Origin of the sequence: Photobacterium sp. WH24, assembly GCF_019204055.1 — a bacterium.
GTDB classification, from domain to species: domain Bacteria; phylum Pseudomonadota; class Gammaproteobacteria; order Enterobacterales; family Vibrionaceae; genus Photobacterium; species Photobacterium arenosum.
In genome coordinates, this window is the sequence record NZ_JAGSOZ010000007.1 from 57,672 (window position 1) to 115,342 (window position 57,671).

42 protein-coding genes (2 of these 42 cut by a window edge) are annotated in these 57,671 nt (G+C 48.3%); 11 read left to right on the forward strand and 31 right to left on the reverse strand.

Annotated elements, in window-relative coordinates; genetic code table 11:
- Positions 1–3,974, reverse strand: partial view of a non-ribosomal peptide synthetase gene (locus KCG43_RS10270; protein WP_218384668.1) — the beginning only. Its footprint begins 13,870 nt before the window's first position; only the first 3,974 of its 17,844 coding nucleotides appear in the window; it begins with the start codon at positions 3,972–3,974; the stop codon falls past the left edge of the window.
- A gap of 534 nt (positions 3,975–4,508) precedes the next feature.
- Positions 4,509–8,432, reverse strand: a complete 3,924-nt coding sequence (gene hrpA / locus KCG43_RS10275; RefSeq protein ID WP_255557963.1) for an ATP-dependent RNA helicase HrpA — start codon at positions 8,430–8,432, stop codon at positions 4,509–4,511.
- A gap of 198 nt (positions 8,433–8,630) precedes the next feature.
- On the opposite strand from hrpA, the gene KCG43_RS10280 reads away from it, so the two are divergent.
- The 3 genes from KCG43_RS10280 (at position 8,631) to KCG43_RS10290 (ending at position 12,004) form a co-directional block, all read left to right on the forward strand.
- Positions 8,631–9,092 carry a TerB family tellurite resistance protein gene (locus KCG43_RS10280; RefSeq protein WP_192017140.1) on the forward strand — a complete coding sequence of 154 codons (462 nt, stop codon included), beginning with the start codon at positions 8,631–8,633 and terminating at the stop codon, positions 9,090–9,092.
- Between the two features lie 333 nt (positions 9,093–9,425).
- On the forward strand, positions 9,426–11,114 hold the full coding sequence (locus tag KCG43_RS10285; protein ID WP_192017141.1) for an NAD-dependent malic enzyme: 1,689 nt from the start codon (positions 9,426–9,428) through the stop codon (positions 11,112–11,114).
- Between the two features lie 209 nt (positions 11,115–11,323).
- Positions 11,324–12,004 (forward strand): vancomycin high temperature exclusion protein, encoded by a 681-nt coding sequence (locus KCG43_RS10290; protein ID WP_370630680.1) that lies wholly within the window; start codon positions 11,324–11,326, stop codon positions 12,002–12,004.
- A gap of 59 nt (positions 12,005–12,063) precedes the next feature.
- On the opposite strand, the gene KCG43_RS10295 is transcribed toward KCG43_RS10290, so the two are convergent.
- The 4 genes from KCG43_RS10295 to KCG43_RS21400 form a co-directional block, all read right to left on the reverse strand.
- Positions 12,064–12,711 (reverse strand): glutathione S-transferase family protein, encoded by a 648-nt coding sequence (locus KCG43_RS10295; RefSeq protein ID WP_192017143.1) that lies wholly within the window; start codon positions 12,709–12,711, stop codon positions 12,064–12,066.
- Between the two features lie 14 nt (positions 12,712–12,725).
- Positions 12,726–13,928 (reverse strand): YbfB/YjiJ family MFS transporter, encoded by a 1,203-nt coding sequence (locus KCG43_RS10300; RefSeq protein ID WP_192017144.1) that lies wholly within the window; start codon positions 13,926–13,928, stop codon positions 12,726–12,728.
- Positions 13,918–15,741, reverse strand: coding sequence for an FAD/NAD(P)-binding protein (locus KCG43_RS10305; RefSeq protein ID WP_218384671.1), 1,824 nt, complete (start codon positions 15,739–15,741; stop codon positions 13,918–13,920). Before KCG43_RS10305 ends, KCG43_RS10300 begins: the two co-directional genes overlap by 11 nt.
- A 279-nt stretch (positions 15,742–16,020) precedes the next feature.
- Complete coding sequence (locus KCG43_RS21400) at positions 16,021–16,146, reverse strand: hypothetical protein (protein WP_255557964.1); 126 nt, start codon at positions 16,144–16,146, stop codon at positions 16,021–16,023.
- 431 nt (positions 16,147–16,577) lie between these two features.
- Between KCG43_RS21400 and KCG43_RS10310 the strand changes: the two genes are divergently transcribed.
- The gene (locus tag KCG43_RS10310; protein ID WP_192017146.1) at positions 16,578–17,948 is read left to right on the forward strand and encodes a DASS family sodium-coupled anion symporter; all 1,371 of its coding nucleotides are present in this window, start codon (positions 16,578–16,580) and stop codon (positions 17,946–17,948) included.
- Here KCG43_RS10310 and KCG43_RS10315 read toward each other — a convergent pair.
- Positions 17,933–19,072, reverse strand: coding sequence for a Gfo/Idh/MocA family protein (locus KCG43_RS10315; RefSeq protein ID WP_218384672.1), 1,140 nt, complete (start codon positions 19,070–19,072; stop codon positions 17,933–17,935). The genes KCG43_RS10310 and KCG43_RS10315 overlap by 16 nt on opposite strands.
- A gap of 249 nt (positions 19,073–19,321) precedes the next feature.
- Here KCG43_RS10315 and KCG43_RS10320 point away from each other — a divergent pair, with 249 nt between their 5' ends.
- Positions 19,322–20,404 (forward strand): ketoacyl-ACP synthase III, encoded by a 1,083-nt coding sequence (locus KCG43_RS10320; protein ID WP_218384818.1) that lies wholly within the window; start codon positions 19,322–19,324, stop codon positions 20,402–20,404.
- Between the two features lie 158 nt (positions 20,405–20,562).
- Here KCG43_RS10320 and KCG43_RS10325 read toward each other — a convergent pair whose 3' ends face one another.
- The 5 genes from KCG43_RS10325 to KCG43_RS10345 form a co-directional block, all read right to left on the reverse strand.
- Entirely contained in the window at positions 20,563–21,825 is a 1,263-nt protein-coding gene (locus KCG43_RS10325; RefSeq protein ID WP_192017148.1) for a DEAD/DEAH box helicase, read from the reverse strand.
- A 105-nt stretch (positions 21,826–21,930) separates the two neighbouring features.
- Positions 21,931–22,845 carry an N-acetylglucosamine kinase gene (nagK, locus tag KCG43_RS10330; RefSeq protein WP_218384673.1) on the reverse strand — a complete coding sequence of 305 codons (915 nt, stop codon included), beginning with the start codon at positions 22,843–22,845 and terminating at the stop codon, positions 21,931–21,933.
- A 142-nt stretch (positions 22,846–22,987) separates the two neighbouring features.
- The gene (locus KCG43_RS10335) at positions 22,988–23,716 is read right to left on the reverse strand and encodes a tRNA-uridine aminocarboxypropyltransferase (protein WP_218384674.1); all 729 of its coding nucleotides are present in this window, start codon (positions 23,714–23,716) and stop codon (positions 22,988–22,990) included.
- An 80-nt stretch (positions 23,717–23,796) separates the two neighbouring features.
- A complete protein-coding gene (locus KCG43_RS10340) occupies positions 23,797–25,845 on the reverse strand; it encodes a methyl-accepting chemotaxis protein (protein ID WP_218384675.1) in 2,049 nt (682 codons plus the stop codon).
- 245 nt (positions 25,846–26,090) lie between these two features.
- Positions 26,091–26,444, reverse strand: coding sequence for a DUF3802 family protein (locus KCG43_RS10345; protein WP_027252261.1), 354 nt, complete (start codon positions 26,442–26,444; stop codon positions 26,091–26,093).
- A gap of 291 nt (positions 26,445–26,735) precedes the next feature.
- Between KCG43_RS10345 and KCG43_RS10350 the strand changes: the two genes are divergently transcribed.
- Both KCG43_RS10350 and KCG43_RS10355 read left to right on the forward strand, forming a co-directional pair.
- Entirely contained in the window at positions 26,736–27,095 is a 360-nt protein-coding gene (locus tag KCG43_RS10350) for a glutathione S-transferase N-terminal domain-containing protein (protein WP_192017152.1), read from the forward strand.
- A gap of 168 nt (positions 27,096–27,263) precedes the next feature.
- Positions 27,264–28,400, forward strand: coding sequence for a ParB/Srx family N-terminal domain-containing protein (locus KCG43_RS10355; RefSeq protein WP_218384676.1), 1,137 nt, complete (start codon positions 27,264–27,266; stop codon positions 28,398–28,400).
- Positions 28,401–28,442: 42 nt separating this feature from the next.
- Here the strand turns inward: KCG43_RS10355 and KCG43_RS10360 are convergent, their stop codons facing one another.
- The 7 genes from KCG43_RS10360 to KCG43_RS10390 all read right to left on the reverse strand — a co-directional run bounded on the left by KCG43_RS10360 (position 28,443) and on the right by KCG43_RS10390 (position 34,016).
- Complete coding sequence (locus tag KCG43_RS10360) at positions 28,443–28,820, reverse strand: TonB-dependent receptor (RefSeq protein WP_218384677.1); 378 nt, start codon at positions 28,818–28,820, stop codon at positions 28,443–28,445.
- Between the two features lie 181 nt (positions 28,821–29,001).
- Positions 29,002–29,772: a GNAT family N-acetyltransferase gene (locus KCG43_RS10365; RefSeq protein WP_192017155.1), complete on the reverse strand. Its 771-nt coding sequence runs from the start codon at positions 29,770–29,772 to the stop codon at positions 29,002–29,004.
- A 55-nt stretch (positions 29,773–29,827) separates the two neighbouring features.
- The gene (locus KCG43_RS10370; RefSeq protein ID WP_218384678.1) at positions 29,828–30,466 is read right to left on the reverse strand and encodes an HAD family hydrolase; all 639 of its coding nucleotides are present in this window, start codon (positions 30,464–30,466) and stop codon (positions 29,828–29,830) included.
- 44 nt (positions 30,467–30,510) lie between these two features.
- Positions 30,511–30,891, reverse strand: coding sequence for an STAS/SEC14 domain-containing protein (locus KCG43_RS10375; RefSeq protein ID WP_218384680.1), 381 nt, complete (start codon positions 30,889–30,891; stop codon positions 30,511–30,513).
- A gap of 169 nt (positions 30,892–31,060) precedes the next feature.
- A complete protein-coding gene (locus KCG43_RS10380) occupies positions 31,061–31,597 on the reverse strand; it encodes a GNAT family N-acetyltransferase (RefSeq protein WP_218384682.1) in 537 nt (178 codons plus the stop codon).
- A 271-nt stretch (positions 31,598–31,868) separates the two neighbouring features.
- Entirely contained in the window at positions 31,869–32,318 is a 450-nt protein-coding gene (locus KCG43_RS10385) for a YaiI/YqxD family protein (protein ID WP_120510775.1), read from the reverse strand.
- A 102-nt stretch (positions 32,319–32,420) separates the two neighbouring features.
- A complete protein-coding gene (locus tag KCG43_RS10390; protein ID WP_192017159.1) occupies positions 32,421–34,016 on the reverse strand; it encodes an ABC-F family ATPase in 1,596 nt (531 codons plus the stop codon).
- Between the two features lie 610 nt (positions 34,017–34,626).
- On the opposite strand from KCG43_RS10390, the gene KCG43_RS10395 reads away from it, so the two are divergent.
- Entirely contained in the window at positions 34,627–36,066 is a 1,440-nt protein-coding gene (locus KCG43_RS10395; protein WP_218384684.1) for a glyceraldehyde-3-phosphate dehydrogenase, read from the forward strand.
- Positions 36,067–36,178: 112 nt separating this feature from the next.
- Here the strand turns inward: KCG43_RS10395 and KCG43_RS10400 are convergent, their stop codons facing one another.
- The 9 genes from KCG43_RS10400 to KCG43_RS10440 all read right to left on the reverse strand — a co-directional run bounded on the left by KCG43_RS10400 (position 36,179) and on the right by KCG43_RS10440 (position 49,268).
- On the reverse strand, positions 36,179–36,958 hold the full coding sequence (locus tag KCG43_RS10400) for a hypothetical protein (protein ID WP_218384686.1): 780 nt from the start codon (positions 36,956–36,958) through the stop codon (positions 36,179–36,181).
- 268 nt (positions 36,959–37,226) lie between these two features.
- Positions 37,227–39,416: a TonB-dependent receptor gene (locus tag KCG43_RS10405; protein WP_218384688.1), complete on the reverse strand. Its 2,190-nt coding sequence runs from the start codon at positions 39,414–39,416 to the stop codon at positions 37,227–37,229.
- Positions 39,417–39,576: 160 nt separating this feature from the next.
- Positions 39,577–40,887 carry a lysine N(6)-hydroxylase/L-ornithine N(5)-oxygenase family protein gene (locus KCG43_RS10410; RefSeq protein ID WP_370630681.1) on the reverse strand — a complete coding sequence of 437 codons (1,311 nt, stop codon included), beginning with the start codon at positions 40,885–40,887 and terminating at the stop codon, positions 39,577–39,579.
- Positions 40,888–40,909: 22 nt separating this feature from the next.
- Positions 40,910–42,658, reverse strand: coding sequence for an IucA/IucC family siderophore biosynthesis protein (locus KCG43_RS10415; RefSeq protein ID WP_218384820.1), 1,749 nt, complete (start codon positions 42,656–42,658; stop codon positions 40,910–40,912).
- Entirely contained in the window at positions 42,658–43,581 is a 924-nt protein-coding gene (locus tag KCG43_RS10420) for a GNAT family N-acetyltransferase (protein ID WP_218384691.1), read from the reverse strand. The genes KCG43_RS10415 and KCG43_RS10420 overlap by 1 nt, the downstream gene beginning before the upstream one ends.
- A complete protein-coding gene (locus tag KCG43_RS10425) occupies positions 43,574–45,352 on the reverse strand; it encodes an IucA/IucC family siderophore biosynthesis protein (RefSeq protein ID WP_218384693.1) in 1,779 nt (592 codons plus the stop codon). The genes KCG43_RS10420 and KCG43_RS10425 overlap by 8 nt, the downstream gene beginning before the upstream one ends.
- A gap of 230 nt (positions 45,353–45,582) precedes the next feature.
- The gene (fhuB, locus tag KCG43_RS10430; protein ID WP_218384694.1) at positions 45,583–47,565 is read right to left on the reverse strand and encodes a Fe(3+)-hydroxamate ABC transporter permease FhuB; all 1,983 of its coding nucleotides are present in this window, start codon (positions 47,563–47,565) and stop codon (positions 45,583–45,585) included.
- 20 nt (positions 47,566–47,585) lie between these two features.
- A complete protein-coding gene (locus tag KCG43_RS10435; RefSeq protein ID WP_218384695.1) occupies positions 47,586–48,479 on the reverse strand; it encodes an ABC transporter substrate-binding protein in 894 nt (297 codons plus the stop codon).
- A 21-nt stretch (positions 48,480–48,500) separates the two neighbouring features.
- On the reverse strand, positions 48,501–49,268 hold the full coding sequence (locus KCG43_RS10440) for an ABC transporter ATP-binding protein (RefSeq protein ID WP_218384696.1): 768 nt from the start codon (positions 49,266–49,268) through the stop codon (positions 48,501–48,503).
- 187 nt (positions 49,269–49,455) lie between these two features.
- Between KCG43_RS10440 and KCG43_RS10445 the strand changes: the two genes are divergently transcribed.
- Positions 49,456–50,679, forward strand: a complete 1,224-nt coding sequence (locus tag KCG43_RS10445) for an MFS transporter (protein ID WP_192016625.1) — start codon at positions 49,456–49,458, stop codon at positions 50,677–50,679.
- 333 nt (positions 50,680–51,012) lie between these two features.
- Here the strand turns inward: KCG43_RS10445 and ppsA are convergent, their stop codons facing one another.
- A complete protein-coding gene (gene ppsA / locus KCG43_RS10450) occupies positions 51,013–53,376 on the reverse strand; it encodes a phosphoenolpyruvate synthase (protein WP_218384697.1) in 2,364 nt (787 codons plus the stop codon).
- A 221-nt stretch (positions 53,377–53,597) separates the two neighbouring features.
- Here ppsA and KCG43_RS10455 point away from each other — a divergent pair, with 221 nt between their 5' ends.
- Positions 53,598–54,431: a pyruvate, water dikinase regulatory protein gene (locus tag KCG43_RS10455; protein WP_192016623.1), complete on the forward strand. Its 834-nt coding sequence runs from the start codon at positions 53,598–53,600 to the stop codon at positions 54,429–54,431.
- Between the two features lie 291 nt (positions 54,432–54,722).
- Positions 54,723–55,475 carry a hypothetical protein gene (locus KCG43_RS10460; RefSeq protein WP_192016622.1) on the forward strand — a complete coding sequence of 251 codons (753 nt, stop codon included), beginning with the start codon at positions 54,723–54,725 and terminating at the stop codon, positions 55,473–55,475.
- A 278-nt stretch (positions 55,476–55,753) separates the two neighbouring features.
- On the opposite strand, the gene fruA is transcribed toward KCG43_RS10460, so the two are convergent.
- Together fruA and pfkB are read right to left on the reverse strand one after the other, a co-directional pair.
- A complete protein-coding gene (gene fruA, locus KCG43_RS10465; RefSeq protein ID WP_218384701.1) occupies positions 55,754–57,487 on the reverse strand; it encodes a PTS fructose transporter subunit IIBC in 1,734 nt (577 codons plus the stop codon).
- Positions 57,488–57,504: 17 nt separating this feature from the next.
- Positions 57,505–57,671, reverse strand: partial view of a 1-phosphofructokinase gene (gene pfkB, locus KCG43_RS10470; RefSeq protein WP_218384703.1) — the 3' portion only. It continues 823 nt past the right edge of the window; only the last 167 of its 990 coding nucleotides appear in the window; the start codon falls outside the window, past its right edge; its stop codon occupies positions 57,505–57,507.

Consider the following 57,671-nt stretch of genomic DNA (forward strand, 5'->3'; position numbering starts at 1 on the left):
AGTAACAATTCTGTTTCACCCTCGGGAGCGACGTAAATCATTCGTCCGGTTTCGGTCAAATCAGGCGCTGGCAGTGCACGGCGGTCCAGCTTGCCGTTCGGCGACAAAGGCAAGGCTTTCAGGCTGACAAACACAGTGGGAATCATATAGTCTGGCAGGCGTCCCGCGATAAACGCTGACAGCTCGGTATTCAACTCTCCCCATCCGGACTCTTCTGCTGGTACCAGCCAGGCAACCAGCCGTTTCTCTCCTGTACTGTCTGACAGTGCATCGACAACCGCATCACAGACAAATGGATGGGACACCAGCTGCGCTTCGATTTCGCCGGGCTCGATCCGGAAACCCCGTATTTTCACCTGATGGTCATTCCGGCCCAGGTATTCGAGGCTGCCATCAGGCAAATATCGGGCTCGATCACCGGTTCGGTACATTCGCCCTCCCGGCTTAAATGGATCGTCAAGAAATCGCTCAGCAGTAAGTTCAGGCTGATTCAGGTAACCGCGGGCAACCTGCTCACCACCAATATACAATTCGCCTATCGCCCCCAAGGGTACCGGCTGCCCCGACTCATCCAGTAAATAGGCACGCGTATTAGCGATCGGGCGGCCAATCGATGGCACTACAGCACCAGTGTGCGGATTCCCCGATGTGGCAACAACTGTGGTTTCTGTCGGGCCGTAATTATTCAATAATGTCAGGCCATGCGGGATGTTCAGCGGCCAACGGCGAATACTGTCGCCACCAATCAGCAAAGTTCTCAGTGCCACAGGAAGATGACCGGCAGCAAGGGCGACTTCAGCCAAAGGCGTCACCATGAAAGATATCTGTGCGTCGCTGTTACCCCACCAACGCAACAGCGCATCACTATCACCGGATACTTCTCTTGGCGGTATCAGCACTGTGGCGCCCAATGACAAAGACGGCCATATTTCCCATACACAGGCATCAAAACCCAGACCTGCCATACAGGTAGTGCGCTCTCCGGCTTTCAGTTCTGTTGCCTCGGCATGCCAGTAAATCAGATTGAGCAACTGGCCGTGTTCGACCATCACCCCTTTGGGCTTACCCGTTGACCCTGAGGTGTATACCACGTAGACCAATTGATTGGGTTGGACCTGTATCGCCAGGTTTTCAGATGAAATCGTCGCAGGTAACGTTGCTTCCAGATCCAGCACAGGAACAGGATGCACACTTAACGCCGAACGGCCAACGGCATCGGCGAGCAACAACACAGGACGGCAATCATTAAGAATATACTCGAGCCGCTCACCAGGGTAACTGGGATCTAATGGAACATACGCCCCTCCGGCTTTGAGTACCGCCAGCATTGCCACAATCAGTTCCGGGCTGCGCGTGGCACAGATTGCTACCCGGGTTTCCGCCCCCACGCCATAAACCAGCAGTTCATGCGCGAGGCGGTTTGCCCGCGTATTGATCTCGGCATAACTGAATTCGGCGTCTCCGTAACGCAGAGCAATGGCATCAGGCGTTTTGTCCGCCTGCTCCTCAAACATGGCATGAACGTAACTCACCGGCGGGAAGTCAGCCGCTGTTACATTCATCTCCTCCAGTAAATAATGACGTTCGTTCGCATTCAGCAAACACAGCTCACTTACCGGGGTATCAGGTTCATTACGCGCTTGTTCAAGGACAAAAAGCAGGTGTGTACTGAGCCTGTCAACCTGCTCAGTTCCAAGTACTGCCTCATCATACAGCCAGCGGAATCTGTTCCCTGCTTTATCGATTTGCAGCAGTGCGCCGGCATCTATCGGGCAGTCAGTAGCGGCAGAGATATCAGAAATCAATTCAATCGTCAGTGGCCACCAGACGGTTGGCGACAGTAAAGCATGGAGCTCAGGATGGAAAGGCAGATGCGCCAGCACACGGTCACATTCCGTTTTCAATAATTGCTGGGTAGCTGAAAAATGCTGCGTCATATCCAGAGAAACATGCACCGGCAACACAGCATCGGCTAACAGACTGTCTACTTGCCTCTGTAACCAGCCAATCTGGAAATCGGTTTGATCTCCCATTCGGGCAAGATAAACAGCGACAGCGCTCAGAAAAGTCGGCAGATCGGTCTTGCCCACAAACTGCCAGGCTGTAGCTTGCCAGTTTGTCTCTGACGGGGCGATTTGTCGGGCCGGAAATGCCGAAGGTATGGGTTGCTCCAGACGGGCTTGCCAAAAAGAAGCAAAGCCTTTCCCTTCATCAAACAGCGCAGTCAGGCGGGAAGCCTGCTCTTCGCTGAGTACAGGCAGACGCTGCCCCGGCTCCAGCTTATACTGACGTGCAAGCTGTTTCCCTGATTGCACTTTTCCGGATGCGTTAAACCAGCCACCAATGCGTACAATTCCCTGAGCTGTCGCAATGTCCCACCCCTGATCGTCAATATGCAGTATCGTGCCTGGTAAGGCCGTGGTTTGGCCTTCGCACACATCCACAGTGTCGATACCGAGCACACCATCCTTCAGTGCCAGTTTAACCGGACAAGCTTGCGAAGGATGACCTATGGCATAAGACAGCCGTTCCAATACCTGAGCGGATTGGTCCCAGCACAGCACCCCACCCGCAGCAGGCTGAAGACGGGATACATAAAAATTATCCTGCAAATCCGCCTCATCCGCTTTGGCAGCAAGACGTACAACATCTTCAAGCTGGCTGTCTGGTTTATGACAAAGCGACTGGAGAATGAACTGAAAGCGGCGCTGCAGGTTATCAAGCTGCGCCAGTGAATGGATATGCGGCGCATCGACAAACATGACATCCAGTTCCTGTGCCTGTCTGTCTTCAAAAAACAGAATCTGCATATCGCTGACCGAGATATTTCCGCCATAATGCCAGCGTGTTTTACATTGCCAAAAGCTATCACCGTTATCAAAAGCGACAATATTAATCGCAGGGCCAAACCAGGATACATCAGCAGCGTTCCTGTCCCGCCGGATATCCTCGCCCCGGTAGAGTTGACGCCGAACCGTTTTCCCCATTTCGGCTGTCACCTGCCGGGCCAGATGCTCAAGCGTGTCATCAGGGGTTAAGCGCAGAATCAGCGGAACCACATTCGCGGTCATACCTATGCCACTGCGCTCCCGGGTCCCAGCTACCGGCAGACTGAAATTCAACTCGGTATGACCTGTAACACTATAAAAACAAGCCGCCACTGCCGTTGTCAGCAGGTGTGCGCGGTGAACACCAATTTGTGCAGCACATTGATCAATCTGATCCAAATCTGCCTTGTCGAGCACATATTTACTGATGTTCATTTCTGAATAAGGGACGTGTTTTTCTTTGCGGGTCAGAGTGTGAACGGAAGACGCGGCATACTGCTTCCAAAACTGACTATCCTTGCCTAGCCTCGCCGAACCCCGATATTTTTTATCGTTCTCATAGAGTTGGGTAAAGCCACAGCTTTCAAACTCAGGAATAGGTTGTTGGCTCGCCAGCGCATTGTAAGTCAGCACAATCCGGCGGCTGAACTCTTCCCCGCCTCTGCCATCAATCAGCATGTGATGTAAGCGGCGGTAAAAAATGCACTTCTCTGGTGCCAGATTCAGTACAGCAAAATGATACAAATCGTGCTCAAGGACAGAAACGGCCCGGTCAGCGTCATCACGCATCCATGCTATAGCAGTGTCCAATGGATTATGGCTGGAGGAGAAATCATAAAAATACAGCGGCTCAGCCGTCTGCTTGGCATGATATTGATAAAGTTCCCCCTCCTTTTCAACAAATCGCGCCTGAAGAGCGGGTATATCGTTAATTGTTATCTCAACGGCCTGGCGCAGCAACTCAACATTCAATGGCCCATCTATCACGCCATAACCCCAGAAATTAAAGGGCTGCGTTTGAGACATGGTTTCGCTAAGCCAGAGTTCATGCTGGGCCGTGGTAATCCCATGCAAAGTATGTTGCTCTTCACCGACAAAATAAAAAGATTGAAGGCTATTATCGTTTAACTGAGCCTGTTTATTCATAATATTCCCTATCTTATTGTCAATACGCAATGAAACTCACCGTACAGCCAACATAAAAAATGCACCAACCGACAGAACGAGTGGTAATAAAAAGTGAGGGAACAGATTTGCCCCAACATGACTAATGAGTGTTATCAGCTATTACATTCAGGTATTTGCCGGACTATTCACAGCGTAAACAAGTGTAGGAAAGAGAATTTAACTTGTCTAAACTGCATTCATCAGCAGGAGGTATTTTTGCGTGTTATAAGTGAAATCGATGTAATTTTCTGTAACTGACAAGATAGGCAATTAATAAAAAATAAGACACTTTTATCTCTCACAAAAAATAATGAGATAAAAATGCATTATGAATAAAACATGAATCTGGAGCGGGCTTATAACGAACCAGCTCAATTATTCTTCCAGTGCTTTATTATATATATCACCATGAAAACAGAACACATATAACACAAGAAAAAATATTGACGAGTTATTAACTCGTCAATTTTTAATTATAATGTTTTTTTAATGACGTTTAAATGAATCACTTCATTAACAGGAAGCGATGGCATTTCTGACTCGTTTATCAGAGACAGGATACGGTGTACCTAATTGTTGAGCGAAATAACTCACACGCAGTTCCTCTATCATCCAACGGATCTCCTTAACCTGTTCAGGTATCGGCTGACCTTTAGGAATCTTATTGAGTAATTCTTTGTAGTCATTGGTTACTGACTCAACTTTCAGTATATGTACTCTGTCTTTATTCGGGTCAATCGGCAGTTTTTCCATTCTGCGCTCAATCGCTTTCATGTAACGCAAGATATCCGGCAGACGTTGCCAACCACACTCAGTGGCAAACCCTTTAAAGATTAAACCTTCAATCTGAGCTTTGATATCAGACAACGCAAAGGCCATACTCAGGTCGACTTTCCCTTTCAATTTTTTGTTGATATTGAAGGCCGTAGTCAAAATGGCTTCTACCTGTTTGGCGATATCGACAACCGTATCTCCCAGCTCGGCCCGCACATGCTCTTTCAATGCTTCAAATGTATCGGCATCCCAAACCAGACCGCCCTTTTCTTCAATCAGTTTATCTACGCCACAGGCAATACAGTCATCAATCAGATCCATAACCCGCCCATACGGATTGAAGTACAGACCCAGCTTTGATTTGTTCGGCAAATTAGCATGCAAATATTTGATCGGCGACGGCACGTTAAGCAATATCAGACGACGCTGGCCTTGCTGCATGGCCGTACGTTGCTCTTCTTCTGTTTCAAACAGCTTGATACCGACCGAATCTTTGTTATCAATGATAGCCGGATAGGCTTTAACTTCAAACCCGCCACGTTTCTGCTGATAACGCTCTGGCAACGCGCCAAAGCTCCAGGTCTTCAGGCCGTCCTGCTCAATATCATCATCGGCAACCTTAGACAGCGTTTCCTGAACTTTCTCTTTCAGGCTGTCTTTCAGTGCGTACAAGTCCTTATTTTCCCGAAGTTTCCGGTTACGGTGATCCACAGCACGGAATGTGATCTTCAGGTGTTCAGGAATTTGATCCAAATTCCAGTCATCGCGCAGTACAGTCACACCTGTCATACGCTTGAGTTCTTTTTCCAGCGCATCCAGCAAAGGCATCGACAATGCCTGTACCCGGGCCAGAAAAGCATCTGCATAGTTAGGTGCCGGCACAAAGTTACGACGTAACGATTTGGGCAACGACTTGATCAAAGCTACCACCAGCTCATGGCGCAAACCCGGTATCTGCCAGTCAAAACCGTCCGGTTCCACCTGATTCAATACAGGTAACGGAAGATGAACTGTGACACCATCGGTGTCTTCACCCGGTTCAAACTGATAGCTCAGCTTGAGTTTTAAGCCGCCCTGATGCCAGAAGTTGGGATAATCAAGCTCAGTCACATGGCTCGCATCACCCCGTAACAGCATCTCACGTTCAAAGTTCAGCAGATCTTTGTCTTTCCGGGAAGCTTCCTTCCACCAGGCGTCAAAATGCCGCCCGGAAACCACAGTATGCTCAACCCGCTGATCGTAAAACTCATACAGCGCATCGTCATCGATCAGAATGTCACGCCGACGGGACTTATGCTCAAGCTCTTCCACTTCCCGCAATAACTGCCGGTTTTGATGGAAGAATTTATGCTTTGTTTCCCAGTCCCCCTCGACCAGTGCCGAGCGAATAAAAATTTCGCGGCTGAGTACAGGATCAATCTTGCCGTAATTCACTTTACGTTTAGGCACAATCGGAATGCCGTACAGGGTGACTTTCTCAAAGGCCTGCACAGAAGCCTGCTTTTTCTCCCAGTGCGGTTCACTGTAGCTGCGCTTGATCAGATGGGGGGCCAACGGTTCGATCCATTCAGGCTGAATCTTAGCGGCAATACGCCCCCACAGCTTGGAGGTTTCCACCAGCTCGGCCACCATAACCCACTTCGGTTGCTTCTTGAAAATACCGGAACCGGGGAAGATGTTAAATCTGGCGTTGCGCGCGCCCTGATAGTCGTTCTTCTCCTGATCCTTCTGGCCAATATGCGACAGTAAGCCCGCCAGTAGCGAGGTGTGCACCGCCTGATAATCGGCAGGTTCCTCGTTATGACGCAGCTTCAGCTCACGCACAACCTGATGCACCTGAAAATAAATATCCTGCCACTCCCGCACGCGCAGGTAATTCAGGTAATCCGCTTTACACTGCTTACGAAATTGATTTGCAGACAGCGTTTTTTGCTGCTCTTTCACGTACTCCCAGAGGTTCACGAAGGTCTGGAAATCCGATTCTTTGTCATAGAAACGACGGTGTTTCTCATCCGAGGCCTGTTGTTTTTCTGTCGGGCGCTCCCGTGGATCCTGTATCGACAAAGCAGAAGCAATAATCATGACCTCTTGCAGCGCACCGTGTTTCGGTGCTTCCAGCACCATACGTGCCAAACGCGGATCAATCGGCAACTTCGCCAGCTGACGGCCAACCTCAGTCAAACGCTTTCGCGGGTCGGTCGCGTTAGCGTTCATCGCACCCAGCTCTTCAAGCAGGCGCACACCGTCCTGAATATTACGGCTGTCAGGCGGCTCAACAAACGGGAAGGCCTGGATATCACCAAGGCCAATCGCCGTCATCTGCAAAATAACCGATGCCAGATTAGTACGCAGAATCTCCGGATCGGTAAATTCCGGGCGCGACAGAAAATCTTCCTCAGAATACAGACGAACACAGATACCTGCCGCCACCCGGCCACAACGGCCTTTACGCTGATTGGCACTGGCCTGCGATACCGGTTCTATCGGTAAGCGCTGCACCTTGGTGCGATAACTGTAGCGGCTTATACGGGCTGTACCCGGGTCGATCACATACTTGATACCAGGAACAGTCAGTGAGGTTTCAGCCACGTTGGTCGATAGCACAATGCGCCGGCCGCTATGCGACTGGAACACCCGGTTCTGCTCACTGGCTGACAGGCGTGCGTACAAAGGCACGACTTCAGTGTGTTTGATATTGCGCTTATTCAGGGCATCTGCCGTATCGCGGATCTCCCGTTCACCATTCATGAAGATCAGGATATCGCCCATGCCTTCATCGCACAGCTCATCGACCGCATCGAAAATGGCCTGTAGCTGATCACGATCGTTATCGTCACTGTCATCCATGATCGGCCGGTAACGTACTTCAACCGGATAGGTACGGCCAGACACTTCGATAATCGGCGCATGGTTAAAATGTTTTGAAAAGCGTTCCGGATCGATAGTCGCTGAGGTGATGATCACCTTGAGATCCGGACGTTTCGGCAACAGGTTTTTCAGATAGCCCAGAATAAAGTCGATATTCAGGCTTCGCTCATGGGCTTCATCGATAATGATGGTGTCATACTGGCTCAGGTATTTATCGTTCTGAATTTCAGCCAGCAAAATACCATCGGTCATCAGCTTCACTTGCGTTTTATCTGATACCTGATCGTTAAAACGGACTTTGTAACCTACGGTTGAGCCCATCTCGCAGCCCAGCTCTTCAGCGATACGGTTCGCCACTGACCGCGCCGCCAGCCTACGGGGCTGAGTGTGACCTATGGTTCCCGTGGTGCCCAACCCAAGTTCGAGACAGATTTTAGGTAGCTGAGTGGTTTTACCTGAGCCGGTTTCACCCGCAACAATCACGACCTGGTGCTCGCTGATCGCCTTCGCAATGTCCTCTTTCTTCTGACTAACAGGCAACTGTTCAGGATAGGTAATCTGAGGACAGCTGCGGCGCCGGATGTCTACCGCTTGCATTGAGCGTGCGATATCCATAGCGATTTCATCGAATACCGTATGGCGAGCCTGTTCATTCTTTATCTTAGCGGCACCCTGCACTCTTTTGTGCAGACGGAAACGATCGCGGATCAGGCAATCTTTCAGTGCGGCTTTTAATGTTTTTTCATTATTGCGAACCTCGGTCCGCTCAGATTGAGACTTTGTAGACTGAGTCAAGTGATTTCCTGCTTGTATCAGTTGGTCGTTCAGGCTGAATGCAAGTCATCAAAAGGCCTGAACAAACGCATCATAAAACTGCCGCGATTCTAACACATAGTTTATCTTTCATCAGGCAGGCTAAAACTATCCCTTGCATTTTTTCTGCGAGCACTGCAAAGATAAAAGTATGACTGAGGCTGTTGAAAGGAAATGATTATGTTCCAGCAATTACGCGTACTCTTTCGTCAGGTAATGAATGAAGGTAGTGATGATGGCGCGGCGGTTGATACCCCATCCCTTCACCTGGCGATGGCTTCACTGCTCTGTGAAGTCGCAGATGCCGATCACAGCAGAGACCCCAGCGAGGAAAGTGCAAAGGTCCACCTGTTAGTCAAATTGCTTGAAGTGGATGACACACAAGCCAGAGCTCTGCTGCACGAAGCTCAAACCCGCAGTGAGCAGTCTGTGTCGGTTTTTGAATTCACCAATAAGCTGCGCTCACTGTCTGCGGAAGAGCGTTACCGCTTAATCGAAGCCATGTGGCAGGTCGCTTTTGCTGACGGCATTTTAGACCCGGTGGAAGAAGCCGTTATCCGCCAGGTTGCAGAGCTGATCTATGTTGACCATGCCACTTTCATTAAGGCTAAACTGTCCGCTCAGGCAGGCGCTTCCGAGTGATTCCTTTATGGAATGCCTAATACAGAAGACGGATAATGTAAATCGGGTGATTTTGGGGTAAATTTCTGATAATCACCCGCCATTCCAGTTAAATGCGCCAATAAAACACAACAACTCAGCGAATATAAGCCACAAACAGCCATTATCACCTGATAATACCTTACTTTATCTCGCATTTTCCTTCATCAATAAGACATTCAACAAAAGTTGAAAATGTTGATCATTTTAACAAAATTTTTGAACTTTCTCTTTGAATATAACGAGTGATAGGTCTACGATGTGCCATCAATAAGAAGAAATGCCAAAATTTCAGCCAAAAACAGAGTCTATTGCATGAAAGACGATAAAAGACCCCTATATATCCCCTACGCCGGACCGGCCCTGCTAGAAACTCCTCTACTTAACAAAGGAAGTGCATTTTCTGTCGAAGAGCGAATGTTCTTCAACCTCGAAGGTTTGTTACCAGAAGCGATTGAAACCATTGAAGAACAGGCAGAACGTGCTTATCAGCAGTACCTGAAATTTGACAATGATATGGATAAGCATATCTATCTTCGCAACATTCAGGATACCAACGAGACACTGTTTTACCGACTGGTTGAAAGCCATATCACTGAGATGATGCCAATCATCTACACCCCGACTGTCGGTGCGGCATGTGAGAACTTCTCTAATATTTACCGCCGTGGTCGTGGGCTGTTCATTTCTTATCCGAACCGTGACCGCATTGAAGATATGCTCAACAATGCTTCCCGCCATAATGTCAAAGTCATAGTCGTGACTGACGGCGAGCGTATTCTTGGTCTGGGTGATCAGGGCATCGGCGGCATGGGTATCCCAATTGGTAAGCTGTCGCTCTATACCGCCTGTGGTGGTATCAGTCCGGCTTATACCTTGCCGGTTGTGCTGGACGTGGGTACCAATAACCCGCAGCGTCTGTCTGACCCTATGTACATGGGCTGGCGCCATACCCGTATTACCGGTAAAGAATACGAAGACTTCGTAGATAACTTCATTCAGGCAGTTAAGCAACGCTGGCCAGATGCATTAATCCAATTTGAGGACTTTGCACAGAAAAACGCCATGCCTTTGCTGGATCGCTACAAAGATAAAGTCTGCTGTTTCAACGATGATATCCAGGGTACTGCTGCTGTAACTGTGGGTTCCCTTCTGGCAGCCTGTAAAGCGGCCGGCAGTAAACTGTCTGAACAACGTGTCGCTTTCCTGGGTGCAGGCTCTGCCGGGTGCGGTATTGCTGAAGCGATTATTGCGCAAATGGTCTCTGAAGGTATTTCCGATGCACAGGCACGCAGCCAGGTTTACATGGTAGACCGTTGGGGTCTGCTGCTTGACGATATGCCTAATCTGGTTAACTTCCAGAAAAAACTGGTGCAAACACGTAAGAGCATCAGTGAGTGGGAAACTGATGACAGCAATATTTCCCTACTGGACGTAATGCGTAACGGTAAACCGAACATACTGATCGGGGTATCCGGTGTACCGGGCCTGTTCAGTGAAGAAGTGATCCGTGAAATGCACAAGCATTGTGAACGTCCGATCATCTTCCCGCTATCCAACCCGACCAGCCGTGTAGAAGCCATGCCTGCTGATATCATCCGTTGGACGGACGGTCAGGCTTTGGTTGCCACCGGCTCGCCGTTTGAACCTGTTGTTTATAACGGTAAAACCTACCCGATTGCCCAGTGTAACAACAGTTATATCTTCCCTGGCATTGGTTTGGGCGTGCTGGCTGTTGGTGCCCGCCGCGTAACCGATGAAATGCTGATGGAAAGCAGCCGGGCACTGGCGGAATGTTCCCCCTTAGCCATTAACGGCCGTGGCGCTTTGCTGCCACCGCTGGAAGATATCCAGAATGTGTCTCGCTACATCGCTATGGCAGTGGCGAAGAAAGCAGTTGAGCAACGCAAAGCACCGAAAAACACCGAAGAGCGCATTAAAGAGAAAATTGATGCGAACTTCTGGGAACCGGGCTACCGCCGATACAAGCGGACATCGTTCTAATTATTCGCTTTTTTGATGAACAAACCCGCTACTGGCGGGTTTTTTATTTTTCAGCCTGCCATACTGATGATTTTCACGACAAGTATGACCTGATTTTTACACAACATTATCAACGGATTAAGGTACACTTAAGGCGTTAAGCAACCGTTATTTTTGCGTTTTGGGCCTCTATGAAGCTACCTACATTTCTGCGGTATACCGTCATGCTGATGATTGTACTGTTCGGATTCTTTCTGATACTCGACAGATGGGTAGCAGCGACGACGGCTGATCGTATCTATACCCAGATAGATCTCATCCCTGCCCGCACCGTTGGTCTTGTGCTGGGAACGAGTAAATACATAGCCCATAATCTCAATCCTTATTACAACTACCGGATGGATGCCGCGGTTAAGTTGTACCGGGAGAAAAAGGTCCAGATCTTTCTGTTAAGTGGTGATAACGCGCACCGTTCATACAACGAGCCATGGACTATGAAACGTGATTTGCTCAAAGCCGAGATCCCTGACGAAGTCATTGTGCTCGACTATGCGGGTTTCCGGACGCTGGATTCGGTTATCCGGGCTAAGAATGTGTTTGAAGCTAATAGTCTGGTCATTATTACCCAGCAATTCCATTGTGAACGAGCGCTATTTATTGCCAGTCACAAAAATCTGAATGCCATCTGTCTGGCCGTTCCGGAACCTCGCGGATTCGCCGGATTCAAAATTCGGTTAAGGGAAGTGTTTGCGAGAGTAAAAGCCATACTGGATCTGTACATTCTGAACGAGCAGCCCCGCTTTCCCGGCCCCAAAGAGCCCATATTTACCAAACCGCCTCTGCAGCAAGTACAGCCTGAGCAGCCGACTTACTCAGCACCATTATCTCCTCTTCTTATCAACACGATCTGAGTTCAGACACACTGCCTGAGCAGTGTGTCTGTTTCTGTGTATACCGCAGTTGCCTTCAGCTAAACACCTGCTGAAATGAGTGTTTTAAAGTCCGGTTTTGCCGCTAATCGCTCTAGACTCACTGTCTGCAGCACTTGTTTGAAGGGAGAGTTTTCAAGGAAAAAGGCAATATTATCGCCCGCTGCATCATGAAAAATCTCACTATGGCGAAATTGCACGTACTCAACAGCCACATGGAGATAAAGTGTGGCCAGATTAGGTTGAAACAACACATCTTTTCCGGCGCTTCCTGCCTCTGCTTCCAGTTTTTGCAATGCTTTAACCAGTCCGGTTTTCCCCCGCTGGCTGAGTGCATTGTCTCCCTCAACAAAGCGCCCTAGCGCCACAGTTCTGAATGCTGACTCCATCATGGTTTTTGCCAATCCCATTACAGAAATCTCAAGGGCACTCTGGCTATCCACGGCGAGTAAGGCTTCGGGTTGATATGTTGCAATCAAATACTGGCAGATACATAAGCTTTCACTGAGCGAGACACCGTCATTCAGCGCCAGCGCAGGAATAATACAAAAAGGATTGACCTGCTCTAACTCTTCGGGAGATTGCCAGGGATCAACCCACATTAGTTGCAAAGCATCGCACCGGGACAGCAATGCCGTTGCTGTAACAACCCTCGAAAACGGTGAGGTTTCATTCAAGTAAAGTTTCATAGTCATTCCCTTGTTCAGGATACAGATTGCGAGACAGGTTCGCTTCCCTGTTGAGGAGGCGTGAAAAAGATACATGCAATTGATACAACTAGCGCGCAAGCACTAACGGCAAACAGAATATAGTACGAGGAAAGATGAGCGGCATAATATGCCATGATAAAACCCACCACCCCTTGAGAAATAGCAAAGGACAAGGTCATTGCGCTCCAGGCTTTGGTATGCAGTTCATAGCCGACAGATTCCAGTGTATAGGTCGAAACCAAAGTGACAGTGCCCGGTGTGAAAATACCCACCAGCAGAGAGGAGAAAAACAGCGCTAATGGGTGAGTACTGATTAAGGGAAGCGAAACACCCAGTGCCTTCAAAGAAAAAGCAATTAACAACGAGCGCCTTACTCCTGCATGATCACCAAGAAAACCCGTTAAAACAGGGCCGATTGCGGCTCCAATCCCGAACGTTGCCCAATAGAGCCCGCCACTGACAAACGACATGCCAAGCTCACGCACTATATAATCCACCCAAAAGAGAGTATGAGGCAAGTAGCCGATGGCATTAAAGGTATAGGCCAGCAAGATGAGTAGTACTGTCATCCCCTGCGGTCTGGACATGTTCCGGAAGGTTGCCGGAGCGGAACGACTTCCGGATAACGGCTCTGTTGCTCCCCAGGCATTCCACGTCAGCACAGTAGTCACAAAAGCCACAACCCCCATTCCTATCCATGCAGAAACAACACTATGATAGATAAGAAGCGGAATCAGTGTCCCGGATAACATGGCACCCAGGCCAATACCGGAAAACACCACGCCGCTGACACGAGTTTTGACCTTAGCGCTGTGCATTCTCACAATGACCGGCGGTGCGAGCACCATCAGCATGGCACCTGCGACGCCTGCCAGAGTGCGCAACACGTAAAACCACGCGAGAGGTGCGTCCTGAAACGCACAACCCAGATAGCTGATACTGCTTACCAGCATGGAGACTCGGATAACCTGGCCGACAGTAAAATACCTGATCAGAAAATTGGCTGCCGGCGCGCCAAAGATGTAGCCGATTAACGTTGCCGCTCCCAGATAAGTGGCGTCTTCCACCCTAAACCAACCGGCTTGTATCAGGGCTGGCATCAGAGCGATATAAGCAAAACGCCCAATGCCATTACCAATCAGTGTTGCCCCAAGGCCTGCGAAACTGTATCGGTTAAATATCGGATTACTCTGCATAGGAAAGTGCTCTTCGATTTTCAGCCATCAACGCAAAGAGCTGGTTTACAGCCTTTCCGGCATCCACAATAGCCGTAGAGTTCACGCCCGGTCTTGGAACAATAAACGTATAAAATTTATTGCCTTCCGTTGGAATACCAAGTGCCCACATATTGTCGTGAACACTGCCATCCTGGCTAATCACTTGCATTGTCTTATTCACATCAATCCCGCCTGGATGATACTTACCGTTGTAATACAAACGCGTAAAACCTTTAGAGAGCAATTGTTTCCACAGTGCCGTTCCATCGTCTTTAGGGCTGTGCATCGAAATTTTTGCATGGACTAAAATATCAGCCCGTCGTTCATATTCAGGCCATACAGAAGACTGAAGCACTATCTGTTTACCCTCAGTATCCACTACAACATTGGGCGCAGGTCCCAAATCGAGATGTAAAATCCCACACTCTACCAGTGCCAACATCTCTTCCAGGCGCTCTTTGGGCGGGCCTACAGCTATCCGGTTCATAATTGGAATAAACACTGCATCTATCCAACGGTGAGAGTCTTCCGTCAATCCTTTGAAATCAATAGTGTCACGGATTAAATCCCTAAGATCACGTAAAACATCGCTGGCAGATTTTATTGGACTGTTCACATTTCCCCGCTGTGCTTCTAACAAATCATTTTCAATAAAAGTCAGCAGCCATTTCCCATACGCTTCTTTAGAAGAAAGTACTTTCATTGGTATTGGGGAAATTAGTCTTTGCCACGAAAATCTATCTTCCGGTTTAATTGTTCTGTTTATCAGCTCAACCCGTTTCGGCGGCAATGAAAAGAAATAACTGTTGCAGAATTTTTGTGATTCAATCGCTCCATATTTATCACGTACGTAAGCTTCATAATACGCATATTCCATGTCGTTAATTAAGAGTGGGAGTACGTCTTGGATGAAGTCTATAGAGCCTTTAACACGAAGCTTTCTCACCACATCAGCAGTCAAAAACTTTGCCTTGTATTGAGCAGAAGCGCCCTTTTGGTTAGTCGCTCGACCTGACAAAGGTAAGCCTGTTCGTGAATAAGCAATGATCTGTGGTTCATGCCCGGATGGGGCATACGCTAATCGGCCGTTATCAGAGCGGATAAACTCGCCTCCTCGACCTACCGTAAGCTCTGCCACAACGTCGCACATTGTCAACCCCATGCCTTTCACAGCAACGGTGTCGCCACATCGAATTTCTGATAGCTTTTCTTGAATCGGGTACGGGTCACAAATTTCTAAACCACTTTGTTCTTCTGCCAACTCGGGCTTAGTGTGCCCAGTTGTAATAAACACATAATCCAGTTTATGCCTAGTCTCATCTTCTGTTTTTACTGACCAGCCACCGTCAGATTCTTCAATCTCCACAACCTCAAGAGGAATATAAGATATATTCAATCGAAATGAAGCAAATTCAAGAATGTAGTTAAAGACCCAGTTAAGGTATTGCCCGAACAGTTTTCGAGAGTAGTAGCCGTCAGGATGTACCTCATCAGGGATATCTTTAGAAGGTCGCTGCTCGCATAACCACTGATAAAACGTTGGTCCTGAGAGAATATTGCCAGCCTCAACGACAGAGTCATCTGCAAACATTGTGATTTGTTCTGCAACAGTATTAACTAACAAGTGATTAGGCTGATCTGTGGTATGGCATCCGGATCCAGGTAAATACGGGTCAAATATCAACAAATTAATTTCTGCGTCGATATTATTCATTGCTGAAGCAACAATCCTCTCAACAACACCCAGCCCTCTAGGGCCCACACCAATAACACCAACATTATTTACAGACAACTCAGCACCCTCAACAAACCATTAAGCAACAATTTTTATATACACATTGTGCATACGTTGTTAACAAAGTGTCAAGTAATTACTCTAATTGGATGATATTGTAAAATTAAGTATCGAGAAGACAACTAAGGCCAAGATTGCTGCAGCGAACCATCACCACCGTCATAGGCGGTGGTGATGGGGATAACAGTAAAAAAACAACCCAGCCAAACTGACTGGGTTGTTGTGCATTTCGCTACGATGAAACAATACTGTTATCTCAATGATAAAACCGACTTTTTATTCCTTGCGCTGCCCCTTGTCAGGCAGTGAATACTGTCTCAGCATTTTCATACGTACGCGGCTCAAATGCTGCTGTGCTTCTTCCTGAATACGCTTCTTAAATGCTTTTTTTGTCGATGTCATTATTTGTTAACCTAGCTTGTTTTTTGTTCTATAAACCGCCGGCCGAAAGCCTAAGATCGATGGGCTTATTCAAGCACCAAGACCAAGCACCAGAAGATAATTGACCCGACCAGCTATCGCAAGCCAGACATAAGCAATTTTTTACCTGTGTTTGCTCATGCCTTGTTATCAATACATCGAACTCTAGTAAAGACAACATCGCCTGTTTTGTCATCGTCTCTACTCAGGCGAGCAGAAACATAATGGGTAGATTCCCACACATTCAAAAATCATGACCTCACAAAAGCCATGACAACTCAGCCCACACGTCACATTCGCGTTAACAAAGTATAAAAAAAATGCAACATTTCAGTTCGGCAGCACAACAGAAGCGAAAAACGCCTCGTGCCAAACCTACACCATAATTACAGTCAATCTGAAAGGAACCCAATATGACAGCCTTAGCACTGACACTTAAACAGTGGCTGTTTGACCGGAACAGCCTGATACTGCTTGCAGATATCGCCCTATTTTTCGTCCTGCTAAATACATTACCTGTTGAAAAAGAAGTAGCAACGGGTCTGAGTATTCTTGCTTTCGTCGCCGTACTCTGGCTGACAGAAGCGGTTCATGTCAGCATCACAGCACTACTCGTCCCCTTGCTGGCGGTCGGTTTTGGCGTTTTCAAAACCAACCAAGCGCTGGGTAACTTCTCCGATCCCATCATTTTCCTGTTTTTGGGTGGTTTTGCTCTTGCAGCTGCTTTGCGCAGTCAAGAATTGGATCAAGCCATCGCAGATAAAGTGCTGGCGATGGCGAAAGGAAAGATGTCTGTCGCCGTTTTCCTGTTGTTCGGTGTGACCGCTGGCCTGTCTATGTGGATCAGCAATACAGCAACAGTTGCTATGATGTTGCCTCTGGTGTTGGGTGTACTGGCTAAAGTGGATGCCAAAAACCAGCGTAACACCTATGTCTTCGTACTATTAGGCCTTGCTTACTGTGCCAGCATCGGTGGGATTGCCACTGTTATTGGTAGCCCGCCAAATGCCATTGCTGCCGCCGAAGCCGGACTGAGCTTTACCGATTGGATGGCCTTCGGCTTGCCTACCGCACTAGTATTGTTACCTTTGGCGATTGGCGTACTGTACTTCCTGCTCAAACCAAACCTGAACCACACTTTCGAGCTGAATCACAAGCCAGTCGAATGGAACAACGGAAAGAAAATCACCCTTGCTATCTTTGCAATAACCGTTGTGCTGTGGATTTTCAGTAAACCCATCAATGGTATGTTAGGCGGACTGAGCAAGTTTGACACTCTGGTCGCGCTGTTTGCTGTCGCTCTGCTGGGTGCATCACGCGTCGTAAAATGGAAGCAGATTGAAAAAACAACCGACTGGGGTGTGTTGCTGCTGTTCGGTGGTGGTATCTGTTTGAGTAACGTACTGAAAGAAACCGGTACCAGTATCTTCCTGGCTAACAGCCTGAGCGGCTTCCTGGATCAGGCTGGCCTGCTGCTCACCATCCTGGTTGTGGCCGCTTTCGTGGTATTCCTGACCGAATTTGCCAGCAACACCGCCAGTGCGGCTTTGCTTGTCCCTGTTTTCGCTTCTGTGGCAGATGCTATGGGTATATCGCCAGTGATTCTTTCCGTGTTAATTGGTGTTGCCGCCTCTTGCGCTTTCATGCTCCCTGTTGCGACGCCACCTAATGCGATTGTATTTGGTTCTGGTCATATCAAACAAAGTGAAATGATGCGCGCCGGCGTTTATCTGAACATTGTTGCCATTGCTTTCCTTACTATGGTGGCTTACCTGTTCTGGTAAACGATTGCGCTGACAACCCTGATAATAATAACAATAGCAAAGCCAATCTCTTTTTCCCGGTGGCCAATTGGCCACCTTTTTTTTATTAACCTTTTTATTAACCTTTTTATTAACCTTTTTATTAACCTTATGTTATCAAGCTGTGTTATTAACCTAGGAGTCAGCCGTATACCGATAATCTCTCTGGCAACCGTTATTATGGTGTGTACGATACGGCTACGCTCCAGACCCGAGTGATAATAATCTTTACCTTCGATCAAACGTGCAAACTCTGCAGCTTCATACTGCATGGTATTTTTTGCCTGAAATCGTGACAGCGTCACATCAGATTCATCTCTGCGATGAATAACAATATTGCGGCATTCTGCTATGGTATCAATCACTAATGTCCCCAGCTCTCCTTGCAACTCGCAAGGTATCTTACTGTCACTCACTTTAGAGTGAGTAATGACGGTATCGAAATCACCGTAATGCAAAACCAGAGTACCATGAGCATCCACCCCAGAGTCCAGCAACGTACCTTGAGCCGTGAAGCTCTGAGGCTCACCGAACAATGCGATAGCGACACTCAATGGATAGATACCGATATCCATCAGTGAGCCATTAGCGAATTCAGGATTAAAAGTATTCGGGTTGTCACCGTTGAGATACTTATCATAACGGGATGAATACTGACAAAAACTGAAATACGCTTTACGCAGCCGTCCGATTTTACTCAGGCTGTTTCGCACCACGGCAAAGTTAGGGTTGTATGTCGTTTTCAGCGCCTCAAACACCACCACATTCTTCGCCTGAGCCAGTTCAATTAAAGCCTCAGCTTCCTGAATGTTGGATGCCATAGGTTTCTCAACCATCACATGTTTTCCGGCACGGATAAAGATTTCAGCCTGAGAGGTGTGAAAAGCATTGGGGCTGGCAATATACACAGCATCTATGTCATCACTGTTTGCCATTGCTTCAAGGTCATCAAAACAACGTTTAATCTGGTGCTTTCGCGCAAAATTTTCAGCACTTTCCATTGTTCTGGAATAGACAGCGACAGGATTGATCTTCCCTGTTTGCTGGGCTGCCTCTATAAAACTGTCAGTGATCCAATTTGTACCGACCGTTGCCACTCTTAACATTTGCCCAGGTTCCTCTCTGCCACTTTGTTTATTTCATTATGCACACAGGAAAATTCGGGTAAACGACAAGGGTTTGATGATGAGCACAAATCCATGCTTTGATAGCTTGGAGTCCGTTAGAGCTTGAAGTAAGATAACAGGCTGACTCAATGGGTTTTCACCGATGTTCCTGCATTTTCCCGTAGAGAAAGCAACCGAATTCATATTTTTGCAATTTTTATTTGCCTAAAAGTATAACCAGAACAGAGAATCGCTATGTACCACGCCGAAATCACTGGTTGGGGCAAGTGCCTGCCGCCAGCTATTCTGACTAATGATGAACTCAGCCAGTTTGTCGAAACCGATGATGAATGGATCCAGTCCCGTACCGGGATTCAGGAGCGCCGCATCAGCCACGTTGATACCTCGAAGCTGGCAGAGGTAGCCGGAGCCCGTGCACTGGCAGCCGCTGGATTAACAGCCAGTGATCTGGATTTAATCATCATCGCTTCCTGCTCACCTGACACACTGATGCCGAATATTGCGTCCAAAGTCGCGCTGGATCTGGGTGCCAAACGTGCCGCAGCGTTCGATCTGAACGCCGCTTGTACCGGTTTCATTTACAGCCTGGAAACCGCCACACGCCTGATTCAGGCCGGTAATTACCGTCATGCGCTGGTTATTGGTGCAGAACGTTTATCCTGGCTGATCGACTGGAGCAAACGCGACACCGCCGTTCTGTTCGGCGATGGTGCAGGCGCAGTGATCATCAGCCGTACTGAAGAAAAACTTGGCCTTCAGGAAGCGCAGCTTGGTTGTGATGCTGAAGGCCGTGATGTGCTGGCCATTCCTGACTTCGGCACGTCTATGGATCGCTTCAATCCGGATCCGGGTCACTTTACCTTTAACTTCGTTGGCCGTGAAATTTTCCGCCGCGCGGTACGGGGCATGGGTTCTGCAGCCAGTACAGTGCTGGAACGTGCTCAGTTAAACAAAGATGAGATTGATGTAGTCATTCCCCATCAGGCTAACAAGCGTATTATTGAAGCCCTGTGCGATCACACAGGCATTCCGCTGGAAAAAGCTTTCGTCAACATTCATCGCTACGGCAATACCTCTGCCGCGACTGTGCCAATTGCATTGTGTGAAGCGGTTGAAGAAGGATTCATCAAGCCCGGTAACACCATATTGTCGGCAGCATTTGGTGCCGGCCTGACCTGGGGGGCCTGCCTGATTAAATGGGGGCAGCGGGTAACGCCTGTCGCGCAATCAGATGCCGAACTGCCGCCTTGTGAGAAAACAGCGCGCGAGATTATGCAAAACGCGATTGACCACTGTACTGGTGTGAAATAATTACATTCTGTCAGCCGCAGTAAATATCCGCCTTCTGAGAAAGCAGCTTTAAACAATGACCACCGCCATAAGCGGTGGTTTAGGGGCGACAATTAAAAAGCCACTTAGTCACTAAGTGGCTTTTTCGCCTCAATGGGCAAATTCTAACGCTTGGAATTCTAACGTTTGGATGACTGACGCTTACCTCTGCCGTGATGCACTTTTAGCTGCTTTTTCATGCGGCGTTTATCGGCTGAACGGCCTTTAGGCGCGTGTTCCGGAGGCGAAATAGTCGGATTAGGTTCATAACCTGCCAGCCATTCTTGTGGTAAGCGCGTATCCAGCAGATCTTCTATCGCCTTTAACGCCCATTCTTCGTCCAGGCTCATCAGCGATACAGCCAGACCTTCACTGCCGGCACGACCGGTGCGTCCGATGCGGTGAACATAGTCTTCCGCTTTAAAGGGCATATCAAAGTTCACGACATACGAGAGCTGTTCTATATCCAGCCCTCTGGCTGCCACGTCGGTTGCAATCAAGGCCCGCACTTTTCCTGATTTAAAATCATCTAAAGCGCGCTGTCTTGCCCCCTGGCTTTTATCACCATTAATGGACGCAGCTTTAATACCATCCAGCTGTAATTCCTTCACCAAGGCATCCGATCCCTGTTTGGTTTTGGTAAACACCAGCACCTGTTGCCAGTTACGTGAGCCAATCAGATAAGCCAGTAATTCGGCTTTACGGTGTTTATCAACCGGGTAGACAATCTGCTGCACGGTTTCTGCAGTGGTATTGGCAGGGGTGACTTCGATGACAGAAGGATCCTGCATCATCTTATAAGCCAGGTTCTTTACTGCTTTCGAGAAGGTGGCAGAAAACAGCAAAGTTTGCCGCGGCGCTTTCATTCGCCTTAAAATACGCTGAATTTCATCCTGAAAGCCCATATCCAGCATACGGTCCGCTTCATCAAGCACCAGATATTCCACCTGACTGAGATCGATATTACCGACATGCGCGTGATCCAATAAACGTCCCGGGGTGGCAACGACTATCTCGGGATGATCTCTGAGAGCTTTGGTCTGCATATTCATGCTGGTACCGCCATACACAGCCACAGATGTGAGAGGTAAAACAGCACAGAAGGCGTCCATGTTGTCCTGTACCTGCTGCGCCAGCTCTCTGGTCGGCGTCAGAATCAAGGCTCTGACTGGCGCGCCCTTACCCAGCCCCTGATTCTTAGCGGTTTGGCTGAGCATCCGATCCAGCATCGGCAATCCGTAAGCAGCGGTTTTTCCTGTTCCTGTCTGTGCTGCAGCCAGCACATCCTTTCCCGCCAACACAGCAGGGATCGCCAGTTGCTGTACCGGAGTCGGTTCTGTAAAGCCTTGCGTATTGATCGCTGAAAGAATTTCAGCCTGTAGCCCTAACTTGGAAAACGCCATACCGCTGCCTTGATCACGAAAAAGCAGGGATTCTATCCCCTGTTGCGGTGAGTTACCAATAAAAAAGCACCCTTGCGGGTGCCTTCAGCATAATAAGGGTATGGTTCAGACCGTTTCGATATTCAGGAAAGCCGCGCCACGGACACCGCCCGCATCGCCATGTTTGGCTTTGATGATTTTAGGTGCGCGGGCCACCGACAGCAGGTGCTTAGGCAAACGCTTTGGCAACTCATCATACAAGAGTTCGAAATTGGACAAACCGCCGCCCAGAACAACCACATGTGGATCCAAGCCTGTCAGCAGATTACCCAGACAAATGGCCAGCAGCTCAACAAAACGTTCAACATGCTCAACGGCTTTCGCTTCACCTTGGTTGTAGTGCTTAATTATCTCAACCGCCGGGACTTTCTCTCCAAAATAATGCGCATAAAGCTGTTCAAAACCGCGGCCGGACAGATAGTTGTCAATACAGCCTTTGTTGTCACAGCCGCATTGGAATAGAGGGGCTTTCTCACCCAGGTGAAACCAGGCATCAATAGGTAGACGCGTATGGCCCAGTTCACCGGCGACATGGTTTTTACCGGAAAACACTTTTCCGTTAAACACTAAACCACCGCCAAAACCCGTGCCCAGAATCAGCCCCAGCACAGACGGTTCATCACGCAATGCTTCATCCCATGCTTCAGACAAAGCAAAACAGTTTGCATCGTTATCAATACTGACAGTACGGCCAAGACGGCTTTCAAGGTCTCGACGCAGGTGGCGGCCTTTTGCAGCAGGGATATTGGACGTCAGCACTGTGCCATTTTCGGCGTCTTCCATACCGGGGATACCGATACCAATTTTCCCTTTACAGTGAAAACGTTCATCCGCTCTACCGATCAATTCCACCAGCGTCTCAATTAACGCCTCATAATCATCACCCGGCGTAGGTACACGTTCAGTGGCCACACGCTCAAGTTGTTCGTTGAAAGCACCAAATTCAATTTTAGTGCCTCCTACATCGAAGCCGTAATACATCGTTGTCTCCATTATTTTGCGCTGCAAAAATTATCCATTTATCAGCATATACAGACTGTGACACAAACCATATTTAGCAGTGTATCAATCAGCGCAAGCGCACAATTATATTAAGTAAGCAATGCAAAGCTGAAAAGCACGGTTACACACAAGCTTCGGAGAGCACCGCCTGCTTTAGGCGCGCCAAAGCCGAGTCTTCAGGCAAAGACCGGTTTAGTTTTCCGACCATATAATTTTCTCTGAATACATCAAACCAGAGATCCAGCATTCGGGCATTTTCCTGTTCACCGAAACCGGCCACGATCCGGGCCGCGACTTCTGCCGTACCCAGCTGATTGTCCTTGGCCGCTTCCCTTACCTGATAACGTGAACGTGACTCAGGCGTAATTGACAGCATAGGAAATTCGTTCAGATACGGGCTTTTACGGAACATTTTTTTCGCTTCAGACCAGCTTCCGTCAAGCAAAATAAACAATGGCCGTTTGCCGGCCGCAGGCACAACCTCGCTTGCGACACGCTCTGGGGTACCGTATTCCGCAGGAAAAATCACATAAGGTTGCCATTGGGGATCAGTCAGCACCGCAAGCATGGCGGGATCAGGCTCAGTTCGAGACCAGATAAATGCAAAGGTATCGATAAAAAGATCGGCAATCAGCCTGCCGGTGTTACTGGGCTTCAGCACTTCATCATCATACATAATCAGCATGAAAGCGGCGTCAGACTCAATCTGTGGTTTATGGCTGCAGATACAAAGGTGGGCTCTGAGCATGCAGAACTGACAACGCTCAACTTTTCCACCCCGTGCCAGAAATGGCCGTGTTGAACGGGCAAGACGCATTTCATACAGGTTATGAACAGCGTGGATACGCATAGCTAGACTACCAGGGAAAGAAAAAACGCCAGCATTCTACTGGCGTTAGTGACCCGGTGACAAGTCTATGCCTGCGGTTTCTAAACGGCAGGGTCCAGAATTTTATAGCGCGTCAGCATCTGGCTCTGCTCCCGCGCAATATCAGACACAGTTCTGGCTTCTTCTACCAGCGTCGATAATTGCTGATTGTTGAGGCTGGCCTGACTGGCGACTTCCTCAACACTTCGGCCCACTTCCATGGAAGCATTTTCCTGTTGTTGTGTGGCAGCAGAAATCGTGATCACTTTATCGGTAATCCGGGCAATGGCGCCTTGTATACTCTGAATAGCCGATTCAACCTCGCCACTCAGATTAATGGAGGCTGTCATTTCGCTACGGCTTTCCTGCATTGCCGTGTTCGCCTCCTCTGCCGCCTGGTGCAGCTCGGCGATAGTCCGGCGGATCGACTCGGTTTGCTGGTTGGTCTCACTGGCCAGTTTTCTGACTTCGTCGGCCACCACGGCAAAACCGCGTCCCTGCTCACCCGCCCGTGCCGCTTCGATTGCCGCGTTCAGCGCCAGAAGGTTGGTATTGTTGGCAATCGTGCTGATAAGCTCCACGACTTCTGTAATTTTGCCGACGTGTTCATCAAGCGAGATCATACAGGCCTCGTTTCGCGCAAACTGAACATCCAGAGACTGCAGTCTTTCGGTGCTGCGCGCAATAATCCCGGCCCCTTCTTGCGCCAGCGTATTGGCCGCTTCGGCTTCGGTTTCCGACTCAGTGGTACTTTGCGCGATTTCTTTGATAGAGGCTTCCAGCTCAGTGATGGCAGCAGCAATAGTGCTCAACTGATCACTCTGCTGACTGAGTGCGCGGCGAGACTGCGCCGAAGCGGCCTGACTGCGCTCAGCCGCCTGAGTTAAGGTATGGCCATTCTCACTGAGTTGCGCCATGGCATGGCTGTTGGTCCGATTTGACTGATTCAGCAAACTGGCCAGTTCGGCAAATTCTTTCGGTGCGTTTTCGTCTGCGATGACTGTCAGATCACCCACGCTGTTTGCCTTGATCACATCATCCAGACGCTGCAAAGAAAGGCGAACCGTCTTGCTGACCCAGGCGCCGGCTAGTAGCGCCAACAGCAAACCGGCGACACTCAGTGCAATAAAAATCATTTTGGCATTGTCGCTGGCGGCCAGAACACCCTGTTCGCTTTCATAGATCATGCGCTGTGAACCTGTCTCCATATCTCCCAGCTTGAGCATGATTTTTTCCACCTGCACTTTTGCCTGATCGGCTTTTTCAGCCTGCGTCTGTATCAGGCGAAGCGTATCGAGCTTGAGCGCGACCATCCCCTGCTCGCTAAACAGCTCTTTCACCATATCAAACGGTACAGATAAACTGGAGTATTCCGCCAATTCAGGATTTAGTCGATTCAGCTCTTTCCACGCGTATAACATGCCTGACAAATTAGTCCGATTCAGATCTTTAGCGTACGCTTCGGCTTTTTTCAGATCGCTTTCAAACAACAAAGCCACCATGTTGTTTCCCATTTCCTGGGAATGATTAATGAAGTTAGTCACATGACCCATAGCCGCAGTATCGCCAGCGTACAACCCGATGCTGATCCTGCTCATTTCAGAGCGAACAGATGAAACAGCATAGTTCATCGTAGCTTTGTCAGATTCCAGCTTGGCTTGATTGGTCAGAATGTGCTGCTGTGTTTGTTGAATGGACGAGACGAGTTGATTAAATGTGGTGAGATCGCTTTCAAAAGCACTGACATCATTTTCAAGCCAGCTAATGCTATGTTCAGTCGCCAGCTGCTGCAATTCTGCTACGGCATCTTCTACATGCTGTTCATTACTTTTCAGTGTGTTCAGTGCCGTCTTCAGGGTTTCTATTGTCCGGCTATTTATCACCTCTGTCAGACTCTGGGCGGAAGCCAGTGATCCCTCTACCATTTCGGCATTCAGGGTTGCGACGGGTAATGCCTGCTGGCTCAGCGAGGCGAACTGCGTAGAAACACGGTTAAGCCCTTGATTACCAAAGAATGACAGCAATCCACCGATAACCACAAGAAGCAGAAAGACTGACTGTATCAGAACCACAACTGACAGCCTTGTCCGTTGAGTGCGTTTTTTTGTCATAATGAACCTTTGTCAATGCCACAATTTCTGCCCCAGCAAAACCAGTTCCAACACGTTACAGGACAATAATTGTGATCCTATTCTCATTAAATTCGCCGTTAACATACGGCTCAAATATGACAATAAAATGTCAAAGGTAAAAAATATGTAACGAAAGCCTGCAGTTAGCTAAATGTCAGCGACAAAAAAAGCAGCCTCAGCTGCTTCTGTGTTGCTTGCCGGATGTCGCTCTCCGAGCATTGTGTTCAGGCGTGTGAAGTTTGTTGACTTATCACACTGTCAAACAGGTTTTTGACCAGGCTGATATAATCTTCCAGGAAGGTAATTTGTTCAATTCCCGGGTTTTTCTGCCATAAGCCGCCTAGCATTTCCGCCATATCATCCAATACAGCATCGGCTTCCTGCATTAGCTTGAATCGAAACTCCGGTTCAAGATCCGGGTTCTGACCAAACACCGCCATCAGGTTTGTAGCGATCAGATCCGTGACAACATTTTCTACGGTTTCCTCACTTGCATCAGTACCGCTTACAGCAAACACACTCAGGTGCTCCGTAAAATACTCAATCAGCGCGTGATAACCATCAGATTCAACAACCATATCTTTTGCTTATTCCACCCAACACTACAGCAAATGATAGAGTGTCCAATTTGTTTTTCAAGCTCTGTGACACCAAGTGTGCTCAAGTTAACTATTTTATTTATCAATAAGAAACAGCTAATTTAGCCATCCGCCAGGTGACTTTTGCCAGCACCAGCCTCCGAGCAGTTAACAACGCGGATTTTCGGTCTTTGCTGATACCATGCTGCAGTTGGAACACTGGTGACGTTAGGAGGGCTTTTACGTTACAATCCTGTCACTAAAATCTGAACTATAGAGATAGACATTCCAATGAAATTTGTTCGATGGTTCCTTGGCCGGATTATCCTGCTGCTCAATGTTGTATTTACGCCAAAATCCATGAAACGCTCTGCCCTTGAGCAAAGCGAAATCAATGTGGCGGCTGAAAAGCTGAAGCTTTACCAATTTGATGCCTGCCCTTTCTGTGTCAAAGTCCGCCGCAGTGCCAAACGACTGGCTCTTCCTCTCAAAACCCTTGATGCGAAGAAACCTGCCTTCGAACAGGAACTGATTAATGGCGGCGGAAAACGTAAGGTACCTTGTCTGCGAATTGAAAAAGAAGATGGACATGTGGAATGGATGTATGAATCTTCTGACATTATTCAATATCTTGAAAAACGATTTGCCTAATCTTCCCGTATAACTAGAAGCCCGACTCTGATCGGGTTTCTAAGTGACGACAGTTTTTTGACAGCCATCTGATACTTCCCCCGCCCGATTTCAGTATTATTTCTTATACAACGCGACCTTAGCTATTTGCTAAACTCAATTTGCTACCCTTATCAGTGAGGAGCTCTCATGCGATTACATCGTACTGCCTGCTTAGTTTTTGCTTCCATGTTAGGTGCTGCTGTCACAGGTTCTGCACTTGCAGCTCAGGAAGAAAAAGCAGCCGCAAAAGCACCCAGTCAGGCCGAAAGCGATGACAGCAACAAAAACAACGAGGATAATTCTATTCAAGTGGGCGACGTGCTGACGGTTAAACTGGATGCACTGTTACCAACACAACCTGTTCTTGCTTTTGACAGGGTGTTTGCCAGCCTGGGCCGTTACGAAGCACGCCCGGCCCAAATGTTTGATGACCTTTGCCTGACTAGCGGAGGCAAAGGTGTGAAAACATGGGATCACCAGTCTAAACCGACCGTTCTGGAAAGCTATACTTGCCAAGAACCGCCAGGCAGCAATCAGGATGCCCTGCCTACCGTGCTGCTTGCGCCGGACGGTAAAACCCTTTACCTGCTCTCTGGTCATCATATTCTGACGACATTCTGGGATATGCCTAACGGTGGAACCAGTGTTCCTGTAAAAGTGAAAGTCACACAAAGCCTGGCCGGCGATGATATTGATGAAGTCTGGAATGCGATGAAAGAAGCTGGGCAATTCTGGCTGTTTGATACCCGTGGCGAAAAAATCAAACCTTCTGAGTTACCTGAGTATCTGGGTATGAAGCAGTTAAAGCATGATAAATATTTGTCACTGGTCTTTTTCCTGCGCAATATCGCTTACAGCGATCCCGATAAAGGCAAAACGGTGAACCCTCTGATCCGGCCTATGTCTATTCCCTATATGCAATATCACTGGGCCCAGTATCTGCGTAAAAAAATGAAGGTGTCGAGTTACGACCTTAACGACCCCGATGAATACACTGCTGCACTTAAAGAAGCGGCAAGCCTTATTGTGGCGGCGGCAGATGATGAAAACATTGCCTCATCAGGCAAAACTGCGAAAGAATTGGGTCAGTTTGATGAAGTCAATACCAAAGCACTGGATTCATTACTCACCCGGCCGACCTCAAGCTGGAGCTACGCATTAGCCTATCGCCAGCGTGAAAAAGAAGAATCCACACCAAAACGCATTCTTGAAGAGCAAAAAGCGAAAAAAGAAAGCGCCAAAAAAGAGGTTGCACCTGCAAGCGCCGAGAAAACTGAGAACTAAAGGCAGTATTATGCAATCAGGGCGAAACTCACCTCGCCCTGATTACTGACTTTTGCCTGATGTCATAAACAAAACTGTCATCAGAATCATTCCCACCAATACCGCCACCGACGCCAATGCCAGAATCGGATCCAGCACATCCGCTTCAGCGACATTGCCATACAGTAGAAATAGCCCTACAACCAACACCAAAATGCCTGCCTGATGGACATAAAACTGAATCTGGGATAAAGCACTTGAGCCGTTTGTCAGCCATAATCGATGGCACAAACCATAGATGAAGGACACAACAAAAGCGGCCAGCATGATATGAGCATGTGTCACCATTTGACCATGGTTATGAGAAGCAGCCATGTAGATGCCTAACAACAGCCCGAGGATAGCGTAGATAAAGCTGGTAATAACGTATTTCCGGTCCATGCGCCCTCCGACCTCATGCAATTCAGGCTGGATAGCACGAATTACCAGATGCTATCCGTCAAGATCAGAATAGATAAAGACATGGGTGATCGATGGATAATTTTCGCGTTTTTATCTCCGCCATCTTGCAATCAATCGTGGAAAATAGGCCGAAAAATGGTGACAGGCAGGTATTTGCCTGTCAGTGATTAACGTCAAGAAAGTATGGCGTCGTTTCTGCTATGAACCTAAAGCCGTGCTTTTCTACAATAGGCCGGCTCATAGCGGATGCATCGATAGTGAGGTAGCGAATTCCACGTTGTTTGGCATCATTAATCCTCCGGTGCAGTAACGCTGTGTAATAACCTTTGCTCCTGTATTCGGACAATGTGCTTCCCCCCCAAATGCCGGCAAACGGGCTGTCGGCGCTGTATAAAACCCAGGCCGACGAAACGGGAATATGATTATCATAGATAACATAAACAGCGACATCTTCTGGGCAAGCCTGCTTAATCTGGTGTAAATGAAAGGCATGACTTGTATGATCTGTACCCCACACTTTTTCCTGCACAGACATGGCTTCACGAATACCATCAAGATCATAAACTTCGGTTATGTCCGCAGTCACAGGCAAAATATTTTGTATGCTGTCCAATTCCAGCACCATAAAGGACTCAGAATCCTCCTGAGTAAAACCTTGTTCTATAAGGTGTTTGCCTATATTAGCGGGTGAGTCTGTGGAATAGGTTTTCCATTCAAAGGATTTCTTCTGTTCTGAAAAGAAGTGAATTTCTTTTTTGATCGCCGGCATTGCCTGCTCTTCATCAAAGTGGAAATACGTAATGTAGCTGCCCTGTGGCTCGGGTGAGACGCATCGGACAACCGACCCATTCACTTGCTTTTCATAGCCGGGCACGGATTGCCCTATACGTTCAAACTGATTGTATAAAGCCATAATTTCCTTTTTATCCATTTAGCTTCCTTGATGTGATGGCCGAATGCAGACGGCTTGTTATTAGTGTATCGCCCTACTGGTTAGTAATGTAGTACAGCGCCTGATCGTCACTGTGATAGTCATGAATGGTCTGACAGTGACTGACTTTATTCCCAACGATAACCAGATTAACACCCAGCTCCTGGCACGTTCGAACGTCCCATTCGGCATCACCGAAATAGGTCAGTTGTAAATCCGTATCGCCCGCTCTCTCCCGGGCGAGTTCCATGATACGAGCGCGGGAATAATGATCGTCTGATGACGCCATACTGACATCATTAATGTTAAAGCCTGCAGATATCAGCTTCATTCTTGCCGTTTCCCGCCAGCCACCTGTTGCCAGAGACACAATAAAGCGATCATCGCCCAGCAAACGATGAAAAAATGCTTTGGCTCCACTCACCTCTAGTGCAGGGCGATGGCTCAAACGCTCCCTGATATTCTGAATGAAAACCGCTTTTACTCGCCTCTCAAGATCAACAAGCTCTTCATCTGGCGCCTGAATTTCAATAAAAGTGCGAAGGATCCCCCTGTCGGTAGCATGCGGATAATCACTCCAGCTTTGATATAGATCCAGACCAGTTACCGACTTCACCGCCTTAACAAAACAACTTTCATCAAACTGGCTGGACTGAATTAATGTATCGTCCACATCAAACATTACATGATACATATAATTAATTTGTTCCTTCCGTTGGTATCCGGCTCCACAGACTCTCACGAGTCCGTGCCGAACCCTTCCAGCCATGCCTCGGCCTGGTCACGCTGATCGCGATTAAAGGATTTAATCGTCAGACCAGGAATCAAGAAACCTTCGGCTTCGCTGACTTTTTTGACCCAGTTTGTATCAGATAACACCGCTGCACGGTCAAATTTACGGATAAACCTCATCATTGATGGAAAGCGTGACAATTCAACACCAATCGCCCCCATGGAAGGCAGCTGATATTCCACTATATCAAACAGCATTTTGCCATTCTGAATATCTGATGACTTATTAAGCAGTTCATCTAACGCCGATCTCATCTCTTCAGAATCCAGCTTACCGCTCATTTCAATGTCGAGCCTGTCATTACCCACTTTTTCAACAGTAAACATATTGCCTCCAACGTGTCATTATGCAGCATTTACCTGTAAGTATTGCTCAAAAAAACCTTACATGAAGAAACTGTGGCGTCAGTCAGTAATAAGTCATCTTACTGGCCGTTATCATGGCAAAAAAGTAACAACGAACTTGCTTCTGTGTATTTGCAATAGTCAAACCCGCTCAAGCACGCCATTTTCTGGCAAGTAAACCATAAATCGCTGAATCTGACATTTTACCGTCGACAATCCACCTTTCTGCTAAATACCCTTCCTGTGAGAAACCCAGTTTCGTTAATACTTTTGCCGATCCTGTGTTATCCGGGTCAATTTCTACCTCCAACCTGTTGAGTTGCATTTCCTGAAAAGCAAACTGAATCAGAGCAGAAGCAACTTCCTGAACAAGGCCTCTGCCCCAGTGGGCTTTGGAAATACCAAAACCCAGCTCTGCCCTGCGCGAATCTTGGTCAATATTAAAGAGCATGCACTTGCCTAACAGCCGTTGCTCAGGCTGTTCATAAATACCCAATACCAGCTTTTCCGGCTCATCCAATGACGGTTTTGATGCCTGTATATAATCATTCGCCTCTTCAATGGATTGCCATGGGCTGCTATCCCAATATCTCATCACATCCGGATCAGAGAAAATATCAAACAAGGCCCCGGCATCACTCAGGGTCAGTGGGCGTAGTACGCATCTTTGGGTGGTCAGTTCAAGCACGGCTGTTCCTTATTTTTCATAATCAACTCATCAGCATGAATTTTATTCATCAAAATGCAGATGAAACAAGTTGTTTATTAAAAATAAGAGTCTGAGCGCATGGTATTTATTATTGTCCCGCCCGGTAAAGGGCATATCAGGCATAAAGAGCACGCATGAAGAGCACGTATGGAGAGCAAGCCTGGCATGAAGTGCAAAATCGAAATAATGCAATGGAAGAAAGAAGAATGGCAGGCCCCAATCAGCATAACAGGAGCCTGTATTACAGTGCTTATCGGCGAGCTTTTGCGAGGAAGACATCCAGTTTATTGGCAAATTGCTGTCTGTCAGCCTGACTGATAGGTGCCGGCCCACCGGTTTGGATACCGCTGCTGCGCATAGTTTCCATAAAATCCCGCATTTGCAGGCGCTGTTTAATCGTATCTTTACTGTACATTTCGCCACGTGGATTAAGCGCGTGACCACCTTTAGTAATGACCTCATCCGCAAGCGGGATATCGGCAGTAATCACCAAATCACCAGGTTCAAGCTGCTGAACGATATGATTATCAGCGACATCAAAGCCAGCCATCACCTGCACCGCTCGGATATGCGGTGACGGCGGGACACGGATGGCATGGTTCGCAACCAATGTCGTGCAGACGCCTACCCGATGAGCGGCACGAAAAATGATTTCTTTGATCACATTCGGGCAAGCATCAGCATCAACCCAGATATTCATGATGGTTTCCTTAACTCTGGTTCAGGGCACATTGGCCGTTCGGCTTCCTATTTTGCATAAAAAAAGCCGCCCGGAAAGGCGGCTGTCTTTAAAAGTACGGTATTAGCACTCAATGCCTTGCTTGTGCAGGTACTCATCATAAGTACCGTGGAAGTCATTTACACCGTCTTTGGTGATTTCAATAATGCGGGTAGCAACCGAGGATACAAACTGACGGTCGTGAGAGACAAACATCAATGTTCCTTTGTAGTTTTCCAGCGCCAGGTTCAGAGACTCAATAGACTCCATATCCATGTGGTTAGTTGGCTCATCCATTAACAGGATGTTTGGCTTTTGCATGATCAGTTTACCGAACAGCATACGGCCTTGTTCGCCACCGGAAATCACACGAACTGATTTCTTGATGTCATTCTGCGAGAACAGCATACGACCCAGAATACCGCGAACAACCTGCTCGTCATCGCCTTCATTTTTCCACTGGCCCATCCAGTCCAGCAGATTCATGTCGGTGTCGAAATCTGCGGAGTGATCCTGCGCGTAGAAGCCGATATTGGCATTCTCAGACCACTTAATCATACCGCTCATCGGCGTCATAACGCCTGCCAGGGTATTGAGGAAAGTTGACTTACCGATACCATTTTCACCAATGATTGCAATACGCTCACCGACTTCTACCATCAGGTTAACGCCATTGATCAGGATGTTCTCACCATAACCCTGCTTCAGCCCTTCCACTTCCAGTGCGTTACGGAACAGTTCTTTTTCCTGTTCGAAGCGGATGAACGGGTTTTGACGGCTGGAGGCTTTCACTTCATCAAGCTGAATTTTATCAATCTGCTTCTGGCGAGAGGTAGCCTGTTTCGCTTTCGAAGCGTTAGCAGAGAAACGGCTGACAAACGTATTCAGCTCAGCAATTTGCGCTTTCTTCTTCGCATTGTCGGCCAATAGACGTTCACGGGCTTGAGTCGCTGCCACCATGTATTCATCATAATTACCCGGGAACAGGCGCAATGCACCGTAGTCCAGATCCGCCATATGAGTACAAACAGTGTTCAGGAAGTGACGGTCGTGCGAAATAATGATCATAGTGCAGTTGCGCTGCATCAGAACCTGCTCTAACCAGCGGATAGTATTAATATCCAGGTTGTTCGTTGGTTCGTCCAGCAGCATGATTTCAGGATCAGCAAACAGCACCTGAGCCAGCAGTACCCGTACTTTCAGACCAGGTGCCACTTCGCTCATCAGGCCAAAGTGCAGGTGCTCAGGAATACCCAGACCAAGCAGCAATTCACCCGCGCGGGCTTCAGCAGAATAACCGTCCATTTCAGCAAAGTCGGTTTCCAGATCGGCAACACGCATACCGTCTTCTTCAGACATTTCCGGCAGCGAGTAGATACGATCACGTTCCGCTTTGATTTCCCACAATTCTTTGTGACCCATAATCACGGTGTCAACTACAGTGAACTCTTCAAAAGCAAACTGATCCTGACCTAACTTCGCCATACGCTCGTTAGGATCTTTACTGACCACACCAGCAGAAGGCTCCAGTTCCCCACTCAGGATTTTCATGAACGTCGACTTACCGCAACCGTTAGCACCGATCAGGCCGTAACGGTTTCCTTCGCCGAATTTAACGGAGATGTTTTCAAACAGAGGCTTATCGCCAAACTGCATGGTGATGTTCGCTGTTGTGATCAAAATAGGTTCCTACAACAATAATCAGACATGAAAAAAGCTGCCTGATAGCATTGGCAGCTTTTCATCGGAAATTGGCGAGCATATTAACAGATGACGTGAGTTTTATCACGCTTTGTCTGTTCACTGAAGAAAGCGTCCGACAGTACACAGAGACGACAAAAGCGGCATTCTGCCTGAGCGCTACCAATGGCAAAACACTTTACTGACTAAAATATCACCGAATACTGAGAAAAAACTTACCAGCAAGCTGGTGACAGCGATTTCTGCAGGGCTTGACACCGTTTTGGCGGCATCACCTGATTTTTTTTGTAAAAATACCAACTTTATTGAAGAGTTGTTCCCTGGCAGCCATTTTTTCTTGTTTTATTACAATCATCCTAATATTTCTTAAAAAATAAGTTATTTCTTACCTCACACTTATTCCAGCATATCACTCTGAGCAAACGACCAAGATCACAAGTTACAAAAGATCTAGATCACAAATACAAGTGATTAATTTTACTAGGATAATAACCCATGCACCGTTACAATCCCTGCCCATAAAAACGATAACAGCTCACAGGATAAATGCCTGTTTTTCTTCCCAATATGTGAAAGGTCCTAAGTAAAGATGAGTCCGGAAAATTACCTCCTAGACTGGCAAACAAGTCAAACTAATGCTGAATCCATCTCACCAATTCTTGGCCAGCTATATCGACAAAAAGGCGTCGAAGTGCTGTTGTTCGGTCGTCAGGTAGTCAATGCCTCTGTTATCGACCTGATTAAAGCCCACCGTGTTGGTCGCCGTTATACCGGCTCTGATATTTCCCCTTCCCTGACCCTGCCATTGGTCGAAAAGCTGAACGACATGGACCTGTCGCCTTGCCGTATCGATATTGGTCAGCTGGCACATGCGTACTGGAAAGATCACAATGACGAAAGCCATCTGGACGATTTCCTGACAACGGCACTGGCTGAATCCCTGAGCAGTACACAAACGCTGCAATCACGTGATGTCGTGCTTTATGGCTTCGGACGGATTGGCCGCCTGCTGGCTCGTCTGCTGATTGAGAAAAGTGGCCCAGGCTACCCATTGCGCCTGAAAGCGATTGTGGTCCGCGGTGGTAAACATGGCGATCTGGAAAAGCGCGCCAGCTTGCTGCGTCGTGACTCTGTACACGGCCAGTTTAACGGCAGCATTACTGTTGATGAAGAGCGTAAAGCCATCATTGTTAACGGTAACTACATTCAGGTTATTTATGCAAACAGCCCGGCGGATGTAGATTACACCACCTACGGCATCAACAATGCGCTTGTGGTCGATAACACAGGTATCTGGCGTGATGCTGACGGCCTGAGCCAGCACCTGAAGTGCCCGGGTGCAGCGAAAGTGCTGCTGACTGCGCCGGGTAAAGGTGAGATCAAGAACATCGTATTCGGTGTGAATGAAAAAGACATTCTGAGTGAAGATACCATTATCTCAGCCGCGAGCTGCACCACCAACGCCATTACACCGGTACTGAAAGCCGTTCATGATAAGTACGGTGTACTGAACGGGCACATTGAAACTGTTCACTCTTACACCAACGATCAGAACCTGATCGACAACTTCCATTCCGGCGAACGTCGTGGACGCTCAGCATCACTGAATATGGTACTGACTTCTACAGGCGCAGCCAAAGCGGTGGCGAAAGCACTGCCTGCACTGGCCGGTAAACTGACAGGTAACGCAATTCGTGTCCCTACCCCGAATGTGTCCATGGCCGTGGCTAACCTGAACCTGGATACTGATGTGTCTGCAGAAGAACTGAACATCTACCTGAGAAACGTCGCCTTGAATTCGGCTTTGTCTGGTCAGATAGATTACACCCAATCGACTGAGATTGTATCCAGCGACATAGTAGGCTCTCGCCATGCGGGTGTTGTCGATGGTGCGGCAACTATCGCACAAGATAAGCGCTGCGTGCTGTATATCTGGTATGACAACGAATTTGGCTACAGCTGCCAGGTCGTTCACTGTATGGAACAAATGATGGGCGTTCGTTATCAGACCTTCCCTGCACTGAAATAAGCCCTACACAATAATAACAATATTCTCTTGCTGAACTTTAGCCGCCTGGTAATAACTCACACAGGCGGCATTTTTATTTCCGTGGAACAGGAATCAGAAAAGCCAGTAACAATTAATCCGCAAAACCAACAGCTACTTTTTCAATATCCGCTTCGCCGCTCACGCCTGTATAATCAGACAGATTATCTTCGATACTTGCATTACTGCCCTGGAAGTAAGTCCCGCCATCTGGCACTTGGTCAAAACTCACAGATGTTGCGGGTGTCGTACTTTGGTCGGCTAAGCCTACACTCGCGTTCACAGGTGTCGACGCACTGATTTGCGACAATGCCAATTCAAATGCGCTGTAGACGGCGTCTGAACCATTGAGATCACCGCTCAGGCTACGCTGGGGATTTTTAATTAAGTCAAAACGAAGTGCAGTTTTACCCGCATTACCCGTCTGCTCTATCGTGCCAACAGATTTAACACCCAGGCTTGTAATTCTTCCGCTTTCAGACTTAAAGTTCGGAGATTCATCGAACACAACAGTGTTACCGCCGCCCTGGACAAATATGTAATACAGGTTTGAGGTTGTATTTGTCCAACCAGTCCCAATACGTTTCATTCGGACCTGAATATCGCCTTCATCAATATCGCCAGAATTGTTTAAATCAAAATTAACCGCCACGTCAAATAGCTGATCATCGGGTATGGTCGCTGATAGCTGATTGGCCAGATCAACTTGAATACTCATAGGTTCCGGTGTAAAAAACGAATCATTGACGTCTGTTGTCACTATTGAGCCTTGCTGGCTTTCTTTAGTCGTCTGACTGGAACTGGATGAGTCGCTACCACAACCCGTTAACCCCATTGCAGCTAACAACAAATAAGATACTGATGATTTTCTCATTACTTTTCCTTTAATTAATTGTTGCTTTCACCCGTTTTTTCTTGAAAAGAGTGATAAATACAAGCACTTTTTTGAAGCGACAAATTCTTGAGATGTATTCAATGCATTTAATTAAGAGTTGATGAAGATCACATCAGTAAAACTCACAGCTCAATAAACAACAAACATCAGAAATAGCTAATGGATGAATGATGCTCTTTCTAAAAAATAAAAAAACCGCCCGAGGTGTCGGGCGGTTTAAAGGCAGGATACATATATTTTTAACGGATCAGAACTTCACTTGGTAGTTCAGGGTGTAAGTACGGCCACGGCCTTTGTAGTCATATGCAGCCGAGTCGTAGTGCGCAGAATACAGAATTTGCGCGCGTTGTCCCCAAAGCGTCGTATAGTCTTCATCAAACAAGTTATTGATACCAAAGCCTAAGCTGCCTACTGGTAACTGATAAGTACCAATCAGATCAAACAGCGTATAGCCATCAATCTTTTTATTCTCTGGCTGTTTCGCATTCTTCGTTTCATCTTCATAATCAAACAGAGTTTGAGAATGAAGTTTCACAGCTAAATCAGCGCCATACCAGCCAATCCATGCGTCGGCTTTAGAAATACTTGCTTCACCGGCAGAAACATCTTTCCATTGACCGTCATCTTCCAGCTCTGAGACAACGTAATGACCTGAAGTGCCAACTTGAATATTATCGGTTGCCCAATAAGTCAACAGCGCTTCAGCACCGTAAACACGCTTCTTGTCATCAACACTTTCAATCAGCAGCGTGTTTTTATTGTAGCTTACTGATTTATCAGATTGGGAATAATAAGCGGCAGACTGAACACTGACATCAGCTAACTCAGTACGGAAACCAAGTTCATAACTGTTGGTTTTTATCCCTGACATTTTAGAATCATTGACATTGATGCTGTCGCTCAATGCATAATGACCATTTGCATCAACTGCTGAATATGTCCCCTGGCCGTAAAATTTCGCAGGATCCGCTAAATCGAAACCTTGTGAGAAGTTTGCCCATACCTGAGTTTCCGGTGAGAACTTGTAGATAGTACCTAAGTTAAACAGACCGATGTTGTAGTCCGTCGAGCCACCTGGTACAGCGTCAGCAGATACACCTTTTCCGGCAGCAATGTTTTTTTGGACACTGTAAGCGACAAAATCATCAATTTCGTTATCGATATATTGGAAACGATAACCCCCCTGAACAGACCACTGCTCTGTAATGTCGTAACCTGCCTGAATAAAAGCAGCAATAGAGCTGACATCTACACCAGGGTATCGACCCACTTTCGCATAGGTCTCGTTAACAAGGTTACCTGAATTATTTGCAACAGCCGGATCAAACAGTGCCTGATTGCTGTCAAATGAATCAATATAACCGTCCAGACCATAAACCAGGTTCAGATTCCCGAACTGCTTTGCCAGCGCCAATTGTAAAGACAATACATCTGTTTTTTGCTGGGAGGATGCTTGATAGTACGGCGTATATGTCTGGTCTTCCGTTCGGTATGACAGCTCAGCAATCAACTGATGACTAAGGAAGTCACTGTTGCTGTATGCCGCATTCAGCAAAATACGCTCAGTACCATGTTGGCGATCCGATTCAAACCCTTTACGAACATCAACAAATTGACTGTTCACTATGTACAGTCCATACGGTGAATCTTGCTGGCTGTCATAGTACTGCGCCAGTAAGTCCAGTGACTGTGTATCAGTCAAAGTAATGGTTGAGTGAATCTGAGTATCAATCGTTTCGTTATACTGCAAAGAGCCTTGTGAAATGTCTGGCGTGACAATGTCACCGTTTGCATCATAGAAACCTTGTGTCTTGGTATATACAGCGGCTGCACGCGTTTTCACACGCTCAGTACCACCTGAAATAGATTGCGCCAGCTTATAATCAAAATCATCGCTGCTGTTGAAACCAGATGTTGTACTAGCATAGCTTTCAAACTGAAGCTCTTCACTTTCCGCTTTTTTAGTGATGATGTTAATCACACCACCGGTTGCCCCTGCACCGTAGATAGAAGTGGCACCTGACAGCACTTCAATACGTTCTATGTTAAACGGGTCGATGGAATCAAGGTGACGGCTGATTGGGCGAGAAGACTGAAGTGATACACCGTCAATCATCACCAGCATGGCGCGGCCACGCAGGTTTTGACCATAGTTTGTACGGGCACCGCTACTCACATCCAGAGACGGGATTGAGTCTGCCAGAATCTCACCTAATGTTTTACCACCACGGTATTCTTGCTCGATTTGAGCATTATCGATGTACCAGACAGTACCTGGAATATCACTGATTGCTTTTGGCGTGCGGCTGGACACCACCACCATTTTTTCTTCCGTTGTCTTATATTCTTGAGCGAAAGCTGCGCTTGATACGAAAGTAGTGGCGGCCACTGCAGCTGCCACTGTCGTCAATTGAAACATCCCTTTTTTCACGGACATGATTACCACTTCTTGTTTTAAGTTAACTACCAATACAGAGTTTGATAATCATACTCATTTGCCACTTTATTTCCATATCCAAGGTAAAAAAAGTTCAATTTTTATGTATTTTTTTAAGGCCTTATATTTCATAAGGATATCTATAAGGCCAGATTGGCACTTAAGAAGCCTTGGCATACTCAGTGACCAAGCGCTCTGTTACCCATTCGATCATGCCCTTATCACTTTCAATATCGAAGACAGATTTTTGACAAAGCTGATTGATAATCCGCGCACTGCGCCATGCCATCAGGCTCAGTTGAGGCTCGGCTATACCATGACTGTGCATGCCGGCATTCACCGCAAAGATTTTATTGTCAGCGCTGCCTTTCCATTTCAATTCGAAATTAGCCGTCATGCCATATCGGCCTTTTTCATCCAATTCCAGTAACGGCAGAATGGATTTCAGACATTGTGGATACGGTGAACTGAAGCCGGTCGCCAGGATAATGATATCGGCTTCATGCGCTTCCACCTGCTGGCTCAGTGCATTGAGTGACTGAATAGCAAAACCACCAGACAGATTGTCAACGACATTAACCGTTCTGTGCGGCAGCAGTCGTACCCACTTGTCTTCTTTCAGGACATCAAACCGATAGTAAAGCTCGCGATAAATCGCTAACAAAGCTGCCTGTGTCACACCATCTGAAGTCAGTTTCTGTGCATCAATTTCAGACTGTTTGACTGACGGCTCCAAGTCCAGGAATGTTTCGACATATTCAGGTGTGAAGAACTCATTGGTGAATGCCGCTTCGTCAAGTGGCTGGAAATTCGAACGACGGGATAACCAGTCCAGGCTTTTCACTTTGCCCCACTTACCGTTCAGCACGTTCAGGAAAATATCAGCACCACTCTGACCACCACCGACAACCATGACGCGCTTACCGGTAAAATCACGATCACGCAGCCCCATTTCAGCTGCATGAAACACCTTGTCACTGATGTGCGGCTTGGCACAATCAGGGATGAACGGCACCTTGCCTGTGCCAATACAAAGATTTTTCGCTAAGTAAGCACCATTCGTCGTTTCAATTTCAAACGCTTCTCCCGTGTACTCAATATTCTCCACACGGCTTGAGAACTGTACGTTTGATAACTGGTGTGCTGTCCAGGCCAGATAATCGGAAAATTCATGACGACTGATACAACTCAGCTCTGCAGACAAAAAACGATAAAACTTTTTCTGATCAACCAGGTATGACAAAAATGAGTATGGGTTTTGCGGATCAACAGCCGTCACCAGGTCTTTCAGAAACATGGTCTGCATATTGGTGTTGTCCAGCAGCAGCCCCGGATGCCAGGAAAAAGATTCACGACCTTCAAAAAAGCAGGCATTTAGCTCAGTTTTACTTTCAATAAGTGCCGCCACACTCAGATTGAACGGCCCTACACCTACACCCGCCAAGTCCAGACATTGTTTATGATTATTCATTTTCATTTCTATTTCCTTATTGTTATCGGGCTAAAACCAATGGGTTATCAAGCATGTCGTCCATGTCCGGCAACATTCGGGACGCACTGCTATCAGTGCTGTGTCTGAACTTCGCCAGATTTAATCCAATACGCAAAATTCGGGGTTTAAACAGATCCAGCCGCTCATACCGCTCTTCCAGTTCAGGATGCTGGGAAATATGCTCACCGATTCGATCGCCAAGCAAGCGATAGAACTGCTGCTCTGTGAATCCCAGCTTTTCAACTAATGGAGAGATAAAACGCAGCACTGTGACGAAATGACCCGTTTGCAAATCATGGATGATCAGCTCTTCAGGTAAGCGTACCGTCACGGCTTTGACCATAGGATCAAGCGAGTCCTGTTCGGGCAAATCACGTTCAACCAGACGCATATCGCCTTGGAAATCTTTCAGCAGAATGCGTTTGGGTGCGAAATTTTCCATCACGATAGTAATATTCTGGCCGTGAGCAATCAGCGACACGCCATATTTAGTCAGCAAGTGATAAAAAGGTATCACGACAGCATCGAAAAGTTTGGTCAGCCATGCTTCAACAGACAACCCTGACGCTGCAATGTATTCGCCGATCAGTGGATTGCCCTGAGAATCAGACTCCATCAGGGCAGCCATCAAAATGGCGGATTCATTACTTCTCAGCTTAGAGGCCAGAGATTCACGCCAGATAACACCCAGCAGTTCGTGATATCGGTATGGCGCTTTTTCCAGCAGCTTGTAATCCGCTTGCGCTGCATAAGCCGAAGCCGGCTCCTGCAACACTTCAGCCTCTTTACCCAGCAAGAGCGGATCGGTTTTAAAAACCTGATCGATCCAGTCTGATGCCAGCGGACCCGCCAAAATATAACGACCAGGAATACCCCGATAACAGGAAGTATTCATGATTGTCAGTGGTAACTTGATATCATAGCCCTGTGGCCGGGATACATTACTCAGGGTACGGATAGACAGTTGCGGCAAAAAGTAGTCGCCAAACTCACCAAGATACAGCAAAGATTTGTCGGCCATTTCTCGGACAAATAACAATGATAATTTTTGAGACCACTGCCAGGGATGCACAGGTACCAGAGTATAATCCTGCTGCTCTACCTCACATTGAGCTAATACACGCCCTAACTTCGCCTGTTCTGTTTCAGAGACCGCCGAGTCAACCAGATCCTGCCAATGGGTGCGTGCGTTGGTTGATTTTTGCAAAATCGAATGATGAACGGCAACCCAGCCTAACTGAAATGCACGTTGCGATTCCGGAGCGTAGAGGTCAAGATCATCCGTCCCCCACCCTCTGCGGCCTTTATTAAAAGCAAACTTCGGATGGCCGTCGAAATAGGTCTGCTGCAACTCACAGCTCAAACTGACCAGATCTTTCACCGTCATAGCCTGTTTTTTCACTGCCAGCTTACAGTCACCCAGCAAGGTGGCATTCAAATCTTCAAAATGCTCGGCTAATGCTTCATCCGGTATGTTGAGCAGGCTTTGAATATCCATCATGAACTGAGTGGCTAGCAATGACCCGGTATCCGGTATGCGCGTGACAGTCTGCGGGTCAATCACCACTTGCCCCCAAATGTTTGCTTTTCCTTCGAACCGGTAGCTGACACCATGATCCAGATTCAGGGTAAACCCGTCTTCTGACACCTGAAACTGAAAAGCCTGCTCATAGGCAAACTCGCTGATCATCTTGGCCACGATGGCACGATTCGCCTGAGGCCAGTACTTTTGCAACGCCTGTTGAATCATCACCATTGTTCCTCAAAGAATGCACCACGCTCCAGCATCAGCAGCGCTGAACGTTTATGCGGAAAATTAAATTCAAACAGCTTCTGATAACCCACTTCTTTAATCCGGTTAAACAGGCGCTGGTTATCTGAACGGGGTTCAAGAACAATGCGAGTCGTGCGCACATCATCAATAAACAGATAATGACTGATTGCACGCATCCAACAGTTAAAATACCTCGGCCCGCGGAACTGGTCTTCACCCACTAATAAATGGATACCGCGATCATAAGGCTGCACGTCATAATAAGGGCTGAGTCTGTCTTCGCACACCCAGTAAGCCTCAACATAACCAAATGCTTCGCCGTTGAACTCACCAATCAGCGGAATAATGTGCGGGTCATTCAATCGGGACTGAGCAAACTCCGCCAGATCGTCTTTACTCCAGGCCTGCTCCCAGAAATGCGCGACACGGGGATCATTCATCCAGCGAACAAATCGATCCAGATCCCGCTCCATATCAAAGACGCGAAAAGAGATGTCAAGATCGGCCTGATGATCAAAGCGCTGGTAAACAGTACCGGTTGGCATGACAGGACGCAGCGGATGATGGCGGTACTGGTTGTTTGTCTGCACTTCAATCAACGGAAAGTGGCTCGATACCGTGTGGCGATGCCATTGCGCGGGCATCTGGTAAAACAGCGATTTATATAACGCCGCCCCTTCACATAACGGCAGCCATTTTGCCAGCTCGGCCAGAATCACTTCAGAGGCTTCCAGTTGAAAACATTTGCAGTCAAACTGTTGACTGAATTCGCCATCCAGATCAGCAACCAGCTGTTCTATCACCTGAGGATTGACAAGATCACTTTCCGATAGCGTCAACTGCACGCGAAGTGGGTTTTCGCTTCCTTCAACCACTTGAAACGTCTTTGCATTAAACATTCATGGCTTCCTTTACATTGATGAGTGGATTGGGCAGATCAAAGTAGATCACGGCTGGATCTGGAATGGAGTTTTCATTGAAATTCTGCAGGTAACAGAAGAAGTTTCCTTTGCAGCACAGACCTTCGTCATTGAGCACATAGTCGAGACAGGCGGAGTCGCTGACGCCCTGATCTTTAAGCGCTTCAAGCTGTTCGCGAAGAATGGCAATCAGCGTCATTTCTTCAATTTCAGCGCCAGCACAAATAGAACCGATGACGTTAAATGTAGAGTTAATAATCAGGTAGTAAGCAAAGTAGCGACGTACTTTCTCCTGGCTCCAGTAATTTTCGACATCCTGCCTGGTGTCGCTCAAGGCATCTGCAAATCGCTCGAAAGCCAGATCGGTATATCCGGTTCCCTGACAATCCCGGTAATACATGCCGACCGGAAAACCCTCTTGCAATTGCAGAACAATGTTTTGCTGGTGAGCCAGAAATACCACGCCATAGTTGGCCTGAAGGTTAAACAAAGGAATAACGCAATGCTCACAATACGCCTGGAACCAGGCTTTCGCAGCTTGCTCTGAGCTAATTTTCTGACTGGCGGCATAATCGGCAACCCGTGTTGCTAACAGGCTTTTGCCACCAAATGGATTTTGCTGTGCCAAGGTTGCCAGCACAACCGCTTCTTCATTTTCCTTGTCTGCTAACGGATTGTCACGAAACGCCACCAGAGATTCATCTATGGCTTTTCCGTTTTTATCAATCAGCCCCAGATAGGCAGGTTCCTGCATCAGCTGAAACCCTTTCCCGTTACCCAGCACATGCTGAATATCTGTATCTGAAAAGAGCTGATTCAAACGAGTACCACGAATCACTTCTTTGACCGACAGGTTACGAATTGAGTTTGTCAGTTTCACACTCAGCGAGAATTTCAGCATGTACGGCAAAGAAGGCGCGTACAATGAACGCGTCGACGAGGTTGGATACCAGTCGCATCCTGATTCTCCTAAGTCTTTAATCAACCCCTTCTCGCAGTATTCAATGACATCCGGATACTGACCAAATACTTGCCACTGCCAGGGATGCACTGGAAGCAGAACCTGATTATCAGTAAGCGATTCTAACAGTGCCTGATTAAACCTTGCGTCAGAGCGAATCAGCTCGGACATGCGCTCTGTGACGGATTGTTCAGCAGAGCTGCCAGACACAGTGATAGATGAATCAACAGCCAGCCAGCGAAGGGGAAAATGGCTGCCAAACTCAGGAGAAAACCGTTTCGCATCGTCTGTACTGAACTGTTCGCGACTCTTAGGTGCCGGATGAAAAGAGTGGCCAATCAGCAGCCCCTGCTCCGCTTGCTGAAAATTCAACGCCTGATTAAACAGCACCTCACCATAGGGGCTTTGGCTGGTAGCACTGTAGGTATTGTGGTGACTTTCCATAACACGTTTGATGAAAATATGTTTTTGTTCTTCTGTCACCAAACCAACCAGCGAGGGCTCTTCCAGAATAAGAGCGACCAGCTCTGGAAAGCTGATTTCACTGGATGTCCCGGCATCCAGCAAGGCCGGAAAATGATATTCATGAACACCCAAAGAAGAGTAATAACGAAGAGGAATACGAATTTGCTGCTGATTGGCTAGCGGAATCAGATAACTCGTACCTTCGCTTCCTGACTCAAACTGAATGGATGAACATTCTCTGGCAAGCGCATTTAAGAAACAGGCCGCGGCAACATCATGCTGATCCGAGGTTAAGTTTGCGCAGGATGTGTTATGTATTTTCATAATGAACTCATTGCATTAACAATTGCGTCAAATGCTAATGATTATCAAAAACATAATCAATACTTTTATGTTAATTCTATTTGAATTTTTTATATGGCAAATTCTGTTATTGAGACTTGGTATCTGACTGAGCTAAAAGTAAAAAAGCCAGCAATCATTGCTGGCTTTCGAAACAAATGCAGTGCTTTTTACCAAAACACACTCTGTGACTTAAATATCGACTGTAAACGCTACTTTCGCATCAAATACAGGAAATAACCGCCGCCTATCACTGAAGCGAGCAAGCCCGCGGGAAATTGCCAGGGGAACCATAGGTTTCGCCCTATCCAATCGGCAACCATCATCAGGCAACCACCCAGTAAACAGGCAACAATGAGTTGTCGGCTTGCCGTGTACTGGTTGAGGGTGCGCGCCATATGCGGGGCAAGTAACCCGACAAAACTCAATGGACCAATCACGATAGTGCAAAGCGTTGTCAAACCCGCAACCAGTAACAGCAATAACTGCCTGACTCGCCGGCAATCCAGGCCGACACTGGTTGCACTGACTTCACCCAACCCAATCAGGTCGATCCAGCGACTCAGCGACAAAGTGACTATCAGCAGCCCGCCGACACCGATAGCCAGTAAGGTGACATCCTGAGCTGAAACCAAATAGGTGGAACCTGAAAGCCAGGTCAGCAAAGCGCGGACATTATCCTGCCCCGAGGACATCGCGATGCGCAGGAAAGCATCAAGGCCGGCACTTAATGCTATGCCTGTCAGCAAAGTCTGCGTAGGTGCAAACTGATGCTTCTTGCCCATCAGCCAGATCACTGCAGTTACGAGCAAAGCCCCCGCCGTACCCAGCATGACTTGTTCATGACGTTCAACGGAAATACCAAGCAATGCACCGATAACCAGTGCCAGAGCGGCTCCTGAACTGATACCCAAGACTTCAGGGCTTGCCATGGGGTTGGTTGTCACACGCTGAATAATCGTACCTGCCAGTGCCAGACCAATGCCCGCAAGCAGAGCCACAGCCACCCGGGGGAAACGGTATTCCCAGACAGCGCCCGTAAAAGTCACGGACCAGCCTTGCTGCCCCTGGCCCACGGTGATCGCCAGGATCAAGCATAAAGATGCAAACACAGACAAAATCAACACGGTCTTTTTAAAATCACGCTGATGGTAGTGAACAGTACTTTCATCCCTTGCTCTAAGCTCGGACTGTAAGGTTTTTCGCCTCAGCAGCCAAAATAAAAACGGTGAACCTAACAAGGCGGTCATGGCACCCGTTGGCAGCATCTCGCCGCCGACACCAGAGAATGGCTGAATGATGAGATCAGCTAGCAGCAGCATCAGCGAGCCAATCACCCCACTGAGCAGAATATTCTGATGCAACTTCCGGCTACCCAGCATACGCGCAACGGCTGGTGCAACGATGCCGACAAAACCAATCAGCCCTACTTCGCTGACCACGCTTGCCGTCATAAAAATGGCCAGCCCCAGACACAACACTTTAATCTGTTTAACGTTTATACCCAGCGAGCTAGCAACGCCATCGCCCAGTTGCAAAGACGCTAACGGGCGCTGCAATAACATTAAAGCAGCCAGCGGTAAGAGCGTCATAGGCAGCAAAGTCGTGACTGTATCCCACCCGTTTTGATTCAGCGTACCCGCACCCCAGACAAAAACAGACGACAAAGTCTGCTCATGAAGCAGTAACAGCATGGTATTGACAGAGCCAAAAAACAGGCTGATCACCATGCCAGCCAGTACCATATGAACAGGCGCGAACCCCCGTTTAGCCGACAGCAGAAACACCAGAGCTGTAGCCAGAGAGCCCCCCAGAAACGCAGGAAAAAATGAAGGTGTTGCTAAAGATGCCGGCAATAACAAGATACCCAGTACCATACCCAGCTCGGCACCAGAGGCCACACCCAGGGTCGTTGGCGATGCAATTGGGTTGCGTAACACAAATTGCATGACAGCCCCTGCAACTGCCAGGGAAAAACCACATAACACCGCAACCACCAGGCGAGGCAAATACGTCAGGTTAACAATAATGTGCTGGTAATTGGTGGGATCGTAATTGAGCAGCGCTTCCCAGAGTAATGGCAACCCTTGCGAATAAGGCACGGTAAGATTGAGCAGATAGCCAATAACGACTATCAGGCCCGGTATAATCAACAGCAGCCGGGTTTGTTGGCCCGAGCGCAGCAATGAATCCATCAAAGTAACCTGGGACGGCATTAGTTCTGTGTCAATGCTTGTGTAATGAAATCGCTAAAGCGCTGCGCTGAGACTAAACCACCAAAAGTCCAGATCGCAGGCAACTCATAAACGGAATCCGAACGGGTAAACGCCATCACCTGCCAGAGTGGTGATTGAATCAGCTTCTTTTGCTCATCCGCTTTCAACGGGCCGAAAATCATCACATTCGTGTTTTGATGTTCAGCCATTTTTTCGATACCGGCTGTGGTGAATCCCCACATATTGGTCGGCTCCTGCCAGTCGTTTTTCAGCCCCATCGCCGTAACAGTGTCCTGAGTCAGAGACCCTTCACTGTGAATACGCAGGGTTTTATCATTGATAAACCGAACAAACATCAAAGGTTTTTGCCCTGCCTCAGAAGCAAGGACTTTATCACCGTTTTGCTTGAGGTGAGCCGATACGGTTTCAATAACAGATTGCGCCCTTTGCTCTTTGCCCAGCACTTTTCCTAACTGCTGAGTCACCTTAACGGCATTGGCAAGCGGTGTTTTCGAATCGCTGTAAATGGTGTACACCAGTGTCGGCGCAATGGCATTTAGCTGCTGATAGACAGGGCTCATGTGATTGCTGACCAGGATAACATCTGGCTGCATCTCTGCCAGCAACTCCAGATTGGGTTCTCGCCGTGAGCCGACATTCATCGCTGAATCGGGCAATGCAGGCTCGCCTACCCAGGTACGGTAACCGTCTTTATCCGCGACACCTGCGGGTATCACCCCCAAACTCAGCACGGTTTCTGTCAGCGCCCAGTCCAGTGCCACCACTTTCTCAGGCGGCTCAGTAAATTCTGTTTCGCCTAACTCGTGCTTTATCGTCATCGCCTGACTCTGAAAAGTCAGTACGGTAAAAAGCAATGCGATAGTCTTTCTCACGGTCTTTCCCTGTTTTTATTGCTATGGAATGTAACTGATCGGTTGGCCGGTTTGCGGATGCGAAAACAGCGCCAGCTCCATGCCATATATCTTCTTGAGAACATCAGGGGTCATCATCTCTTCTGGCGCCCCTTGTGCGATCACTTTCCCTGAATGCAAAGCAATTAAGTGGTCGCTGAACTTGGCTGCCATGTTGACATCATGCAACACCATGATGACAGTCAATCCAAGGCTGAGGTTCAATTCCCTGATTAAATGCAGCAATTCATATTGGTGGGCGACATCCAGCGCAGAAGTCGGTTCATCCAGCAAAATACACTTGCTCTGTTGTGCCAGCAACATGGCGACCCAGGCCCGTTGTCTTTCACCGCCAGACAAGGTAGCAACAAAACGATCAGCAAAGTGGGCCAGCCCGACTCTCTCAATCGCTTCATCGACTAACAGGTAATCGTGCTGGCTGTAACGACCGAATGCACCTTTCCAGGGATACCGGCCAAAACACACCAATTCGCGCACTGTCACACCATCTGTGATCGGTGGATGCTGAGGCAGATAAGCGACATTGAGAGCAAATGTCTTACTGTCAAACTTCTGAACAGGCTGATCTTTGAGCAAAACTTGCCCGGCAGCAGGCACATTTTGCCGGCTGAGCAGTTTCATCAGAGTGGATTTGCCACAACCATTATGGCCGAGCAAAGTCGTGACTTTTCCGGGTTCAAAGGCCAGTGACGTAGGATGAAGAATCCGTTTCCCGTCCACATCAAAGGCAGCGTCAATGAGTTGATACATGAATGCGGTAATGTGTTGCACAACAGAGTGCACGAACTTTATCACAGCCTACTGTTAATGATAATAGTTTTCACAACCATTAATTAGATGTAGGATACCCATCACTAATCTCAAGTGAGAACGAGAACACTTCTCCTTTGCTTTGTATCACCTGATTTTCACACTCATTTCCAGTCAGGACGGGAACATGACGCACGATGCCAGCCGAACACAACGTCGCTTTCACCTTACCCTTATCGCGCTTATCGCTGCCTTAATGGGCATCGGACAAAATGGTTTATTAGTGTCACTTCCCTTTCTTGTTGAACACTCCGCATTTGGCTTGCCCACCTGGTCGATTGTGATTGCGATTGGCAGTTTCCTGTTTCTGCCTTCGGCACCTTTCTGGGGCAGCTTCAGTGACCGGAACGGGCCAAAAACTGTCGTTCTTCAGGCGTTAGCCGGAATGGCGGTCAGTTTTCTGCTTCTACTCATTTTCACCGCCCTCAGCAATGAGTTCAGCGAACAAACCTACCTGTGGCTGGCCGGGCTTATAGTGGCGCGTATCATTTACGGCTGTACTGTGGCAGGTATGGTGCCGGCCAGTCAGCACTGGGCGATATTACTGTGCGGTGAAGGCAACCGCCTGCAAGCCATAACATCCGTCAGCATCGGGCTGAGCACAGGACGGCTGATTGGCCCTTTGCTGGCGATGGGCGCTTTACAACTGCACACCTATGCACCACTGATGCTGATGGTCGCATTTCCAGTGATTGCCTTGCTTGGCGCCTGCTGGCTGCCCAAACCAGCTTTTACGCCGAAAGCGGATTCAGAAAAAACATCGCCGCCAGGCAAGTCACGTAAACTGCCGGAAATGACGCTGCTGCCGTTCTTACTGACAGGTTTATTGCTTTGCACGGTTGTTGCTTTGCTGCAATACAGCCTGTCGCCTTTAATTGAATCGATCACCATGTGGGCCACAGATGACATCAGTCAGGCTATTGGCTTGCTGCTGACTCTGAGCGCCGCGTTTACCCTGTTGACCCAGGTGCTGGTGATCAAAAAGAAGAAACTGGACATCGACACCATGTACCGGCTGGGCGGCTTTGCCCTGCTGGCTGGTTTCGTGCTTTTCCTCAACTCGGCTTTCTGGGTATTCACTATCGCCATGGTCGTGGTTTCCGTAGGCGCTGCACTTTTAGTGCCGGCATATACGTCAATGGCAACACAAACCAACCCGGAAAAACCCGGAAAGATCGCCGGCTTGATTTCGATGTCGCATACCCTGGGTTATGGTCTGGCATCTTTACTTGCCAGTACGGCTGTCATTTTCCCGCAATTACCGGTTTGGGTCTGTATTGGCTTCGCGGTTTTAGTGGCCGGGATTGCCTTTACCCGCCGGAAGGAAAAAGAGGCGGTGAGTGTTGTTTAAGGGTGGTCGCGAAGTGATCACAAATGTAGCGTTTGTGCCTTGTAACCCCTCCTAGCCTCCCCCTTGAAAAGGGGGAGGAACAGCACCGAATCTATTGTGAGCACGATTATCCCCTCCCCTTGGCAAGGGGAGGGTCAGGGTGGGGTTCGTGAAGTGAGCACATATTTGGCGTCTGTGCCCAGTAACCCCCTCCTAACCTCCCCCTTGAAAAGGGGGAGGAACTATCCGAGTGTGTTTTGAGCACGGATATCCCCTTTGCCTGACAAGACGGACAAGCATGAAAAAGCCCGCGACATGCGCGGGCTTTTTCATTTCAGCTTAGCTGACTTGTACTTATTTCTTACCCAGATGCAGCCAGGTTTCCACCACGGTATCCGGGTTCAGTGAAACAGAATCGATGCCCTGCTCCATCAGCCAGTCGGCCAGATCGTCATGGTCAGATGGGCCCTGACCGCAGATACCGACATATTTCCCGGCTTTACGGGCTGCTTTAATGGCCATCGACAGCATGGCTTTCACGGCTTCATTACGCTCATCAAACATGTGGGCGATTTCACCTGAGTCACGGTCCAGACCCAGCGTCAGCTGTGTCATGTCGTTGGAACCAATCGAGAAGCCGTCGAAGTACTTCAGGAACTCTTCGGCCAGAATCGCGTTCGATGGCAGCTCACACATCATGATGACTTTCAGGCCATTCTCGCCGCGACGCAGATCGAATTTGGCCAGCAAGTCAATTACAGAAGCCGCTTCGCTCACGGTACGCACGAATGGGATCATCACTTCAACGTTACGCAAACCCATGGTATTGCGAACACGTTTAATCGCTTCACATTCCAGTGCAAAGCAATCCTGGAACTTAGGCGACACGTAACGCGATGCGCCACGGAAACCAATCATCGGGTTTTCTTCAACCGGTTCGAAGTTCACACCACCAACCAGATTGCGGTATTCGTTCGATTTGAAGTCTGACATCCGTACAATCACACGCTTCGGCCAGAATGCGGCAGCCAGGGTGGAGATCCCTTCGGTCAGTTTCTGAATGTAGAACTCAACCGGGTCGGAGTAACCAGCGATGCGGCGATCGATTTCAGCTTTCAGCTCGTCCGATTGCGCGTCATAGTTCAGCAGCGCTTTCGGGTGAATGCCGATCATCTTGTTGATGATGAACTCCAGACGCGCCAGACCCACACCTTCGTTGGGAATGCAGGCGAAGTCGAATGCACGATCCGGGTTGCCGACGTTCATCATGACTTTCAGTGGCAGTTCAGGCAGGTTGTCCACTTCAGAGCGGCGGATTTCGAAATCCAGTTCACCTTCGTAGATAAAGCCCGTTTCACCTTGTGCACAGGAAACCGTCACAATCTGACCGTCTTTGAGCAGCTCAGTGGCGTTACCACAACCGACAACAGCAGGAATACCCAGTTCACGGGCAATGATCGCCGCGTGACAAGTACGACCACCACGGTTAGTCACGATGGCAGCCGCTTTCTTCATGACAGGTTCCCAGTCCGGGTCAGTCATGTCAGCCACCAGCACATCGCCAGCCTGCACCTGATCCATTTGGTCGAGATGATTCACCACACGGACCACACCGGTACCGATACGCTGACCGATAGCACGACCTTCAACCAGAGATGTACCCTGGCCGTTCAGGTGGAAACGCTCCATCACGTTGGCATCATCACGGGAACGAACAGTCTCCGGACGGGCCTGAACAATCATCAGCTCACCGGTAATACCGTCTTTCGCCCACTCGATGTCCATTGGACGACCGTAGTGTTTTTCGATGATCATGGCTTGCTTCGCCAGAGCCTCGACTTCGTCATCAGTCAGGGAGAAGCTGTTTTGCTCTTCGGCGGTTGTGTCCTGGATGACAACTTGTGTGCCCAGTGCTTTACCTTCACCGTAAATCATTTTCTGAAGCTTAGAGCCCAGAGTACGACGAACGACGGCAGGATTACCGGCAACCAGAGTGGGTTTATGGACGTAAAATTCGTCCGGGTTAACCGCGCCTTGCACGACCATTTCACCCAGACCTACAGAAGAAGTGATGAACACAACCTGATCAAAGCCAGATTCAGTGTCCAGTGTAAACATCACACCGGAAGAGGCTTTATCAGAGCGTACCATGCGCTGAATACCCGCAGACAGTGCCACACCTTTATGGTCAAAACCCTGGTGAACACGGTACGAGATAGCACGGTCGTTAAACAGAGAAGCAAATACGTGTTTCACGGCTTCGAAAACTGAATCGATACCGCGAACGTTGAGGAAAGTTTCCTGCTGGCCTGCGAATGAGGCATCTGGCAGGTCTTCAGCGGTTGCAGAAGAGCGCACAGCGACGGACAACATCTCGTCACCTTCACCCAGTTCCTTGTAGCACTGACGAATGTCCTGCTCAAGGTCGGCTGGCAACGGTGCTTCATACACCCATTTACGGATAGTATCACCCGCCTGCTTCAGCGCGTTCACATCATCGACATCCAGCGTATCCAGCAGATCGTAAATACGATCATTCAGGTTATTGGCTTCCAGAAACTGGTTGAATGCATAAGATGTTGTTGCGTAACCGTTAGGTACTTTCACGCCAGCATTCGCAAGATTGGCGACCATTTCGCCCAGCGATGCGTTCTTACCACCAACTTTATCAACGTCGTTCATTGATAAAGCATCATACCAAACAACATTCTGTTGCACGGGAAGTCTCCTTGTATTGGATCAGCTGTATAGTGTGGGCAAACTCTTAACGGAAACGATTGCTTTAGCATTCAAAAAAAAACTTGCTTCAGAATAGTAACCGTTCGAGACAAACTGCTGGCAAAACCTTGCTCAGCAGAACACTTACCCTGTAGGGTTATAGTTATAAATTGTATGTTGGCCTCAATCGTTACAGGATCATCTAAAGGACTCAACTTATTATGCGCCGCAAATCTGATTTTCGTGATGTGTTTTACGTTTCTGACGGTACAGCGATTACATCTGAAACACTTGGGCATGCCGTACTCGGTCAATTTAACCTCGAGATTCGCCAAACCACACTGCCTTTTGTTGAGTCGGTTGAACGCGCTCAGCAAGTCAAAGAAAAAATTGATGAAGCTCATCGGGTATCCGGCATCGAGCCACTGGTTTTTTACTCCATCGTTCTGCCTGAAGTAAAAGCCGTTATTAATCAATGTCAGGCCAAATTGTATGATGTGCTTGACGCTCTGGTGCAACCTCTGAGTAAAGATTTGAACATGCAACCCAATGCCATGCTGGGCCGCTCACACAGCATCAGCCGTGATGTGGCAAGCTATCAGGACAGGATCGCAGCCATCGAGTACACCCTGGCTCATGACGATGGAATATCCCTGAGTAACCTGGATAAGGCCGATATTATTCTGCTTGGCGTATCAAGATGTGGCAAAACCCCTACCAGCCTCTATCTGGCCATGCAGTTTGGCATTCGTGCAGTGAACTACCCCTTCATAGCTGACGATATGAACAGCCTCAGACTACCCAAAGGGATTGAACCTTATCGTTACAAAACATACGGTTTAACCATAGATACAGAGCGCCTTGTCACCATACGCAATGAGCGCTACGCCAACAGCCAGTATGCCAGTGAAGGGCAATGTGAAAGTGAGTTGTCAAAAGTAGAGGCCATGTTCCGCCGCGAAGCGATCCCTTATCTCAACACCACCTCTCTGTCGGTTGAAGAGATCTCAACCCGGTTGCTGGATATCAGCGGCCTGAAACGCAGAATGTGTTAATAAAATAGTATTGATAATGTTATAAAATTAACTACGCCATTAACTAAACCATAGTGTCAATCTATGGTTTAGTGGTTTTCCTGCGTCACGAATATTTCTCCTCCCGATTTGCTGAGTGCATGCATTATCCCACCGCCAGACAGCGTGTCTCAGCTTTGAGAGTGAAAAAACCTCGCAATTTGAACTAATTAATGAAAACTTTTCTGCGCCCCCCTTATTACTCAAAAAAGCTCCAATCGTTGAAATATGCTTACTGAGAAAGGAATAAATTAATCCAACTAGAGGTGGCAAATGAATAAGCCATTTTGGGGTTTTACGCTTAATCTGGGAATTATTGTAACGCTGACTGCCTGTGGTGGCGGCTCAGGCAGTGATTCTGGCGATGCATCAGGTGGCAGCGGTCAGCTTGAACACCAGGCCAGACTGACCTTCGTCAATACAGCCCGCGAGCAAGTGAATGTATTTGTGCAAAACGGCTCAGATGCGAGCACTACCAGTTTGTTCACCACAGGTAATATGCAAGGAGGCCCGATCAGCGACAGCACACATCGCGAGTATATGCACCGTTGGGGCGGCAGTTCAGCCCAGCCTGTCTCCATTGGTATCTGGGACACCAAATACCAGCTGGAAGAAGAACCGGCGCAGACAAATACCCTGCTCAACAATGGTGAGGACTGGTGGACGATTGTCTGGCTGGATGGGGAAACCACCAATAGCTTCAGAGTGACCTCTATCCGACGCGATAACGACGATGACGTACCGGATGATCAGTACGGGTTCAGAGTCTTTACCAACACAGACATCAAAATTGATTACCAGTCAGCCACAGCCACTGGCTCAACCAATGTTGCTGCAGGTAAAGTCTCGTCAACCATATTGATGGCAAGTTGTGGTGATAAGTTTGAAATTTCAGCGACCAAAGGTCAGGACGGCGAGGTGGTAGATCCGCAGCAACTGGATCTTTGTTTACCTAACCTGGAGCCAGGGGATACCTACCTGCTGATTACCAGTGATGACACCATTCTGTACACAGTCGAAGAATAATCGCAGGCAACAAGCGATGGCAATAATAACAACATCAATGCATCCACGATGACATTGGGCAATCAACAATAATAATTGGGAAAAATGCGCATTCGCCAATACGGCAGTTTTTACTCGCAAGGAGAGCCTACATACAACAAAGCGGTCGGTGTTCTCAGTCACTCTATGTCATGCGCTTTTTGGGGAAAGCAGAGTGCATAATGAGGATAAGCACCCACAGATTCAGTAGGCAGCGGTGGCAACGCCCCAGACATTTTATATGTCTGGGGCTCTTTTCATTATGCCGTCACCAGTTCCGCCTGTTCAGTGCGTTTCAAAAACGCATAGGTGGCCCCCGTCAGAATCGTACCTGCTGCAATCGCGACCAGATACATCAGCACAGGTGTAATGGCGTTAGGAATGAACAACACAAACAGACCACCATGCGGTGCCATCAGTTTTGCCCCAAACAGCATAGACAATGCACCGGTTAACGCGCCGCCAGCCATGCAGCTTGGAATCACTCGCATGGGATCACGAGCGGCAAATGGAATCGCCCCTTCTGAGATAAAACACAGTCCCAGCACGAAAGAGGCTTTACCCGCTTCCTGCTCAGGCTGTGAAAACTTACGCTTAGCCAGGAAAGTGGCCAGACCCATGCCAAGCGCCGGTACCATACCGGCGGCCATCACGGCCGCCATCGGGCCATAGGTTTGTGATGCCAGCAGACCGACACCAAAGGTATAGGCCGCTTTATTGACCGGGCCACCTAAATCAAAGCACATCATACAGCCCAACAGAATGCCCAGCAGCACAGCGTTGGTTGAACCCATGTTGTTCAAAAATTCAGTCAACCCGTTCATGGCCGCAGACACCGGACCGCCAACGATGTAGATCATCACCAGTCCGGTGATCAGGCTGGCTAGCAGCGGAATGATAAGAATGGGTTTCAGTGCTTCCATCGAAGAGGGTAAACGCACGTTTTCTGCAATCAGCTTGGCACTGTACCCCGCCAGGAAACCGGCAACGATACCACCAAGGAATCCGGCCCCGGTTGAACTGGCCAGCATACCGCCAATTAAGCCCGGTGCCAGACCCGGACGGTCCGCGATAGAGTACGCGATATAGCCCGCCAGCACAGGAACCATCAGTGCAAAGGCCGAGCCGCCACCAATCTGCATTAATGCCGCAGCTAAGGTGCCCTCTTCTTTGAACGCTTCAATACCGAACACAAACGACAGGGCGATAGCCAGACCACCGGCAACCACCAATGGCAACATGTGCGATACGCCCGTCATCAAGTGCTTGTAAGGACCGGTTTTCTCTTCTTTGGCTGACGGCGTGGCCGCGCCGGAGGCTTTACCATGAAACACGGAAGCCGAAGCAAAAGCATTGTCGATTTCCTGTCGGGTTTTCTTCAATGCGGCACCAGTACTGGTTTTATACAGTCGCTTTCCTTCGAAACGAGAAAGATCCACTTCTATATCGGCAGCAATGATCACCAAATCAGCCGCTGAAATATCTTCAGCCGTCAACTGGTTCTTGGCTCCCACCGAGCCACGGGTTTCGACTTTAATGCTATACCCCTGGCGTTTGGCTTCTGCTTCCAGCGCTTCTGCTGCCATAAAAGTGTGTGCGACCCCTGTCGGGCATGCCGTAATGGCAACAATGTGCTGAGCCGCAGAAGTTGATGCGGACTCTGCAGCGACGGGCTCCGCCTGCTCCAGCACAGTTGCCTGTGATACCGCCGATTGCAGGAAGGCATCAGGATCAGCCAGGCAGCCTGCCATGCCGCCGCGATACACTTTTTTACCAACAAAACGGCTCAGATCCACCGGGCAGTCTGCAATTACTACCACAGCATCTGCCTGCTCTATGGCGGTTTGTGACAGCGGTGTCACCGGCATAATACTGGACTGGGCTTCAATCTCAGCCTGCCAGTTCAGTGCATTGGCCGCCTGTTCCATTAAACCGGCCGCGATGACCGTATTTGCGATTCCGCTCGGGCAAGCGGTCAGTATTGCTATCTTCATGTCGTCACCTTTGTCATTCAACAATTCGCGTTTTGGCCAACAGGCTGCTGGTTACTGATCTGAACACTTTCCAACGTTTGGTTAAGCAACCCGGCATCAGGTACGCCGACCCCTACCTGGGTCACTGCCAGTGCCGACAAAGCCGTCGCAAACGCCAGTGTTTCTTGTTTATTCCATTGATTGA

Excerpts from the sequence above, each read along its gene's own strand:
- KCG43_RS10410 (WP_370630681.1), bottom strand. The coding sequence starts at position 40,887 with ATGAATAATCATAAACAATGTCTGGACTTGGCGGGTGTAGGTGTAGGG.
- KCG43_RS10395 (WP_218384684.1), top strand. The coding sequence starts at position 34,627 with ATGAGTCCGGAAAATTACCTCCTAGACTGGCAAACAAGTCAAACTAAT.
- KCG43_RS10295 (WP_192017143.1), bottom strand. The coding sequence starts at position 12,711 with ATGAAACTTTACTTGAATGAAACCTCACCGTTTTCGAGGGTTGTTACA.
- KCG43_RS10310 (WP_192017146.1), top strand. The coding sequence starts at position 16,578 with ATGACAGCCTTAGCACTGACACTTAAACAGTGGCTGTTTGACCGGAAC.
- KCG43_RS10325 (WP_192017148.1), bottom strand. The coding sequence starts at position 21,825 with ATGGCGTTTTCCAAGTTAGGGCTACAGGCTGAAATTCTTTCAGCGATC.
- KCG43_RS10345 (WP_027252261.1), bottom strand. The coding sequence starts at position 26,444 with ATGGTTGTTGAATCTGATGGTTATCACGCGCTGATTGAGTATTTTACG.
- nagK (WP_218384673.1), bottom strand. The coding sequence starts at position 22,845 with ATGTATTACGGCTTCGATGTAGGAGGCACTAAAATTGAATTTGGTGCT.
- KCG43_RS10280 (WP_192017140.1), top strand. The coding sequence starts at position 8,631 with ATGTTCCAGCAATTACGCGTACTCTTTCGTCAGGTAATGAATGAAGGT.
- KCG43_RS10460 (WP_192016622.1), top strand. The coding sequence starts at position 54,723 with ATGAATAAGCCATTTTGGGGTTTTACGCTTAATCTGGGAATTATTGTA.
- KCG43_RS10420 (WP_218384691.1), bottom strand. The coding sequence starts at position 43,581 with ATGTTTAATGCAAAGACGTTTCAAGTGGTTGAAGGAAGCGAAAACCCA.
- KCG43_RS10350 (WP_192017152.1), top strand. The coding sequence starts at position 26,736 with ATGAAATTTGTTCGATGGTTCCTTGGCCGGATTATCCTGCTGCTCAAT.
- KCG43_RS10300 (WP_192017144.1), bottom strand. The coding sequence starts at position 13,928 with ATGCAGAGTAATCCGATATTTAACCGATACAGTTTCGCAGGCCTTGGG.
- KCG43_RS10385 (WP_120510775.1), bottom strand. The coding sequence starts at position 32,318 with ATGAATATCTGGGTTGATGCTGATGCTTGCCCGAATGTGATCAAAGAA.
- KCG43_RS10290 (WP_370630680.1), top strand. The coding sequence starts at position 11,324 with ATGATTGTACTGTTCGGATTCTTTCTGATACTCGACAGATGGGTAGCA.
- fruA (WP_218384701.1), bottom strand. The coding sequence starts at position 57,487 with ATGAAGATAGCAATACTGACCGCTTGCCCGAGCGGAATCGCAAATACG.
- fhuB (WP_218384694.1), bottom strand. The coding sequence starts at position 47,565 with ATGGATTCATTGCTGCGCTCGGGCCAACAAACCCGGCTGCTGTTGATT.
- KCG43_RS10365 (WP_192017155.1), bottom strand. The coding sequence starts at position 29,772 with ATGGATAAAAAGGAAATTATGGCTTTATACAATCAGTTTGAACGTATA.
- KCG43_RS10400 (WP_218384686.1), bottom strand. The coding sequence starts at position 36,958 with ATGAGAAAATCATCAGTATCTTATTTGTTGTTAGCTGCAATGGGGTTA.
- KCG43_RS10285 (WP_192017141.1), top strand. The coding sequence starts at position 9,426 with ATGAAAGACGATAAAAGACCCCTATATATCCCCTACGCCGGACCGGCC.
- KCG43_RS10415 (WP_218384820.1), bottom strand. The coding sequence starts at position 42,658 with ATGATTCAACAGGCGTTGCAAAAGTACTGGCCTCAGGCGAATCGTGCC.
- KCG43_RS10405 (WP_218384688.1), bottom strand. The coding sequence starts at position 39,416 with ATGTCCGTGAAAAAAGGGATGTTTCAATTGACGACAGTGGCAGCTGCA.
- KCG43_RS10440 (WP_218384696.1), bottom strand. The coding sequence starts at position 49,268 with ATGTATCAACTCATTGACGCTGCCTTTGATGTGGACGGGAAACGGATT.
- KCG43_RS10335 (WP_218384674.1), bottom strand. The coding sequence starts at position 23,716 with ATGCGTATCCACGCTGTTCATAACCTGTATGAAATGCGTCTTGCCCGT.
- KCG43_RS10425 (WP_218384693.1), bottom strand. The coding sequence starts at position 45,352 with ATGAAAATACATAACACATCCTGCGCAAACTTAACCTCGGATCAGCAT.
- KCG43_RS10360 (WP_218384677.1), bottom strand. The coding sequence starts at position 28,820 with ATGGACCGGAAATACGTTATTACCAGCTTTATCTACGCTATCCTCGGG.
- KCG43_RS10445 (WP_192016625.1), top strand. The coding sequence starts at position 49,456 with ATGACGCACGATGCCAGCCGAACACAACGTCGCTTTCACCTTACCCTT.
- KCG43_RS21400 (WP_255557964.1), bottom strand. The coding sequence starts at position 16,146 with ATGACATCGACAAAAAAAGCATTTAAGAAGCGTATTCAGGAAGAAGCA.
- KCG43_RS10370 (WP_218384678.1), bottom strand. The coding sequence starts at position 30,466 with ATGTATCATGTAATGTTTGATGTGGACGATACATTAATTCAGTCCAGC.
- KCG43_RS10315 (WP_218384672.1), bottom strand. The coding sequence starts at position 19,072 with ATGTTAAGAGTGGCAACGGTCGGTACAAATTGGATCACTGACAGTTTT.
- KCG43_RS10340 (WP_218384675.1), bottom strand. The coding sequence starts at position 25,845 with ATGACAAAAAAACGCACTCAACGGACAAGGCTGTCAGTTGTGGTTCTG.
- KCG43_RS10355 (WP_218384676.1), top strand. The coding sequence starts at position 27,264 with ATGCGATTACATCGTACTGCCTGCTTAGTTTTTGCTTCCATGTTAGGT.
- KCG43_RS10375 (WP_218384680.1), bottom strand. The coding sequence starts at position 30,891 with ATGTTTACTGTTGAAAAAGTGGGTAATGACAGGCTCGACATTGAAATG.
- KCG43_RS10455 (WP_192016623.1), top strand. The coding sequence starts at position 53,598 with ATGCGCCGCAAATCTGATTTTCGTGATGTGTTTTACGTTTCTGACGGT.